Source organism: Mycobacterium sp. NGS34, from assembly GCF_059812845.1.
In genome coordinates this window covers 281,429-337,806 of the sequence record NZ_JCALDM010000006.1, presented here as the reverse complement: position 1 = coordinate 337,806, position 56,378 = coordinate 281,429, and the positions used below count along the sequence as shown (strand labels likewise).

The 56,378-nt window shown below is 64.9% G+C and carries 57 protein-coding genes (1 of these 57 cut by a window edge); 38 read left to right on the top strand and 19 right to left on the bottom strand.

The features are described from left to right. A protein-coding gene (locus AC5Y7V_RS17775) for a PaaI family thioesterase (protein ID WP_499881329.1) crosses the window boundary here: on the top strand, positions 1–47 show its final stretch. 364 nt of this gene lie to the left of the window's left edge; 47 of the gene's 411 nt are visible here — the last part of the coding sequence; its start codon lies off the left edge, out of view; it ends in the stop codon at positions 45–47. Here the strand turns inward: AC5Y7V_RS17775 and AC5Y7V_RS17770 are convergent. Further along, positions 26–1,045, bottom strand: a complete 1,020-nt coding sequence (locus AC5Y7V_RS17770; RefSeq protein WP_499881418.1) for an acyl-CoA dehydrogenase family protein — start codon at positions 1,043–1,045, stop codon at positions 26–28. The genes AC5Y7V_RS17775 and AC5Y7V_RS17770 overlap by 22 nt on opposite strands. Before the next feature lie 104 nt (positions 1,046–1,149). Between AC5Y7V_RS17770 and AC5Y7V_RS17765 the strand changes: the two genes are divergently transcribed. Beyond that, on the top strand, positions 1,150–2,310 hold the full coding sequence (locus AC5Y7V_RS17765; RefSeq protein WP_499881328.1) for an acyl-CoA dehydrogenase family protein: 1,161 nt from the start codon (positions 1,150–1,152) through the stop codon (positions 2,308–2,310). On the opposite strand, the gene AC5Y7V_RS17760 is transcribed toward AC5Y7V_RS17765, so the two are convergent. Next, a complete protein-coding gene (locus tag AC5Y7V_RS17760; protein WP_499881327.1) occupies positions 2,299–3,087 on the bottom strand; it encodes a TetR/AcrR family transcriptional regulator in 789 nt (262 codons plus the stop codon). The two genes, AC5Y7V_RS17765 and AC5Y7V_RS17760, sit on opposite strands and share 12 nt — an antisense overlap. Positions 3,088–3,342: 255 nt before the next feature. Between AC5Y7V_RS17760 and AC5Y7V_RS17755 the strand changes: the two genes are divergently transcribed. Beyond that, positions 3,343–4,530, top strand: a complete 1,188-nt coding sequence (locus AC5Y7V_RS17755) for an amidohydrolase family protein (protein WP_499881326.1) — start codon at positions 3,343–3,345, stop codon at positions 4,528–4,530. A gap of 18 nt (positions 4,531–4,548) precedes the next feature. Here the strand turns inward: AC5Y7V_RS17755 and AC5Y7V_RS17750 are convergent, their stop codons facing one another. Genes AC5Y7V_RS17750 through AC5Y7V_RS17735 form a run of 4 tightly spaced genes read right to left on the bottom strand, consistent with a single transcriptional unit; the run spans position 4,549 to position 8,449 of the window. Continuing rightward, positions 4,549–5,373 (bottom strand): enoyl-CoA hydratase/isomerase family protein, encoded by an 825-nt coding sequence (locus AC5Y7V_RS17750; RefSeq protein ID WP_499881325.1) that lies wholly within the window; start codon positions 5,371–5,373, stop codon positions 4,549–4,551. Then, a complete protein-coding gene (locus AC5Y7V_RS17745; protein WP_499881324.1) occupies positions 5,370–6,455 on the bottom strand; it encodes a hydroxyacid dehydrogenase in 1,086 nt (361 codons plus the stop codon). Before AC5Y7V_RS17745 ends, AC5Y7V_RS17750 begins: the two co-directional genes overlap by 4 nt. Beyond that, the gene (locus AC5Y7V_RS17740) at positions 6,452–7,570 is read right to left on the bottom strand and encodes a TauD/TfdA family dioxygenase (protein WP_499881323.1); all 1,119 of its coding nucleotides are present in this window, start codon (positions 7,568–7,570) and stop codon (positions 6,452–6,454) included. The genes AC5Y7V_RS17745 and AC5Y7V_RS17740 overlap by 4 nt, the downstream gene beginning before the upstream one ends. 48 nt (positions 7,571–7,618) lie before the next feature. Beyond that, on the bottom strand, positions 7,619–8,449 hold the full coding sequence (locus tag AC5Y7V_RS17735) for an HpcH/HpaI aldolase family protein (RefSeq protein ID WP_499881417.1): 831 nt from the start codon (positions 8,447–8,449) through the stop codon (positions 7,619–7,621). 52 nt (positions 8,450–8,501) lie between these two features. Here AC5Y7V_RS17735 and AC5Y7V_RS17730 point away from each other — a divergent pair, with 52 nt between their 5' ends. Together AC5Y7V_RS17730 and AC5Y7V_RS17725 are read left to right on the top strand one after the other, a co-directional pair. Next, on the top strand, positions 8,502–9,647 hold the full coding sequence (locus tag AC5Y7V_RS17730; protein WP_499881322.1) for an acetyl-CoA acetyltransferase: 1,146 nt from the start codon (positions 8,502–8,504) through the stop codon (positions 9,645–9,647). Continuing rightward, a complete protein-coding gene (locus AC5Y7V_RS17725) occupies positions 9,647–10,051 on the top strand; it encodes a Zn-ribbon domain-containing OB-fold protein (RefSeq protein WP_499881321.1) in 405 nt (134 codons plus the stop codon). Before AC5Y7V_RS17730 ends, AC5Y7V_RS17725 begins: the two co-directional genes overlap by 1 nt. Here the strand turns inward: AC5Y7V_RS17725 and AC5Y7V_RS17720 are convergent. Continuing rightward, entirely contained in the window at positions 10,041–11,561 is a 1,521-nt protein-coding gene (locus tag AC5Y7V_RS17720) for a class I adenylate-forming enzyme family protein (protein ID WP_499881416.1), read from the bottom strand. The two genes, AC5Y7V_RS17725 and AC5Y7V_RS17720, sit on opposite strands and share 11 nt — an antisense overlap. 109 nt (positions 11,562–11,670) lie before the next feature. Between AC5Y7V_RS17720 and AC5Y7V_RS17715 the strand changes: the two genes are divergently transcribed. After that, positions 11,671–12,546, top strand: a complete 876-nt coding sequence (locus tag AC5Y7V_RS17715; RefSeq protein WP_499881320.1) for an SDR family NAD(P)-dependent oxidoreductase — start codon at positions 11,671–11,673, stop codon at positions 12,544–12,546. Between the two features lie 3 nt (positions 12,547–12,549). Here the strand turns inward: AC5Y7V_RS17715 and AC5Y7V_RS17710 are convergent, their stop codons facing one another. Then, positions 12,550–13,386: an enoyl-CoA hydratase/isomerase family protein gene (locus AC5Y7V_RS17710; RefSeq protein WP_499881319.1), complete on the bottom strand. Its 837-nt coding sequence runs from the start codon at positions 13,384–13,386 to the stop codon at positions 12,550–12,552. Between the two features lie 44 nt (positions 13,387–13,430). On the opposite strand from AC5Y7V_RS17710, the gene AC5Y7V_RS17705 reads away from it, so the two are divergent. The 12 genes from AC5Y7V_RS17705 to AC5Y7V_RS17650 all read left to right on the top strand — a co-directional run bounded on the left by AC5Y7V_RS17705 (position 13,431) and on the right by AC5Y7V_RS17650 (position 25,129). Beyond that, complete coding sequence (locus tag AC5Y7V_RS17705; protein ID WP_499881318.1) at positions 13,431–14,681, top strand: hotdog family protein; 1,251 nt, start codon at positions 13,431–13,433, stop codon at positions 14,679–14,681. Between the two features lie 4 nt (positions 14,682–14,685). Then, the gene (locus AC5Y7V_RS17700; protein WP_499881317.1) at positions 14,686–15,492 is read left to right on the top strand and encodes an enoyl-CoA hydratase/isomerase family protein; all 807 of its coding nucleotides are present in this window, start codon (positions 14,686–14,688) and stop codon (positions 15,490–15,492) included. Positions 15,493–15,498: 6 nt separating this feature from the next. Then, positions 15,499–16,746, top strand: coding sequence for an acyl-CoA dehydrogenase family protein (locus tag AC5Y7V_RS17695; RefSeq protein WP_499881316.1), 1,248 nt, complete (start codon positions 15,499–15,501; stop codon positions 16,744–16,746). Further along, positions 16,743–17,558: an enoyl-CoA hydratase/isomerase family protein gene (locus AC5Y7V_RS17690; protein ID WP_499881415.1), complete on the top strand. Its 816-nt coding sequence runs from the start codon at positions 16,743–16,745 to the stop codon at positions 17,556–17,558. The genes AC5Y7V_RS17695 and AC5Y7V_RS17690 overlap by 4 nt, the downstream gene beginning before the upstream one ends. Then, a complete protein-coding gene (locus tag AC5Y7V_RS17685; RefSeq protein WP_499881315.1) occupies positions 17,555–18,355 on the top strand; it encodes an enoyl-CoA hydratase/isomerase family protein in 801 nt (266 codons plus the stop codon). The genes AC5Y7V_RS17690 and AC5Y7V_RS17685 overlap by 4 nt, the downstream gene beginning before the upstream one ends. Further along, on the top strand, positions 18,352–19,803 hold the full coding sequence (locus tag AC5Y7V_RS17680) for a class I adenylate-forming enzyme family protein (protein WP_499881314.1): 1,452 nt from the start codon (positions 18,352–18,354) through the stop codon (positions 19,801–19,803). Before AC5Y7V_RS17685 ends, AC5Y7V_RS17680 begins: the two co-directional genes overlap by 4 nt. Positions 19,804–20,272: 469 nt before the next feature. Next, the gene (locus AC5Y7V_RS17675) at positions 20,273–20,995 is read left to right on the top strand and encodes a hypothetical protein (protein WP_499881313.1); all 723 of its coding nucleotides are present in this window, start codon (positions 20,273–20,275) and stop codon (positions 20,993–20,995) included. Between the two features lie 36 nt (positions 20,996–21,031). Next, positions 21,032–21,454, top strand: coding sequence for a hypothetical protein (locus AC5Y7V_RS17670; protein WP_499881414.1), 423 nt, complete (start codon positions 21,032–21,034; stop codon positions 21,452–21,454). Between the two features lie 12 nt (positions 21,455–21,466). Further along, a complete protein-coding gene (locus tag AC5Y7V_RS17665; protein ID WP_499881312.1) occupies positions 21,467–22,069 on the top strand; it encodes an SDR family oxidoreductase in 603 nt (200 codons plus the stop codon). Continuing rightward, entirely contained in the window at positions 22,066–22,824 is a 759-nt protein-coding gene (locus AC5Y7V_RS17660; protein WP_499881311.1) for an SDR family NAD(P)-dependent oxidoreductase, read from the top strand. The genes AC5Y7V_RS17665 and AC5Y7V_RS17660 overlap by 4 nt, the downstream gene beginning before the upstream one ends. Before the next feature lie 47 nt (positions 22,825–22,871). Further along, entirely contained in the window at positions 22,872–23,723 is an 852-nt protein-coding gene (locus tag AC5Y7V_RS17655; RefSeq protein ID WP_499881310.1) for a TIGR03619 family F420-dependent LLM class oxidoreductase, read from the top strand. 227 nt (positions 23,724–23,950) lie between these two features. After that, positions 23,951–25,129, top strand: coding sequence for an amidohydrolase family protein (locus AC5Y7V_RS17650; protein ID WP_499881309.1), 1,179 nt, complete (start codon positions 23,951–23,953; stop codon positions 25,127–25,129). On the opposite strand, the gene AC5Y7V_RS17645 is transcribed toward AC5Y7V_RS17650, so the two are convergent. Genes AC5Y7V_RS17645 through AC5Y7V_RS17630 form a run of 4 tightly spaced genes read right to left on the bottom strand, consistent with a single transcriptional unit; the run spans position 25,107 to position 30,064 of the window. Continuing rightward, complete coding sequence (locus AC5Y7V_RS17645; RefSeq protein ID WP_499881413.1) at positions 25,107–26,696, bottom strand: class I adenylate-forming enzyme family protein; 1,590 nt, start codon at positions 26,694–26,696, stop codon at positions 25,107–25,109. The two genes, AC5Y7V_RS17650 and AC5Y7V_RS17645, sit on opposite strands and share 23 nt — an antisense overlap. Continuing rightward, positions 26,693–27,895 carry an acyl-CoA dehydrogenase family protein gene (locus tag AC5Y7V_RS17640; RefSeq protein ID WP_499881308.1) on the bottom strand — a complete coding sequence of 401 codons (1,203 nt, stop codon included), beginning with the start codon at positions 27,893–27,895 and terminating at the stop codon, positions 26,693–26,695. The genes AC5Y7V_RS17645 and AC5Y7V_RS17640 overlap by 4 nt, the downstream gene beginning before the upstream one ends. Next, positions 27,892–28,860: an acyl-CoA dehydrogenase family protein gene (locus AC5Y7V_RS17635; protein ID WP_499881307.1), complete on the bottom strand. Its 969-nt coding sequence runs from the start codon at positions 28,858–28,860 to the stop codon at positions 27,892–27,894. The genes AC5Y7V_RS17640 and AC5Y7V_RS17635 overlap by 4 nt, the downstream gene beginning before the upstream one ends. A 7-nt stretch (positions 28,861–28,867) precedes the next feature. Next, a complete protein-coding gene (locus AC5Y7V_RS17630) occupies positions 28,868–30,064 on the bottom strand; it encodes an amidohydrolase family protein (RefSeq protein ID WP_499881306.1) in 1,197 nt (398 codons plus the stop codon). A 190-nt stretch (positions 30,065–30,254) separates the two neighbouring features. On the opposite strand from AC5Y7V_RS17630, the gene AC5Y7V_RS17625 reads away from it, so the two are divergent. Then, positions 30,255–31,370, top strand: coding sequence for an acyl-CoA dehydrogenase family protein (locus AC5Y7V_RS17625; protein WP_499881305.1), 1,116 nt, complete (start codon positions 30,255–30,257; stop codon positions 31,368–31,370). Next, complete coding sequence (locus AC5Y7V_RS17620) at positions 31,367–32,269, top strand: TIGR03619 family F420-dependent LLM class oxidoreductase (protein WP_499881304.1); 903 nt, start codon at positions 31,367–31,369, stop codon at positions 32,267–32,269. Before AC5Y7V_RS17625 ends, AC5Y7V_RS17620 begins: the two co-directional genes overlap by 4 nt. A gap of 6 nt (positions 32,270–32,275) precedes the next feature. Here the strand turns inward: AC5Y7V_RS17620 and AC5Y7V_RS17615 are convergent, their stop codons facing one another. Continuing rightward, positions 32,276–32,713, bottom strand: coding sequence for a nuclear transport factor 2 family protein (locus tag AC5Y7V_RS17615; RefSeq protein ID WP_499881303.1), 438 nt, complete (start codon positions 32,711–32,713; stop codon positions 32,276–32,278). A gap of 50 nt (positions 32,714–32,763) precedes the next feature. On the opposite strand from AC5Y7V_RS17615, the gene AC5Y7V_RS17610 reads away from it, so the two are divergent. From AC5Y7V_RS17610 to AC5Y7V_RS17600, 3 genes are all read left to right on the top strand, one after another. Further along, positions 32,764–33,393, top strand: a complete 630-nt coding sequence (locus tag AC5Y7V_RS17610; protein WP_499881412.1) for a cysteine hydrolase family protein — start codon at positions 32,764–32,766, stop codon at positions 33,391–33,393. Between the two features lie 102 nt (positions 33,394–33,495). Continuing rightward, positions 33,496–34,689, top strand: coding sequence for an amidohydrolase family protein (locus tag AC5Y7V_RS17605; protein WP_499881302.1), 1,194 nt, complete (start codon positions 33,496–33,498; stop codon positions 34,687–34,689). Further along, the gene (locus AC5Y7V_RS17600; RefSeq protein ID WP_499881301.1) at positions 34,686–35,165 is read left to right on the top strand and encodes a MaoC family dehydratase; all 480 of its coding nucleotides are present in this window, start codon (positions 34,686–34,688) and stop codon (positions 35,163–35,165) included. The genes AC5Y7V_RS17605 and AC5Y7V_RS17600 overlap by 4 nt, the downstream gene beginning before the upstream one ends. On the opposite strand, the gene AC5Y7V_RS17595 is transcribed toward AC5Y7V_RS17600, so the two are convergent. After that, a complete protein-coding gene (locus tag AC5Y7V_RS17595; protein ID WP_499881300.1) occupies positions 35,162–37,567 on the bottom strand; it encodes a CaiB/BaiF CoA transferase family protein in 2,406 nt (801 codons plus the stop codon). The two genes, AC5Y7V_RS17600 and AC5Y7V_RS17595, sit on opposite strands and share 4 nt — an antisense overlap. After that, complete coding sequence (locus tag AC5Y7V_RS17590) at positions 37,564–39,024, bottom strand: aldehyde dehydrogenase family protein (RefSeq protein ID WP_499881299.1); 1,461 nt, start codon at positions 39,022–39,024, stop codon at positions 37,564–37,566. The genes AC5Y7V_RS17595 and AC5Y7V_RS17590 overlap by 4 nt, the downstream gene beginning before the upstream one ends. A 255-nt stretch (positions 39,025–39,279) precedes the next feature. Here AC5Y7V_RS17590 and AC5Y7V_RS17585 point away from each other — a divergent pair, with 255 nt between their 5' ends. From AC5Y7V_RS17585 to AC5Y7V_RS17550, 8 genes are read left to right on the top strand one after another with little or no spacing between them, the layout of a single operon-like run. Further along, on the top strand, positions 39,280–40,452 hold the full coding sequence (locus tag AC5Y7V_RS17585) for a cytochrome P450 (RefSeq protein ID WP_499881411.1): 1,173 nt from the start codon (positions 39,280–39,282) through the stop codon (positions 40,450–40,452). Beyond that, the gene (locus tag AC5Y7V_RS17580) at positions 40,452–41,639 is read left to right on the top strand and encodes an acyl-CoA dehydrogenase family protein (protein ID WP_499881298.1); all 1,188 of its coding nucleotides are present in this window, start codon (positions 40,452–40,454) and stop codon (positions 41,637–41,639) included. The genes AC5Y7V_RS17585 and AC5Y7V_RS17580 overlap by 1 nt, the downstream gene beginning before the upstream one ends. Positions 41,640–41,656: 17 nt before the next feature. After that, on the top strand, positions 41,657–42,205 hold the full coding sequence (locus AC5Y7V_RS17575) for an FAS1-like dehydratase domain-containing protein (protein ID WP_499881297.1): 549 nt from the start codon (positions 41,657–41,659) through the stop codon (positions 42,203–42,205). After that, positions 42,205–42,618 (top strand): Zn-ribbon domain-containing OB-fold protein, encoded by a 414-nt coding sequence (locus AC5Y7V_RS17570; protein WP_499881296.1) that lies wholly within the window; start codon positions 42,205–42,207, stop codon positions 42,616–42,618. Before AC5Y7V_RS17575 ends, AC5Y7V_RS17570 begins: the two co-directional genes overlap by 1 nt. A 23-nt stretch (positions 42,619–42,641) precedes the next feature. Beyond that, positions 42,642–43,751 carry an acyl-CoA dehydrogenase family protein gene (locus AC5Y7V_RS17565; RefSeq protein WP_499881295.1) on the top strand — a complete coding sequence of 370 codons (1,110 nt, stop codon included), beginning with the start codon at positions 42,642–42,644 and terminating at the stop codon, positions 43,749–43,751. Further along, a complete protein-coding gene (locus AC5Y7V_RS17560; protein ID WP_499881294.1) occupies positions 43,748–44,200 on the top strand; it encodes a MaoC family dehydratase in 453 nt (150 codons plus the stop codon). Before AC5Y7V_RS17565 ends, AC5Y7V_RS17560 begins: the two co-directional genes overlap by 4 nt. Further along, a complete protein-coding gene (locus AC5Y7V_RS17555; protein WP_499881293.1) occupies positions 44,197–45,366 on the top strand; it encodes a lipid-transfer protein in 1,170 nt (389 codons plus the stop codon). Before AC5Y7V_RS17560 ends, AC5Y7V_RS17555 begins: the two co-directional genes overlap by 4 nt. A gap of 22 nt (positions 45,367–45,388) precedes the next feature. After that, on the top strand, positions 45,389–45,985 hold the full coding sequence (locus AC5Y7V_RS17550; protein WP_499881292.1) for a TetR/AcrR family transcriptional regulator: 597 nt from the start codon (positions 45,389–45,391) through the stop codon (positions 45,983–45,985). A gap of 33 nt (positions 45,986–46,018) precedes the next feature. Here the strand turns inward: AC5Y7V_RS17550 and AC5Y7V_RS17545 are convergent, their stop codons facing one another. Then, on the bottom strand, positions 46,019–46,891 hold the full coding sequence (locus AC5Y7V_RS17545) for an IclR family transcriptional regulator (RefSeq protein WP_499881291.1): 873 nt from the start codon (positions 46,889–46,891) through the stop codon (positions 46,019–46,021). 104 nt (positions 46,892–46,995) lie between these two features. Here AC5Y7V_RS17545 and AC5Y7V_RS17540 point away from each other — a divergent pair, with 104 nt between their 5' ends. Genes AC5Y7V_RS17540 through AC5Y7V_RS17510 form a run of 7 tightly spaced genes read left to right on the top strand, consistent with a single transcriptional unit; the run spans position 46,996 to position 53,229 of the window. Then, on the top strand, positions 46,996–48,036 hold the full coding sequence (locus AC5Y7V_RS17540; RefSeq protein WP_499881410.1) for a zinc-binding dehydrogenase: 1,041 nt from the start codon (positions 46,996–46,998) through the stop codon (positions 48,034–48,036). Next, complete coding sequence (locus AC5Y7V_RS17535) at positions 48,036–48,443, top strand: nuclear transport factor 2 family protein (RefSeq protein ID WP_499881290.1); 408 nt, start codon at positions 48,036–48,038, stop codon at positions 48,441–48,443. The genes AC5Y7V_RS17540 and AC5Y7V_RS17535 overlap by 1 nt, the downstream gene beginning before the upstream one ends. Continuing rightward, positions 48,436–49,269: an SDR family NAD(P)-dependent oxidoreductase gene (locus tag AC5Y7V_RS17530; protein WP_499881289.1), complete on the top strand. Its 834-nt coding sequence runs from the start codon at positions 48,436–48,438 to the stop codon at positions 49,267–49,269. Before AC5Y7V_RS17535 ends, AC5Y7V_RS17530 begins: the two co-directional genes overlap by 8 nt. A 9-nt stretch (positions 49,270–49,278) precedes the next feature. Beyond that, the gene (locus AC5Y7V_RS17525; protein ID WP_499881288.1) at positions 49,279–50,232 is read left to right on the top strand and encodes an LLM class flavin-dependent oxidoreductase; all 954 of its coding nucleotides are present in this window, start codon (positions 49,279–49,281) and stop codon (positions 50,230–50,232) included. 15 nt (positions 50,233–50,247) lie between these two features. Beyond that, on the top strand, positions 50,248–50,799 hold the full coding sequence (locus AC5Y7V_RS17520; protein WP_499881287.1) for a nuclear transport factor 2-like protein: 552 nt from the start codon (positions 50,248–50,250) through the stop codon (positions 50,797–50,799). Positions 50,800–50,840: 41 nt separating this feature from the next. Beyond that, a complete protein-coding gene (locus AC5Y7V_RS17515; protein ID WP_499881286.1) occupies positions 50,841–52,073 on the top strand; it encodes a cytochrome P450 in 1,233 nt (410 codons plus the stop codon). Between the two features lie 46 nt (positions 52,074–52,119). After that, a complete protein-coding gene (locus AC5Y7V_RS17510) occupies positions 52,120–53,229 on the top strand; it encodes a dihydrodipicolinate reductase (RefSeq protein ID WP_499881285.1) in 1,110 nt (369 codons plus the stop codon). A 15-nt stretch (positions 53,230–53,244) separates the two neighbouring features. Here the strand turns inward: AC5Y7V_RS17510 and AC5Y7V_RS17505 are convergent, their stop codons facing one another. The 3 genes from AC5Y7V_RS17505 to AC5Y7V_RS17495 all read right to left on the bottom strand — a co-directional run bounded on the left by AC5Y7V_RS17505 (position 53,245) and on the right by AC5Y7V_RS17495 (position 56,360). Beyond that, the gene (locus AC5Y7V_RS17505) at positions 53,245–54,477 is read right to left on the bottom strand and encodes a cytochrome P450 (RefSeq protein WP_499881284.1); all 1,233 of its coding nucleotides are present in this window, start codon (positions 54,475–54,477) and stop codon (positions 53,245–53,247) included. Next, on the bottom strand, positions 54,474–55,706 hold the full coding sequence (locus tag AC5Y7V_RS17500; RefSeq protein WP_499881283.1) for a CaiB/BaiF CoA transferase family protein: 1,233 nt from the start codon (positions 55,704–55,706) through the stop codon (positions 54,474–54,476). The genes AC5Y7V_RS17505 and AC5Y7V_RS17500 overlap by 4 nt, the downstream gene beginning before the upstream one ends. Positions 55,707–55,829: 123 nt before the next feature. Next, positions 55,830–56,360, bottom strand: a complete 531-nt coding sequence (locus AC5Y7V_RS17495; RefSeq protein WP_499881409.1) for a nuclear transport factor 2 family protein — start codon at positions 56,358–56,360, stop codon at positions 55,830–55,832. Positions 56,361–56,378 lie beyond the last annotated feature (18 nt).

Below are 56,378 nucleotides of genomic sequence, written 5' to 3'. Positions count from 1 at the left end.
GCTTCGCGATCCTAGAGCGCCGCGATCACCCGGCGGCCGGTCCGTAGCGCGCGTCGGCGACGCGGTTTAAGGCGCCCGCGGGATCACCGAAGACCATGGCCCAGCCCCGGACCCGGCGGTAATACAACTGGATGTCGCCCTCCATACCGAATCCGTATCCGCCGTGGATGTGCAGGCTGCGCCGCGTCGCGTCCCGCGCCGTTTCGTAGGCGAACCCAAAGGCCATGGCGGCCAGTTCGCGAACGCGATCGGGCTCGTCGGCGAATGCGCACGCCGCCTTCAGTCCGAGCAGGCGGGCCCCGTCGGCGGCGGTGGCGCTGTCGGCCAGTGGGTGCGACACCGCCTGAAACGAGCCGATCGCGGTTCCGAACGCGTGCCGTTGTTTGGCATAGTCAACGCCGATCTCGACGGCTTTCTTGGCCGCACCCGCCAACGCGACAGCGGTCAGGGCGAGCCACAAATCAACCGCGCCGGAGAACATCTCGAGCGCACGCACTCCATCGGCGAGCACAACGGCGTCATTGCCGATTGTGATGTCCGCCAACGGCATTGACGCGAGGTTTGCCACCACTGTGCGGTTCTTGCCGATCGGCACCGCGAGCAGCTGCCCCTCCGCCAGGACAATGACGTCCTCTGCCACCGCCCCGGCGGGCACCAGCCCCACTCGCCGACCATGTCCCGCGCGAGGAGCGAATGCGATCAGCCGCTCTCCCGCGAGGACCGTGCTCAACAGCCCCGCTCCAGCCTCGCCTGACCCGGCCAGAAGTCGGGCGGCGACCTGCGCTTCAATGACAGGCGCGGAGGCGATCGCACGGCCGAACTGTTCTGCGATCAGCGCCAGTTCCAGTTCCGAGGCGCCCCATCCTCCGGCCGCCTCGTCGACTGCCATCTGCATCGCCCCGATATCCAGCAGCGCCTTCCAGAGCTTGGGGTCGAACCCAATCGGCTCGGCTGCCCGGACGCGCTCGGAGGTGGACTCTCGCGCAAAGAGCGCACCGAACGAGTCCACCAACTGCCGCTGCTCGCCGGTTAAGCCCAGGTCCACGATCGCCAGTCCCATCACGTGCGGATATGGTTACTCTCGAAATTGAGAGTATCATTCCCGACCGGTCCGGCCGGGCGTGTGCGACGATAGATTGGCAGGCGTAGATGCACTTTCACCTCGACGCGGATACAGCGGCCTACCGCAGCGAGGTCCGCGCCCATCTCCAAGACGTGCTGACTTCCGAATTCGAGGAACGCATCTACCGCAGCGGCGTCTCACACGACGAAGCGTTCGCCAAAGGACTAGTCGAGAAAGGCTATTTCGCGCCCGGCTGGCCCGTCGAGCTCGGCGGGCAGAACCGCAACGCATGGGATGACCAGGTCGTCAAAGAGGAGCTCATGCGCTTCGACGCGCCGGTGTACCTCTCCGAGACGACCAGAATGGTCGCGTCAATCATCCGGGAGATCGGCACCCCGGCGTTGAAGGACCGTATCCTTCCCGGTGCGATCAACGGCGACATCACCATCGCCTTCGGCTTCACCGAACCGGAATGCGGGTCCGACGTCGCGGCGGCCGCCACCAAAGCCGTTCGCGACGGCGACGACTGGGTGATCAACGGCTCCAAAATGTTCACCACCAACGGTCACATCGCCGACTTCGTGTTCTTGCTGGCGCGCACCAGCCCCGAAAAGCCGAAACACAAGGGGCTGACGATGTTCCTGGTCCCGCGTGACTCCAATGGCTTTGAGGCACAAGCCGTGTGGACCCTTTCTGGCGAGCGCACCAACATCACCTTCTACAGCGACGTCCGCGTCGGCGATGAGTGGCGGATCGGTGAAGTCGACGGCGGCTGGGCGGTGCTTGGGCTGTCCCTGCGCGATGAACACTCCTCGGGCTGGGGTCCACACTTGATCAGGCTGTTACACCATGCCGAACATTGGGCCACCACCACCGTTTCCGACGATGGCTCACCGCCCATCGCCAATGTCGACGTCCGGCGCCGGCTCGCCCGGGTCGCGATCGAGGCCGAGGTATCGATGCTGTTGCAGCGGCGGTGCGTGTGGATGCTCGAGCAGGGCGACATACCGGTGGCCGAGGGCTCCATGTCGAAGGTATTCAGCACCGAGGCGCTCGAACGCGCCAGCCAGGACGTCTTAGAGTTCGTCGGGGCGGACGGCTTGCGCAGCTATCTCGAGCCGACCGCACCCGAACGCGGGCGGTTCGAGCACTCACTGCGGTTCTCGCTGGGCACCACGATCTATGCGGGGACGAGCGAAGTCCACCGCACGATCATCGCCCAGCGTGGGCTCGGCCTACCCCGTTAGCTTCTTGGTCCTGCGCCCCGATACGCCGCGGGGCGCTGCCTTGCGCGCCGGCTTGACCTCGACGTCGACGGCCGGCGGTGTGACGGCCTGCTTGCACCACGCCCACAACTGGTCCTCCGTGAGCTTTGGGCTCTTGCCACCCAGATGGAAGACCCCGATCTGGGCAAGTGCGGTGAGCGTGGTGTTGAGCAACGTGGTCAGCTGTGCGGGGGTCAGATCCGTGCGCACCAGTCCCGCCCGGGCACATGACGTGAGGATCTTCGTCAGCAGCTTCAGGTGAGGCTCCCACACCTTGGCGAAGTCGTCCGGGCGCTCGATCTCCAGGCTGAGGTTGTAAATCGTCATGACCCGGCCGCCGACGGCCTGCGACGACTCCGCGCGGGACAATACGCCGCGACAGAAGGCCTCGAGCTGCTCCATCGGACCGTCGGCCGCGGCAACCTCTTGCCGGATGTCCTCGGTGAACTGACTCGTGACGTTCTCATAAAGCGCCAACATCAGTTCTTCTTTGCCCGCGAAATGTTGGTAAAACGCCCGCAGGCTCAGATTCGATCTGTCGATGAGCGTCTGGATCGTGAAGTCAGCCTTTCCTGACTCCTCTACCAGCTCCAGCGCGGTGGCAAGGAACCGCGAACTGCGGGCGAGAGCACGCGCTCTCGCGGTGCTCAGGCGCCGCTCGATGGTGCGCTGCTGCCACGTGCTGGGCGCCTCGAGATCGTTTTCAACAAGTTCCAAGCCGGTTTCGCTATCACGACCGGGGGTCTTCTTCGCAGCCATAGTGCCGTTCAGAATACGCCCTCGAAGCTCGAAGCGTGGGATCTACCTACACGTGTATGTCGATTGCCATCTGCGGCAAGTCCTGATTTCCGCCCGACAAGCTCGTCAACGCACCGCACGGCCAACGGCGCGTTTGGATTTCGAGCTCGAGTGCGCCTGAGCGAGCTGATGGGGTACCGTGTAAACGGTGATTCTCTTTTCCGACTCAGTGCGCCGCCAGCTGAAGCCGCAGGCGGCCGCCGAAGGGGTACAGCCTTGAGTGCAGACATTCTGATCGTCTCCCCGGATGACCACCTGGTGGAGCCCGCCGATCTGTGGACGAGCCGCCTGCCCCGGCGATATCAGGACATCGGGCCGCGAATCGTTCGCACCCGCGGACGCATGGACCCCAGTGTCACGTCCGATGTCGCGTTCGTCGAAGACGACCAGGGCCGAGAAGCCGACATCTGGCGCTACGAGGATGCCGTCATCCCAATCCCGCTCATCAGCGCGGCCGCCGGCTACGACCTCGACGAGCTCACCACCGACCCGATCACATACGACGAGATGCGCCCAGGCTGCTTTCGTCCCGCGGACCGGCTCGCCGACATGGATATCGCCGGCATCGAGGCTTCTGCATGCTTCCCCAACACCCTCGTCCGATTCTGTGGCCAACGTTTCCTGTACGGCAAGGACAAGGAGCTCGCCAAACTCTGCGTCGAGGCCTACAACGACTTCCAGATCGACGAATGGGGCGCCAGCTCGAACGGCCGGCTGATCCCGCTCGGCATCATCCCGCTGTGGGACGTCGAACTCGCCGCCAAGGAGGTCGAACGGGTCGCCGCCAAAGGGATGCGCGCCGTGTGCTTTTCGGAGCTACCCACCCGCCTCGACCTACCTTCCATCCACAGCGGCTACTGGGATCCGTTCTTCGCCGCCTGCGAGCGAAACCACGTTGGCATCATGCTGCACATCGGGTCGAGCTCCTCGCTCACCAAGTCCTCCCCCGACTCTCCGCACGTGGTCACCAGCGCGCTCATGGCCGTCAACTGCACCATCGCCTTGGTCGACTGGCTGTTCTCCGCCAAGCTCGTCCAATTTCCCGACCTCAAGCTCGCATTCGCAGAGGCGCAGGCCGGCTGGATCCCCTACTACCTGCAGCGTGTGGACGAGGTCTGGGAGGACCGTCGGGCCTGGGGTGGCATCCATCCCCTGCTGACCGAACCGCCAAGCAGCCAGGTGCCCGGGCGGGTTTACTTCTCCACCTTCGGTGACCCGGTTGCCTTCCGCATCCTCGATCTCGTCGGGCCCGACCAGCTCATGTTCGAGACCGACTACCCTCACAACGACACCAACTGGCCCAGAAGCCTCGAAGTGGCCAATAAGGCGACGGAGGGCTTGGACGAGGAGACCAAGCGTAAGGTCTTGTCCACCAACGCGAAAAGGTTCTTCGGCCTCACATAGCGCCGGCCCCAGGTAGCGCTACAGAGCCTTCCAATCCGGTTTGCGCTTTTCGAGGAAGGCACGCGGTCCCTCGACCGCGTCTTTCGTCAGGGCAACCTTCATGCGGTAGTTCTCGGCGAGCAGTTCGGCCTCGTAGATCGGCAGCGTCAGGCCCTTGCGGACAGCCATCCGTGAGCCCCGGACCGCAAGCGGCGCATTGGAGTTCACGATTTCGGCGATTTCCCAGGCTCGCGGCATCAGTGCGTCGTGCGCGACCACTTCGGTGAAGACACCGAGGTCATAGGCCCGCCGCGCGTCGAGTTGTTCGTGTTTGCCCATCAAGATCAGCCTCATCGCGACGGGCAGCGGCAGGATCCTCGCGAGCCTGACCCCTTCGCGTCCGGACGTCACGCCGATGCTGACATGCGGATCCATCAACGTCGCACGCTCCGAGGCGATGGTGATGTCCGCGGTGGTCACGAGGTCCATCCCGGCACCGCACGCGATGCCGTTGACCGCACAGATGATCGGCTTGGTCATCTGCAGCCACGGCGGCGTCGCCTCCTGCGGTGCGTCCCACTGCCGCATCGAGCTGAGGATGGGCTCGCCTTGATTGTCGATTCCCGCCGCGTTCTCCATGTCGTGGTCGGCGGCCTTGTTGACGTCCGCTCCGACGCAGAGGGCACGACCGGCACCGGTGATGATGACGGTCCAGATATCCTGCGATCGTTCGATTTCCGCGTAGGCCACCGTCAATTCGGCGATCATCTCGTCGTTGATCGCGTTGAGCACCTCGGGGCGGTTGAGGGTCACACACGCGGTGCGATCCCTGACCTCCACCGCGATCGTGTCGTATCGTGTCACCGGGTGCGCGCCCCCTTCTCCAAAGCCGTTGCGGCGCTTGGACGGAATCCGAAGATTTCCTTGAATCTGTCGGAGTAGCGAGGCCAGACGTCAGGATTCAGCAAGCGTGGCGGCAGGCCGCCGGCGAATATCGTCTGCCACTGCTTGGCGGTGGCGACGGCGAGGTCGCGTGTGGCCTCGACAGTGATTCCCGCGGTATGCGGCGTCGCGATCACGTTGTCGAGACGCAGCAGGGGGTTGTCCTGTCGGGGCGGTTCCTCGTGGAACACATCGAGGGCCGCTCCCGCGATGCCTCCGCTGATGAGCGCTTCAAGCAGCGCCGCTTCGTCGTGGACGAGTCCGCGTGCGGTGGTGATGAAAAACGCGGTCGGCTTCATCGCCGCGAACTGCGGCTTGCCGATGAGCCCCTGCGTCTCAGTGGTCAACGGGCACGTCACCTGTACGAAATCCGAGCGCCCCAGGAGTTCGGCGAGTGTGACGACTCGCACCCCGCGCGCGCGTGCGCCGACCTCGTCGAGGTAGGGGTCGAAAACCAGGACCTCCATCTGGAAAGGCGCGCACAGCTCGACGAGACGGCCCCCGATGGCCCCGAGCCCGATGACCCCGAGCGTCTTGCCCAGTAGCTGACTCCCCCGCAGGACCAACCGGTCACTCAGCGGGCCTGCCCTGAGCATCCGGTCGGCGGCCGTGATCTTCTTGGCCAGGTCGAGCATGAAACCGAGGGCGTGCTCGGCGACCGCCTCCGCGCCGGGGCCGGAGTTGTTGCACACCGCGATTCCGGCCCGCGTACACGCGTCGACGTCGATGACGTCGTACCCGGCGCCGGCCGAGCACACGGCGAGCAGCTTCTCACAACGCCTTACCAATGCCGGCCCTACCAGCCACTGTGCACCATCGGCGTATCCAGCCACATCGGTCCGGGTGGCCACCTGGTATCCGTGCGCGGATTCCAGGGCGGCCCAGCCCTTCTCGTCGGCCGCGTCCAAGTCGAGCTTGACCAGATCGATGTCACCGACTTCGAGGATGTCGCCAGCAACGGGATCGGTCCACCGTTCGTAGACCAGACGAGACCGAACGCTCACGTGTTCTTGACTTTGGGTTTCGCCTGCGCCGCCTTGAACATATCGGCCAGTTCGGCGTTGACGTTCTTGTAGTCATTCCGGGCGATGGCCCCGTCTCGGCCCTCGACGACGTCGTACCCGAGACGCAGGTCCTTGTTCTCCATGTGGAAGTACTCGCGGCCGATCGGTAGCCGGCGGTCTTCCCGCGGCACCTCCATCCATGCCCGCAGGAAGCAGCGCGCCTTCTTCGGGTCGTTGCTGCTCACAAAGTCCGAGCGCGAGTGGCACATCGCGAAGTTGTTCGCCACCGCGGCCTCACCGGATTCCAGCCGGAACTCGACCTGTTGCTCGACCAGAATGGTTCGCAGGAGTTCCACTGCCTCTGTCTCCTCCGGCGTGAACTCGCGGCCGAGCGCGTGCATGGCGGGAAGGATGCTGCTGTAGGTGAAGTTGATGCAGATGCGTCCGTCGATCTGGGAGAAGACGGGCACGTCGTAGGGCGTCACGTCGGGCTGGTCGTCGGGCTGCTCGCTGCGCCGATGGTGCGGAAAACCCCGGTAGAGCACGTCGAGCAGGTCCGGGCGTTCCGCCAGAATCCGGTTGTGGGCTGCGGGGCCGCTGGCGAACTGGCTCTCTCCGCCCTGCGCCGCCGGATATACGCACAGCAGCGACAAGATGTCTGCGGCATCGTTGTGCATCGCCAGCTCGGCGCGGGATTTGGTCCCGCGGGCGGGTTGCACGCCGCCGGGCAGGATTTCCTCCTGGACGCGCACCATCCGGTGCCCAAAGGAGTTGTTCGACACGAGATATCCGAGGTGGGTGCAGAACGCCCAGTAGATGCGTTCGAGATCCTCAATCGAGTGCTGCTCGACGGGGAAGCCGCGTACGCACGCCAGGCCCTTGCCGAACATCAGATCCCGATAAAGCCGCGCCAGATCATCGTCGAGGTCTGGGTGTCGGGCGTCCTCCGGCGTGATGTCATCCCGGTCCTTATGTGCGGTCTTGGCCAAGATCGATTCCAGCGCAGCCACATTGCGAGCCGACAGGTCGAAGGCGAAGTCTTCCTTGCTCGTGAAGTCGGCGCCTGTCCACGCCATTGGGTCGGTGACGGGTTCGGTGTAGATGGCTGTCGGCATCCGGTCCTCCTGATGTGTTGGCGTCGCTTCCGCTCTCGGTTTCGTTCGTCAAATCGGTTTCCGCGGTGACTTGTCCAGCCCACGGAGCGCTTCTGCGCGCGTTGTGGCCGCCTCGGTCATCATCCCGATGTCAGTCCCCGCCGAGATGAACCGCAATCCGAATCCCACGAACCGATTCAGCAGTTCAAGGGACTTTATTCCGGCCATCCCGAGCGCCACGCCGTGACTGCGGCAAGCCGCCGCCACCGATTCTACTGCACTTTGGAAATGTGGATTCTCGTACTGCCCGTGAATGCCCATTTCGGCGGTCAGATCGCTCGGTCCGACGAGAATCATGTCGATGCCTTCTACTGAGGCGATGGAGTCGGATGCATCGACAGCTTCGGGGGTTTCGATCATCACGGCCACGACCGTGCGTTGTTCCAACAGCTCCACAAGTTGCGGCGCGGTCAGTGGCTGGTACCCACTGACCGCGTTGAAGCCTGAGATCGACCGATGGCCGATCGGCGGAAACCGCGCGGCGCGCACGACCGCCTTCGCCTCATCGCTCGAATTGACGTGCGGGACAATGACTCCCACTGCTCCACAATCCAGTACCCGCGCGATCAGGCTGGGATCGTGCGACGGCACCCTCACCAGGCCCGAGATCCCCGCCCCCAGTGCGCTCACGCAGAGCATCTGCGCCGTGTCCAGCGAGGTCGGTGTGTGTTCGAGATCGACGTAAACGGCGTCGTACCCGCATGCCGCAGCAACCGCAGGCACGTCGGGGGTGCGGGAGTTGAGCAGCGCAAGACACAGCACAAGCGATTGCCCCCGCAACGCGTCGCGCAACGCCGCCGTCATAGGCTCACCGTAGCGGACCGAGAATATGGTTTCCATGCTTTTGCGAGCGACCATTATCAGCGGGACGGCAATGTGATAACCATGAGCTATGCCGTCGAACCGCGTCGCCATCGTGGGTGCTGCCCTGTCCGACTGCGGACGGGTCCCCGATAAGACCGCCATGGCGCTGATGGCCCAGTCCTCGCGGCGGGCGGTCGCCGATGCCGGCCTGACGAAGGAGGACATCGACGGCTTCGGGGGGCACGGGACGTTGCTGCCGCCGGTGGAGGTCAGCGAATACCTGGGCCTGCGGCCCGACTGGGTCGATGCGACCAATGTCGGCGGATCGTCGTGGGAAGTGATGGCCACCCATGCCGCCGGCGCGATCGCGGCCGGGGAAATCGAGGTCGCTCTGTTGACGTACGGGTCCACCGCGCGCTCCGACGTCAAGCGCCGGGCACGAGCGTCCGCTGCCGCCATGGGCACCGGCGGCGCACTGCAGTACGAGGCGCCCTACGGCGCGACACTGATCGCCAAATACGCCATGGCGGCCAGGCGTCACATGATCGAATTCGGCACCACCGTCGACCAACTGGCCGAGGTCGCCGTCGCCGCACATGAATGGGCGGCCATGAACGAGAACGCATTTGAGCGCGACCGCATCACCGTGGCCGATGTCGCAGCCGCACCGATGCTGGCCGACCCGTTCACCTCCAAGCATGTGTGCCTGCGCACCGATGGCGGCGGCGCCGTCGTGCTCGCCAGCGAGCGCGTGGCCAAGGATTGTGCGAAGGACCCGATTTGGATTCTCGGGGCCGCCGACGCGACGTCTCACGTCAGCATGAGCCAATGGGCCGATTTCACCACTTCGGCCGCCGCGCGCTCGGGCCCGCGAGCCTTCGCGCAGGCGGGCATCAGCCCGGCTGACATCGATGTGTGCCAGCTCTATGACTCCTTCACGTCAACGGTGCTGCTGACCCTGGAGGACCTCGGCTTCTGCGCCAAGGGCGAAGGCGGGCCGCTCATCGGGTCCGGCGCCCTGCGCCCCGGTGGAGCGCTTCCGACCAACACGGACGGAGGCGGGCTGGCAGCGTGCCACCCCGGTATGCGGGGAATGTTCCTCATGGTCGAGGCGGTGCGGCAGTTGCGGGGGGAATGCGGACCGCGCCAAGTCGGCGGCGCCCGCTTGGCGTGTGTCCACGCGATGGGTGGTTTCTTCACCCACAGCGCCACGATGATCCTCGGGAGGTTGTAGTGACGGCTCCAGATCGGCCCACGATCGACGCCGACGGCCAAGCGTGGTGGTCAGCCGCGCAGGACCGCAGGCTGATGGTCAACGCCTGCCGCTCCTGCGGCCAGACGTCCTTTTACGCGCGGCCGTTCTGTCCACTCTGTTGGAGTGCGGACGTGGAGTTGGTGCCGGCCACCGGACGCGCGCGGCTTTACACGTGGAGCGTCATTCACCAGAATGGCGCACCCTTTGACGCACGGACGCCCTATGTGCTGGCAATGGTGGATCTCGAGGAGGGACCGCGGCTGATGACCGTCGTGGAGCGTTGCCGTGTCGATGATTTGCGCGCGGACATGGAACTGGTCGTTGCCTTCCGCGACGACGGGGACGGATTCCTAGTCCCGGTTTTCCATCCGGCTACGGGGTAGTGGCAACTCGGTCGGCCAGGAGCCGCCGGCGCCCCGCCGACCGTACGTCGAGCTTGGTGCGGTCGACCTTGCCGTTCGCGTTGACGGGAAGCGGCTCGTCCCAGAACACCAGCTCCTCCGGCAGTTTGTATTTCGGCAGACCTTCAGCGACGAGAGCCCGGGCGACCTCTGCCAGCGATAACTCGATGTCGGGTTCGAGCACCACGGCCACGGCCAACCGTTCACCGGTGGTGTCGTCGGCGACGGAGTAGGCGGCACACTCGCGGACTCCGTCTATTCGCGAAACGGCCTCGTCCACTTCGGCGGCCGGAATCTTCAACCCATTGCGAATCACGATGTCCTTGATGCGACCAATGATCCGCACGCGCCCGTCGATGACCTCAGCAACGTCGCCGGTGCGAAACCACTCACCTTCGAAGCCGTGCTCGTCGTCCGCGGCGTCGGTATACCCGAGAAAGGCGTGCGGGCCCCTGACGCAGCACTCGGTGGGTTCGGCCATGGATCCAACCCGTACATCGACGTCGCCGAGCGCCACTCCGTCATCCCCGTGACGCACTTCTCGAGGTTCGGTCCGCAGGCCCGATGTGCTGACCGGGATCTCCGATGATCCGTAGGCGCGCATGACGACGATGCCGAATTCGTCTTCGACGCGTTCAACGATCCGCCGGTCCAGCATGGTGCCGCCGAGATACACCGCGCGTAGCGCGACGTCAGCACCGCGCGCCGCGGCCTCGTCGAGCATTTGGGCCAGCAGCCGGTCGGGGCCCCCGTACCACGTCGCGCCTGAGGTGGTCAGCAAGTCCGAAGTCGCCGACCGATCCCAACGATCTTCGAGAATCACCGGTATCGCGAGCATCGGAGCGATGAACAGCGCTTGCAGCACCCCGGTGACCGACGCCAGCGGGCTGATCAGAAAGATCCGGTCGTCCGAGCCGAGGCCCGCTGCGGTGATGTAGTTCGCTGACGCCTTGGCCAACGTGCTCAGCGAATGGATCACGCCCTTGGGTCGAGACGTTGTGCCTGAGGTGTAGAGCACAAAGGAGGGTTCGTCCGCCGACCGCGCGGGGTGCGGCGGGTCGGCGTCGGCGCGCTCGCGGTCAGTCAGTTCGATCCAATGACAACCCACGGATAGTTCCGGCTGGTCGATCGCCGTCCAGTTCGGCGCCGCGCCAAACCGCGCGCCGGTGCGGGTGAGGATGTCGGACAGCTGCTTGGGCCCGGCGCTGCGCGGCACGAGCACCACCACCGCATCGACTCGCAGCGCCGCGTGAACGGCCACCACCGAGTCCACGTCGTTGCCGACGACCAGGACGACCACGGTGCCCGGGCCTGCGCCGGCATCGACCATGGCCAGCGCGGCCGAATCGATGCGCCGGTCCAGCTCACCGTAGGTGAGTTCGGCGTCGCGATCCGCCACGGCCGGCCGGCCGGGATGTAGCGCGGCGGCCGATCGCACCACGTCAACCGGCTCTTCGACCCAGGATCCGGCAGCGCGGTACCGAGGCCGCAGCTCCTCGGCTCGCCGGTGCGCATGACGCAGCAACTGCGTGGCGCCAGTCAATAGCGTTTCCTCCGATGCAAATGCTTGCTCTCGATTTAGTAAATGTAACCTCTCACGCATGACGTCAATGACTTTCGATGACCAGGTAGCCATCGTCACCGGTGCCGGCGGGGGGCTCGGCCGCTGCCACGCCATCGAGCTCGCCCGCCGCGGCGCGCGTGTCGTGGTCAACGACCTGGGCAGTTCGGTGGACGGCAGCGGCGCGTCGACGTCGGCGGCCCAAGCGGTGGTCGACGAGATCACGGGCGCGGGGGGCACCGCGATCGCAAACGGTGACTCGGTTGCCAGCGAGGAGGGCGGTGCGGCGATCGCGGCGGCGGCGATCGATGCCTTCGGGCGGGTCGACATTCTGGTCAACAATGCCGGGATCCTGCGCGACGCCGCGTTCAAGAACATGACCGCCGAGCAGGTGGAGGCGGTCATCGCCGTGCACCTCTCCGGCGCCTTCAATGTGACGCGGGCGGTGTGGCCGGTCATGCGGGAACAGAATTACGGGCGAATCGTTCAGACGACCTCGGGCACCGGCCTTTTCGGCAACTTCGGTCAGGCCAACTACGGCGCGGCGAAAATGGGTCTCGTCGGCATGATGCACGTTCTTGCGATCGAGGGTGCGCGCAACGGCATCGCCATCAACGCCATTGCGCCCATCGCGCGCACGCGAATGACCGAGGACATCATGGGTGAGGCCGGTAAGAAGATGGACCCCGAACTCGTCACGCCCGTGGTCATCTACCTGGCACACCGCAGCTGCGACCGCACTGCGCACATCTACTCGGTAGGCGCGGGCAAGGTGTCGCGGGTGTTCATAGGTGTCACCAAGGGAATCGAGGACACGTCGCTGACGGCTGAGTCGGTGGCATCGTCGATCGACGAGATCGACGACAGCTCCGCGTTCACCATTCGCGGTGGCCCCCAACGGATTGAGCAGGGCTGAGCATCAGAATCCCTGGAACCGTGGGGGACGTCGCTCGGCGAACGATCGCAGGCCCTCTTGCAGGTCAGCGGTCCGCGACACCACCTCCTGCGCCCAGGCTTCTTGTTCGAAGGCGCGATCGCGCCCGGACTCCGATGAAACGGACAACAACCGCTTGGTGAGCGCCAGCATCACGGTCGGCCCCGCGGCGAGGCGTCCGGCGATCTCTTCCGCCGCGGCGTCGGTCTCGTCGGCTGCCGTCACCCGGTTGACAAGTCCGAGCCTTTCGCAGGTGACAGCGTCGACAGGCTCGCCGAGCATCAGCAGTTCGGTCGCCTTGCGCAGCCCCACAATTCTGGTCAGCAGGTGAATGGCACCCGAATCCGGCAGGATCCCGCGGTGCACGAACGCCTCGACAAGCTTTGCCTCCGTTGACATGACGACGAGGTCGCACGCCAGGACCAGGCTGGCCCCGGCACCCGCCGCGGTGCCCTTGACCGCGGCGACCACGGGCTTGTCGCAATCCAATACCGACGCCACCAACCGCTGCCAGCCCTGCTGGAGCATGCGAGCGATGTCGCCGGGTCGTTTCTCGGCGACGGGTTTCGATTGCGCAACTGCGTCCCCCGTCTGCGGCGCCAAGCCAGCGCCGGTGCAGAAGTGCCGGTCACCCGCGGCGCCCAACAGCACGGCGCGGACGGCGGGATCGTCGTTCGCCCGCGCGAACGCCTCCGTTAGCGCGTCACGCGCCAAGGGCGACAGCGAGTTTCCGACATCGGCGCGGTCGATGGTGATTCGTTGCACCCCGCCGTCGGTGACGCCTACCACGATGCCTGATCGCTCTTCACTCATCTGACTCATCCCTGCGTTAACGGCGTTTCCGCTTTTCGGGTATCTTAATTTCCATGCCGGAGACCGGTCAGATTACCGACGAGGGACTGGTCCGGTTGCGCGCCACCATCGGTATCGCCGTTCCACACACCCAGCCGCCGCACTACTACCGCCCCAACGAGGACTGCTTCCGCCACGTGGCGGAGAGCTACGGCGACGCCAACCCGCTGTGGGCCGATCCGGAGTACGCGGCCAAATCCATCTGGGGTGAATCCATTGCGCCGCCGGCGCTCGTGGGGGGCGACACGCTGATCGGTGAGGACGAGGTGACCACGCTCTCCGACGAGGACCGTGCGCTGACCAAGGGCGACCCGCTGCGCGGCGTCCACGCCTTCTACGCCTCCTCCGGGCGGGAATGGTGGGCGCCGCTGCGGGCGAATCATCGGGTTTTCCGGCGCAACGCTCTGGTTGCGGCGCTGGACAAGAGCAGCGAATTCGCCGAGCGCGCCGTGCACGAATGGTCGGCGCAGGTGTTCCGGGACGACGAGGGCGTCATTCTGGGTGGGCAGTACCGCAACATGATCCGCACCGAGCGCGGCAAGGCCCGCGGACGCAAGAAGTACGAGACCGTCGAACTGAAGTCGTGGACGCCCGACGAGATCGCCGAACTGGACGAAAGATACGCGCGCGAGTCGCCGCGGGGCGCCGAACCACGGTGGTGGGAGGACGTCGACGAGGGCGACGACCTCGGCCCCTTGACCAAAGGCCCGCTGACGGTCACCGACATGGTCTGCTGGCACGTCGGCATGGGCACCGGGATGTACGGCGTACGGCCCCTGCGGCTGGCGTGGCGCAACCGGCAACGCATTCCCCGTTTCTACACGCCCAACGAACACGGTGTCCCCGATGTGCAGCAGCGCGTGCACTGGGAACCGGACGCGGCCCGCAATGCGGGCAACCCCACCACCTTCGACTACGGCCGCATGCGCGAGACCTGGCTAATCCACCTGTGCACGGACTGGATGGGGGACGACGCCTGGCTGTGGAAGCTCGACTGCGAGTTCCGGCTCTTCAACTACGTCGGCGACCTGCACACCATCACCGGAAAAGTGGTGCGCAAGTACCTCGCCGAGGACGACCGGCCGGCCGTCGACCTCGAACTGGCGGCGACGAACCACCGGGACCAGGTCACGGCGCCCGGACACGCCACGATCCTGTTGCCCAGCCGCGAACGCGGACCCGTCCGGCTACCCGATCCGCCGGGCGGCGCGACCAACCTCACCGACCTGCTGACCGCCGTGTCGGCACGGTTCGCCGAGCACTGAGGCCATGAGTTACGACAGCGTGCCCGGCCTTGGCGCCGAACAACACGGTCAGATCCTGCACCTGACCTTCGACCGTGCCGACCGCCGTAACGCGGTCAACGACGTGATGCTCGACGCGATGATCGCGCACCTGGCCGCGGCCGGCACCGACGAATCGGTGCGTGTCATCCGGATCGACGCCCAAGGACCGGACTTCTGCGCCGGCTCCGACCTGGTCGCCAACAACAGTCGCTCGGAGCGCAAGCCGCGGGTGGGCAGCACACAGCGGAGGCTGCCAAACAAGGCCAACCGGCTCATCCCCTTGATGCTCGAGACTCAGGTGCCCATCGTATCCGTGGTGCGAGGCTGGGCCGCCGGCCTCGGGTTCCACATCGCACTGGCTTCCGACTTCTGCGTCGCCGCCGCGGACGCGCGGTTCTGGGAACCTTTCATGGCACGCGGTTTCACGCCGGACAGCGGCGCCGCCTGGCTGATGCCCCGGCTCATCGGCATGGTGCGCACCCGGCAACTCTTGATGCTCGGCAACGAGATCTCCGGAACGACCGCGGCCGAGTGGGGCATCATTCACGCCGCGGCCCCCGCGGACGAATTGGACGTGGTCGCGAGTGAACTGATCACGGGCCTCGGCGACGCACCCACCGTGGCGCTGGGTCTCACCAAGTGGCTGCTGCACAGCGGCAACGGGCTCGACCTCGACCGTCACTTGCAGAACGAGGCGATGGCGCTCGAGTTGTCGAGCCGCAGTGAGGATTTCAAAGAGGGCTTGGCGGCGTTCCGCGACAAGCGCGAGGCGAAGTTCCAAGGACGCTAGACGATCATGACACCGCTACCGATCACCGAGGCCACCAGCACCGCAGACGCCGTCGCGGCCGTCGAGCGATGGGTCGACACCGAGGTACCGGCCTCCTGGCGCGCAGCAGCCGCCGAGAGCCCCGCCGCCCTCCGAGCGGTGCGGAGCCCCGCGGAGTACCGGCAGTGGTATCCGGCCTTCGCCGCATCCGGCCTCGTCGTGCCGACCTGGGCTCGCGAATACGGCGGTCTGGGAATCGGCAACGAGGTGGCCCGGGCGATCGATCAGGTGCTGCGTCCGCTGCGGCTGTCCCGGCTGAACCCGTTGGGGCTGAACAACGCTGCCGCAGCGTTGTTCAGCCACGGCACCGAAGAGCAGCGGCTGCGCTTCCTGCCGCCGATCGTGCGCAACGAGGAAAAGTGGTGTCAGCTCTTCAGCGAGCCGGGCGCCGGGTCCGACCTCGCCTCGTTGGCGACGCGAGCCGTCCGGGACGCGGATGAGTGGGTGATCTCGGGCCAGAAGGTCTGGACCACGTGGGCCGACGAGGCCGACTTCGCGATCCTGCTCGCGAGAACCGACCCAGATGCACCGAAGCACAAAGGCATTACCTACTTCCTGCTCGATATGCATCAAGTCGGCGTCGAGGTGCGTCCTCTGCGCCAGATCACCGGTGAGGCGGAGTTCAACGAGGTCTTCATCGACAATGCGCGGGTTCCTGACGCGCATCGCGTGGGCGAGGTCAACGACGGGTGGCGTGTCAGCGCATCGACGTTGTCCAGTGAGCGGCAGATGGTTTCGGGTTCCGGCTCGGGAGGCATGGGCCGCCTCGGCGGCTCCGGCGCCGACCGCCTGATAGCGCTGGCGCGCGAAACCGGCCGATGGCATGACCCGGTCGTCCGGAACAAGGTCATGCGGTTGTGGGCCCAGGAGCAGATCCGCGGCTGGACGAACGACCGTGTCCGCGCGGCACTTTCGGCCGGTCAGTCGCCGGGGGCCGCGTCCTCGATCGGCAAAGTGCACCAGGCCACCCTGAACCAGCAAATCCAGGACCTCATGGTGGATCTGTTGGGTACGGACGCGATCGCCTGGCCGGCCACCGAGGACCCGGACGCCCTGCCGCGGGACGTCCACGGAATGATGCGCAGCCTCGCCAACGGCACCGAGGGCGGCACCACCGACATCAACAAGAACATCCTGGGCGAGCGTGTGCTCGGGTTGCCCAAGGAACCGGACCCATGGAAAGGCAAACCCTGGAAGGAAATTCCGCGCTCGTGAGCAGCTACCGGCGGTTGGTGGTGGAGAAGTCCGAGGGTATCGGCTGGCTGATCCTGAACCGGCCGGATGCCGGCAACGCCTTCGATTCGTTGATGCTCGACGAGCTCGAATCCGCCTGGGCCGACCTCGAGGCCGACCCCACCGTCCGCGTGATCGTCAACACCGCCAACGGCAAGGCTTTTTGCACCGGAATGGATGTGGTGCAGGTGGCGCGGGACAAGGAGGCGATGCGCCGGCATTCACGTCGGACGCGGGACGCCGAGCTGAAGATCTCGTCGTGGCACTGCGGGGTGTGGAAGCCGGTGATCGCGGCGGTCAACGGTGTGTGCGCGGGCGGCGGTCTGCACTTGGTTGCCGACGCCGACATCGTGATCGCGGCCGAGCAGGCCTCGTTCGTCGACCCGCACGTGTCGCTCGGTCAGGCCGTCGCCTACGAGGCGATCACGCTGCTTCGCAAGTCCCCGATGGAGGCGATCACCCGAATGGCGTTGAGCGGCAAGGGCGAACGAATCTCGGCGCAACGCGCGTATGAGTTGGGCATCTTGTCCGAGGTGGTAGCCGCCGGTCAGCTCCGCGCGGCGGCCGGACGGCTCGCCGCAGCGATCGCCACGAATTCGCCGACCGCGATGCGCGTCACCAAGAAGGCGCTGTGGCGTTCCCTGGAGGTCGGTATGACGCAAGCCCGCCGGGATGCCGCAGACGAGATTTGGCGGCTGCGCAATCACCCCGATCATGGCGAGGGAGCTCGCGCGTGGCGTGAGAAGCGCACGCCACAGTGGCAACCGCTGTCGGACGCAGTGGAGGTTTCATGACCTACCAGAGGCTGATCGTTGAGCGACACGGGCCGGTCGGCTGGATCATCAACGACCGGCCGGACCGGCTCAACGCATACGACGTGGTGATGCGAGAGGAATTTCCCGAAGCGTGGGCGCAGTTGAACGCCGACCCGGACGTTCGGGTCATTGTGCACACCGGCAACGGGCGCGCCTTCCAGGTGGGCGCCGATGTGGAGGAGCTCGACGGTGAGGCCGTGCTGCAGTTTCAGGAGACCATGCGCACGCTGGACCTCAAGCTGACGGCCTGGCACTGCAACGTCGACAAACCGGTCATCACGGCCGTCAACGGGGTGTGCGCCGGCGGCGGCCTGCACTGGGTGGCCGACGCCGACGTCGTCATCGCGTCATCGGATGCGAGCTTCGTCGATCCGCACGTCTCGATCGGGCAGGTCAGCGCTTTGGAAACCATCGCGCTGATGCGCAAGATGCCCGCCGAGGCCGTGCTGCGGATGGCTCTGGTGGGAAGCCATGAACGGCTCAGCGCCCAGCGCGCGTATCAGCTCGGCATGATCAGCCAGGTCGTCGACCCGCCCGAAAAGCTGCGCGCGGTCGCCCAGGAGCTGGGCGAGAAGATCGCCAGGAACTCGCCCGCGGCGATGCGCGCCACCAAGCGTGCGCTGTGGGGCGCGCTCGAATACGGCCTCACGGATGCCTGCCGGGAGGGCGCCAAACACCTGACGTCGATGTGGGGGCATCCGGATCAAAACGAGGGTCCGCTTGCCTTCGCGGACAAGCGAACTCCGAATTGGGCCCCGTTGGAGGCCGATTCGTGAGCCTGGTGGATCTACTGGACGGCCTGCCTGAAGTCGCAGTACATACGCTCGGCGCCGAGGTGTCGCGCGACGAGCTGGCCGCCAGCGCCGACCGGCTCGGGACGCTGCTCGCCGACCGCGGACTGACGACGGGACAAGTAGTCGCCGCGATGCTGCCCAACGACGCCACGACCATCGCCGCGCTGTTCGGCACGTGGCGCGCAGGCGGCGTGTACACGCCGCTGAATCCCAGGGCCGCCGACGCAGAGCTCGTGACCCAACTCGAAACCCTGCGACCCGTCGCGGTCATCACGACTTCCCGCCTGGCCGAACGCTTTACGCGGTTCGGGTTACCCGTCGTGCGCGGCGAGAACTTGTCATGGAACGTGACCGCCGGCACTCAGCGTCCCACCGATCCGCGCCAGTACGACGCCGACGTGGCACTGCTGCAGTTCACGTCGGGCACCACCGGTGCGCCGAAGCCCGTGCCGCTTCGTCACACCACAGTCCTCGACCTAATCGATCGGCTGCTGGCGAAACTGCGCGGCAGCAGAGCTGCCACAGGCCAGCCGAAGCGACCTCCGATGCCTAACCTGGTTCCCCTGTCGCTGTCGCTGTGGGCCGGCATCTATCAGGTCCTGTTCGCCTTCCGCGCCGGCTCGGGCGTGGTTCTGATGGACCGTTTCTCCCCCAGAGACTTCGCTGCCCTCGTCCGGCGGCACCAACTACGATCCACGGTGCTGCCGCCCGCCGCGCTGACCATGGTGCTGCACGACGATTCGGTCACCGACCTGTCGCCGCTGAAGATCGTGCGGTCGATCACCGCCCCGCTATCGCCCGTGCAGGCGGGCCGATTCCGCGACAAATTCGGTGTGATCGTGCTGAACTCCTACGGCCAGACCGAACTGGGCGGCGAGGTGGTGGGCTGGTCGGCCGCCGACGCCCGCGAGTGGGGCGAGACCAAACTCGGGTCCGTCGGCCGACCCCTGCCCGGGATCGACGTCAAAATCACCGACGACGAGGTGATGGTCCGCACGCCGACGACGGCCGCACGCAAGATCGACGCGGCCTTCCTGGACCGGCTCACCGATGACGGCTGGTTCCACACCGGCGATCTCGGATGGTTCGACGACGACGGATTCCTGTGGCTTGACGGCCGAGTGTCGGACATGATCAATCGCGGTGGACTGAAGGTGTTTCCCGGAACCGTTGAGGACGTGCTGGTTGCCGCCGACGGGGTGCACGAGGCCGCCGTGGTAGGAGTTCCGGATGAGCGCCTCGGGGAGGTCCCGTGGGCATTCGTCGTCCGCGGCAAGGAAACGGTGACCGAAGATGGGCTGGCGGCGTGGTGCCGAGAGCGCCTGACGCCGTACCGGGTTCCAGTGCGAATCGTGTTCGTCGACCGGCTACCACGCAATGATGTCGGCAAAGTCGTCAAACGCGAGCTCGCCGCGATGGCCAACGTGTGAAAGTCCGCTGCCCCGGCCACTTCCGCCGTTCGCCGCTCAGCAGCGATCGACCTTGATAATCGTGATTCTCATATTCGGATACCGATGCTACCATCAGCGTAAATGAGACTTTCCGACGCTGTACCGCCGGAGAGGGGAGTAACCGACTGTGATCGAAGAGCTGGTCCGGATGGCGATCACCTGGGGAGCCATGTGCGCCCTGGTCGCCTTCTTCTACTGGATGCTGTCCAACATCGGCACGTTCTAAGCGCCCCCGACGGACTAAGACGCGCGCCTAGCCGAGGACCGCAAGTCGCCGTGGGCCGACGTCATCGATTCGGGAAATGATCAAGAGAGGACCCCGCAGTGGACGATCAGGATCGCCGGCGTAGACGCGGGCTCATCGTTTTCCAGGTCTGGATTTACGGCCTGCTCCTGACGATGTTCTTCATCCAGCTCTCGATGTTGCTGACCAGGGATTGGTAGGCCTATGAGATTGCCCTCCGTGATAGCGCACCGCAAACCCGGTGAATCTGACTCGCCGTCAACGACTCTGGACGAGGACGAACTTCGAAGTCGCCACGCCCAGCGACAAGCCGACCGTTGGCTGATAGTGGGCACGGCCCTAATGGGCACCTTGGTGCTCGGCTTCGTCGGGCTCCCCATCTTCGTGCGCGGCTTGTACTTGTTGCGCAATGCCCAACGCGGCGGCCTGTCGGTGCGTCCGTTGATGGTCACGCTCATCGGCTACGTCATCATCTTGGACGCGGCCTTGAACAGCATCGGCTGGGCACTCGACCTGTTCGCCAACCACGCCCTGATCACCCGCACCGTTTTCACCGCATGGGGAAACCTAATGGATGCCGGATATTTCTGGCACTACAACGAGCTGTGGATCGGCGGTGCCAGTGCCCCAGGCGAGAAAGCTTGGGTCCTGGTCTGCGTGCTCATCGCCTTTCCGATGCGGATCGCCGCGGCGATCGGACTTCTCCAAATGAAGCGCTGGGGCCAACAGTGGACAATCGTCACTTGCTGGTTCGGCGTAATCGTGTGGACGGGCTACATCTTCAACATGACGTTGTACGCCGACGTTCGCTATGCGGCGGTCGGTTTTCCGGTGCTGGCCTGGTGGGCATTCAACGTCTTTTACATCACTCCCTTCCTCGCAATTCCCTACCTGCACACCGTGAATCGGGAGATCTTCTCCGACTAGTCGGTTCGAGAAAGGAAAAATGTGCCTGAAACAACGATGGACGAGAGTGCATCGGGCGAGTCACTGCCTCCCGGGACAACGCGAACGTGGGCACGGATGCACAACTGGCTCAAGCGAGCTCTGTTCGTCTGCCTGTTCGGGTTGGTGATCGAGGGATCGCTCACCGTGCCGGTGATCGCCGTCTGGTACGGGTGGCCCACGCTGTCGCTCACCGAGATCTGCAGCGAATTACTCAAAGTGCGTTACTCGAACGACGCACTCGAGTGCACACAGCCCTATCCCCTCGGCGGACCGCCGTTCGGCGGTGCACCCGAAGCCGCGGGTCAGCACACCGCGAAAGACGACTGGGGCGTGCAGCCTCGCCCGCGGTACGACCGGATCGGCTTCCGCGAGCTGGTGAGGATTCACGATGAGCGAATTGCACGACAGGCCAAGGCATCGCCGACCGCCAAACAGTAGTTCAATGCAAAAATGACAACTCCACACGTCATCGGACGCGGCGATGCCATCTCCTGGGCTATCGCCGCCAGCCTCAAATCGGTCGTTCACGATCTCGACGAATCGACCCAGCCGCAATCCGGCGAGGTCGTCATCGTGATCGGCGTTGATCCGCTGGTCGAGCCGACTCATTTCAGCGCTTTGAGCGCGACCGAGTGGCACCGGTTTGCGGAGCAACCAATGCGGCAAGCGCTCAGTGCGCTGCAGCGCTCATACGCTTCGATGCGCAACGCAGGAGGGCGAATTGTCCTGGTATTGCCGACGATCGGGATGACGGGCGGGCCATACCTCGTCGCGTGCACCACCGCACTCGAGGGCATCCGCGCTATGGCCAAATCCGCCGCTCGTCAATGGGCCTCCCAAAACATCATCGTCAACATGATTGCCGCACCGCTTCATCTTTTCGCGCCCAAACTCAGCGCATCGGCCAACCATGTAGCGGCGGCGGCGATTCACGACGATGACAAGCTTGTCGAATCGATAGTGGAGACGACACGATTCCTGCTCAAGCGTGAGGTCACTGGGCTGGTCGGCGAGACCGTCATCGTCGACGGCGGGGCGGTGATGCTGCCGTGACGCTTGACGGTTACACGGTGTTGGTTACCGGAGCCGGCGCGGGGTTGGGCCGCGGAATCGCGCGCGCCCTCGCTCTTGACGGCGCGCACGTCTTCGTCGCCACCCGATCGGAAAACGGGCGCCTCGTCGCCGCCGAACTCGTCGAGAGCGGTCATCGGGCCAGTTGGGTCCGCTGCGACGTCACCGCCCCACAGACGGTCGTCGGAGCCGTCGAGACTGCGGTGGATGCCACGGGGCGCCTGGATGCGCTGGTACACAACGCAACTAGCAAATCATCCAGCCAGCCACACCGGCTCGAGGACGTCGATGATGCACTATGGCGGGACCACATCGGCGTGTCAGTGTCCGGTGCCTATCACTGCGCGAGTGCCGCCTTCGAGCCGCTCCGCGAACGCGCAGGAACATTCTTGCTCATGACCTCGCCCGCCGGTATCGAGGGCAGCGCCACCTTACCGCTGTACGCGACGATGAAGGGAGCGCTGCGGGGCTTCGCCAAAAGCCTGGCCCGCGAATGGGGTCCGCACGGAATCACCGTCAACGTGATTTCGCCGCTGGCCTACTCACCCGCTATGACTGCGGCCATCGAAGCAGAACCCGCCATGGAGGAGCGGCTCGCGCGGCGGATTCCGCTGGGCCGCATCGGCGATCCGCAGAGCGACGTCGGTGCGGCGGTTACTTTCCTCGTGGGTCCACGCGCGCGGTACGTCACCGGCCAGACGATAGGGGTCGACGGCGGCCACTACACCAACCTGTAGGAGCCAGCGGCATGGAGTTGGGACTCGTCCTTCCACACACTGGCCCCTTGGCATCACCATCCTTCATCAGCGATTTCGCCCAGGAAGCCGAAGGACACGGGTTCTCCCGGCTCTGGGCCGTCGACCACCTGGTGTTGCCCTACCACGTCACCTCGCTGTACGTGCTCGGCCGGCAACCAACCCCGGTGGCCGATGGTTGGCTGTCGGACAACCTCGCGCCGAACTACGAGATGATGACGACCTTGGCCTGGGTGGCGGGCCAGACCACCACGATCGGCCTGGGCACCTCGGTCGCGGTACTTCCGTTGCGCAATCCGATTGCCAATGCCCGGCAGCTAGCCACCCTGGACGCGTTTTCCGGTGGTCGGTTGATCTACGGTGTCGGCGCCGGATGGTTGCGCGAGGAGGCTACGGCGATGGGTGTGCCCTGGGACCGCCGCGGTGCTCGCAGCGAGGAGCACGTCGCGCTGCTGCGCACACTCTGGTGTGCAAATGATCCCTATGTCGAATTCCACGGGCAATTCTATGATTTCGCACCGATGGATCCGCGGCCGCAGCCCGCTCAGCGCCCTGTCCCGATCCTGGTGGGCGGGCACTCCGAGACGGCACTCGACCGCGCGGCGCGGATCGGGGACGGGTGGATTTCGGCGCCGACGTCCTCGGGCCGGCTGGCCGAACTCGTCTCGAAGCTGAAACGTCTAGCGGAGGGACATGGCAGGCCGCCGGAGAGCTTGTACAAAGTCGCAGCAACCACGTATTCGGATAGCCGGTCGTTCTCCGAGTCATATGACGTCTGCCGTCGGCTGGGTATAGATCATCTGCAGGTGATCGTGTCCGATGACGAGCCCCGCGTCATCATCAGCAGCTTCCCGGATATCGCGGCCGTGTCGTACGGGTGAATCGGACCCTCCGGGCATCATCCGGATCCGTTTCAGCGGACAAAATCATGGCTGCGAAGGAATCTTGCCGTCCGCGACGGTTTCGGACAGTATTGGTTCGAGAACGTCTACTCTCGATTTATGATAGTGGCGTTGCCGGTTGCGGTTCGCGCGGTTGGCCTGCACAGGGCACAGGATCTGCGAGCAGCCTTTCGGCGAACTCGACTGCTTCGTGGAAAGGACCGACGATGACTAAGCCCAACGCGTTCGAAGTGTGGGATGCGGACAACCACATGTACGAGACGATCGATGCCTACACGCGCTATCTGCCGGAAAAATACTCCGAAGCATTGCAGTTCGTCGACGTCAACGGTCGCAAAAAGCTGCAGATCCTCGGCGTCATCACCGAGACCATTCCGAACCCGACCTACGAGGTAATCCCCACTCCCGGCGCGTGGGCCGACTACTACCGCGGGATCAACCCGGAGGGCAAGACACTGCGGGAACTTGCCGAGCCGATCCGCTGCCCCGACGAATTCCGGCGTCCCGACCTGCGCCTGGCGTTGATGGACCGCCAAGGGGTTGACGGCGCACTGATGTTCCCGACCACGGCGGGCATGCTCGAGGAACGGACCAAGGGCGACGCCGAACTCACCCACGCGGTTACCCACGCCTTCAACCGCTGGTTGCTTGAGGACTGGACGTTCAACTTCAAGGACCGCATCTTCCCGGTCCCGGCGATCTCTCTGAACGATCCCGCTAAGGGCGTCGCAGAACTCGAGTGGTGCCTGGAAAACGGGGCCAAGACGGTGCTGATCCGACCGGCGCCCGTACCGAGGGAAGACGGCACGTCCCGCTCGCCGGCGCTGCCCGAGTTCGACGACTTTTGGCGGCTGGTTGAGTCATCGGGTATTTCGGTCCAGATGCACAACTCCGACTCCGGTTACGATCGCTACCTCTCCGACTGGGAGGGCGGTAACGAGTTCCAGGGCTTCCAGCTGACGAAGTTCCGCGGCTTCATCTACGAGGAGAGCCGCCATATCTTCGACACGCTGGCGGCGTTTATCGCCCACGGCGTGTTCGAGCGGTTTCCGGGTCTGCGCATCGGCGTGGTCGAGAACGGCGGGTCGTGGGCGCAGCGCCTGATGGATGTTTTCGATCGGGTGTACCGCAAGAAGCCGCGCGATTTCAGCGAGCACCCGGGGGATGTCTTCCGCAGGCATGTGTGGGTCAACCCGTTTCACGAGGAGGACATGTCGCACCTGATCGACATTCTCGGTGCGGATCGGGTGATGTTCGGGTCGGACTACCCGCATCCCGAGGGATTGGCCGCGCCCGGGGACTTCGTCAAGGAACTCGAGAATCTCCCGGCGGCCACCACAGCACGAGTGATGGGCGGCAACCTCAAGGAGCTGATCGGCCTGTAGCGGCCGGGCGCGCCGACGTTCCGAACTTGGCGCGTAGTTCGGTCTTGAGCACCTTGCCGGTGAGGTTGCGGGGCAGCGCATCGATGATTTCGAGTCGTTCGGGCGTCTTGTGCTTGCTCAGCCCCCGGGCATGGCAATGTTCGAAAACCGAGGAGAGCGTCACCGCCGCGCCCGGACGCACGACGACGACAGCGCACACCCGTTCGCCGGTCCGCTCATCGGGCACGCCGATGACCGCGACGTCGGCGACCGCAGGGTGGCTCGCCAACACGCCCTCGATCTCGAGTGCCGAAATGTTCTCCGCGTTGCGGATGATCGCATCCTTGATGCGCCCCGTGACCACGACGTTGCCTTGGTCGTCGATGCGTCCGAGATCGCCTGTGCGAAACCACCCCTCGGCGTCGAACGCTTGGGCATCCAAGGAGGCATCGACGTAGCCGAGGAAGCATTGCGGGCCCTTGAGCCGCAGCTCCCCCTCCTCCCCGGGCATAACCTGCCGCTCGGATTCATCGACGACTCGCACCGAAACGCCCGGCACAGGTTTGCCCACGGTATGGTCCAGCAGTTCCGGGGGGCCGTTCGGCGCTTGAGAAGTAGCGACCGGAAATTCGGTCAGGCCCCAGGAATTTGCCACACCGTCGACCGAGAAAGTCTGCCGCACTTGGTGGCCCAGCTCCGCGGTGATGGGCGCACCACCGCCGACGCAGCCACGCAGATCGGGATAGAGCGGCTCGTCGCCGTGCTTGGCCTGCGCCGCCATGAAGGCGACGAAGAACGGTGTGGCGCTGCCCAATAAGGTCGGGCGGTGCGCAGCGATGGCGAAGGGGGTCTCAGCGGAATCGAAGGCGTCGAACAGCACCAATCGCATGCCGGTATGCAGGCCGGCGGCGAGCATGGCCGCTCCCCCGATGTGCGACACCGGAAAGGCGATCGGGTTGACGTCGCTGCTGGAGGCGCCGACGATGCCGACGACGCCTGCCGAGCCGGCGATGACCGAGCGGTCGCAGTGCCGCGCGCCTTTCGGAGCCGCCGTGGTGCCCGACGAATAGTAGATCCAGCACGGGTCCTCGCCGGAGCGCGGCGGTGGAGGCAGCGCTGCCGGATCACCGGCGGGCAGGCGAAGTGCATCGGTGATGGGCGCATTGTGGTCGATGACCACCACCGACATGGACTGGTCACCGTTGATCTTATGCGCGAGCGCGGTGTGGTCGAAATTTCGCCACAATCCGGGAACGATGATGACACTGGTCGCGAGTTGCGTTGTCACGAAACGCAGTTCGCTCTCCCGCCAGATCGGCAGAACTGGGTTCTGGACGGCACCAAGGCGCGCCAGCGCCACCATGACGACCATCGTCTCCAGCGTCGTCGGCAGTTGCCATGACACCACCGTCCCAGCACCAATTCCCCTCTCGGCCAGTGCCGCTGCACACGTCAGCGCGGATTGGCACAGCTGCCCGCACGACAGCGTGCGCCCGTAGTCGTCGGCGAGGATCACCCGATCGGGATGCGCCCGCGCTGCCGTTTCGACGAGGGACCAGTAGGTCTGCGCGGCTGGGTATGCAGTCATCGGCTCGGCAGGCGCAGTCGGCGCTTGGCCAGAATGTTGCGCATCATTTCCGAACTGCCACCGGATATCGTGTAGGCCCGAGACCACAGCCAGCATTCCCGCAGGCGTTGTTTGGCCTGTACCACATCAGGATTCGCGGCCCCCGCGGGAACCGCCGACGCGGCCAGCTCAGCGCCATAGGCCGCGACTCGGTGATATGTCTCGGCGAAGCTCAACTTCGCGATCGAGCCGTCGCCCGGGCGTTCCTCCCCCGACGTCAGCCGCTCCACATGGTCATCGATGAAGGCCTTGGCCACTTCGGCCTCGACGGCCAACTCGGCCACCTGCTGGCGGATATCGGCGGAGTCCAACGCGGGTGCGCCATCGATGAACGCGTGACGGGCCACGGTGAGCAGATCATCGATCAAGAGTTCAAGCAAGATGACGTTGCCGCCGATGCCGAATCGTTCAAAGTCCAGGCCGGCCATGATGATCGACCAACCCTGGCCCACCTCGCCGATCAGGCTCTCCGCACCGAGCCTGACTCCAGTCAGGAACACCTCATTGACCTCGATCGCGTCGCCGATCGTGCGGATCGGACGAACTTCGACGCCGTCCGCCGAGAGCGGCACGGTGAAGACCGACAGGCCGTGGTGGCGCGACGACGCCGGGTCGGTCCGGATCAGTGCGAGGCCCATGTCGGCCCAGTGCCCGTCCGTGATCCAGGTCTTTTGCCCGTCGATGACCCAGCCGCCGTCGGCTTGCCGCACACCGCGGCTGCGCACGGCGGCGATGTCGCTACCCGCATCGGGTTCGCTGAGCAGCTGGCACCAAACGTGCTCGCTGCGCCGGATCGGCGGCAGCAGCCTTCGCTTCTGTTCTTCGGATCCGAAGTGCAACAAGACGTGCGCGGCCAGGTTGACCTGGTCGACGGGACGTGGTGCGCGGGCGCGCAGGATTTCCTCGCTCACGATCCGATCGTGCAGCGGGTGGTGGTCATCGCGACCGCCGTATTCGACCGGCCAGTCCGCGCCCGCTAGGCCCGCCTCGAAGAGGCCGGCGAACCACGCGCGCAGCTGGGCCTCCTGCTCGGCGGTCTCGGGCGCCCGGTGGCCTTCGCGCGCTTCGATCGCCGGTGCATGTTCGGCGATGTGTGCCCTGACCCGCTCCCTGAACGCGGCCAAGTGCGCATCGGTGGGCCGGTTCGCGGCGACGCTCACCAACCCGACACCTGTGCCACCAGCGCCCGACTCGAGCGCGCCGTGCCGATCAGATGGCCGTTGGTGAAGACACGACGCAGCTCGTGGTGCAGCGGATACTCCCAGGTGAAGCCGATGCCGCCCGACAGTTGCATGCACTCGTCGACGGCTGCGGCGGCTTTCGCCGCGACGAACGCGTGCGCCGCCGCCGTCAGCACGGTCGCCCTTTCGTCGTCCGACGCGATCGCCCGCGCCGCCCTCATGACGACGGCGCGCGCTTTGACCTCGAAGACCAGTAGCTCGACCAGCCGGTGCTGAATCGCCTGAAAGCTCGCAATCGGCGCACCGAACGCGACGCGCTCCTTGAGGTATGCGGTCAACCGTTCAAGGGTCATCGACACGGCGCCCACGGAATCGGCGGCGACAAGCAGCCGGGCCACGGCGACCAGCTGGTCGGCCCGTTCGGGAGATCCGATCAAGGCGCTGGGCGCGTCCGTCACGTCGAGGCGCCATACCGTCCTGGTGACGTCCAGCAGGTCTGCATCCAGCTCGAACCGGTCGCGATCCAGGTCACGCAGCACGTGAATTCCGTTGCTTCCCAGCAGAAGAACAATGTCAACCGCATCGCCGCGGATGACCCGCGCGGGCTCGTCGAGGACGGCGAAGCCCGCCGCCACCGTGCCGTCGAGCAAGCCGGGCAGCAATTGTTCCCTGACCTCCTCGGGCGCGCACGCAAGCGCCGCGGCGCCCAGTGTGGTTCCGAACCACGCCGACCCGTCCTGCGCTCGCCCGAGTTCCTCGGCCACGACGCACGCCTCGACCGGACGCCAGCCCGCGCCACCCATGACCTCATCGACGAGCAGCCCGGTCCAGTCCATCGCCGCAAGGTCCTTGACCGTGCCCCTCTCCCCGCGCTCGGCCAGGAACTGGCGCGCCGACGCTCTCAACAGGTCGAGCTCGACGGCGGATGAGTCCTGGTCTGTCATGCCCCTGTTAACCGCGGGAGAGCAGCTGGTCGGCGTTGTCGCGCATGATCCGCCGCTTGGTGGCGTCGTCGAGCGGATCGAGTAGCTTGGCGAACTCGGCCGGCACTGCCAGGCCTTCGGCGTGCGGGTAATCCGAGCCCATCACCAGGCAGTCGTCGTAACCCAGGCCGGCGACGATCCCGGGGATGTCGTCCTCGGGATAGGGCACGACACGGACGTGACGGCGAAAGATCGTCGACGGTCGCTCCGTCAACTTGCCGCCGATCCACGGGCCGTTGCGGCCCATGCCGCGGCTCTTGTCCATGTGCCGGACGAAGAACGGCACCCACTCAGCCCCGTGCTCGGCGACCAGGACGTTCAGACCCGGGAAGCGACCGAACAGGTTGTCGAAGATGAGCGCGGACAACGTCTCCTCGATCGGGCGCTGCCCATAGACGTTCATCCACTGCCACGCCGACATGTGCCAGGAGGCCGGATCGGGGTTCTGTCCCCACGCGGGCGAGATCGCATCGAAGTACCAGAACGGCATGATGTGGAACACCAGGACGCAGCCGGCCTCCTCCAGGCGGGCGTAAACGGGGTCGAAGTACGGGTCGCCGGGCGACCGGCCATAGGCCGGCCCGGTCGGCAGTAGCACGAACTTCGCCCCCTGCGCGATGATCGCCTCGGTCTCTGCGATCGCAGAATCCAAGTCGCGCAACGACATCAGCGCCGTGGCGTAGATTTTACCTTCGTAGTTGAAACCCCACTCCTCATCGAACCATCGGTTGAACGAGCGCAGATTCGCATACAGCGCCGCGGTGTCATGGACATAGTGCTCGGCGGCCAGCGCCATGCCGCTTGGGTAGATGACCATGCGCTCGATGTTCTGTTCCGCCATGACGGCCAGGCGTGCCGCCCGCTCGATGAATTCCGGCTGCATGGGCTGCGGCTCGTATGACTCCTCAGGGTTGCCCGATCCCATCTGCTTGAGCATCTCCTTGAGCGAGCCGGGCCGATAAGCGACGTCGAGACCCAGGCCCCCTTCGCTGTTGAAGGTGGCGACGCGACGCCCCGCAAGGATCACCTCGACGCCGTCCGCCCCGCGCACGGTGGTGATCGCCCGGTCCCTGAACTTTTCGGGCAGATAACGGGTGAAGGCGTCCCGAGTCTCGTAGCAGTGGGTATCGCAGTCAAAGATGCCGTAATCGAGTTTGGTCGTCACCGCGTTGCTCCTTAACCGAGAATGCAAATTCTCTATTTCCAGAAAACATACTATCCTGATTCGGCAATGGCTATCCCGGGCCGGATGGCCGAGGCGCCCGAGTAGCACGCGGTGCCGGCTCGGCCGCGACGGCACAGAGGAGATATGGCACCTTCACAATCGCTGGCGGACAACGGGATCGGGCAGGCCCGTGCCCCCGAGTGAGCTCGACGAGCTGCGCAGCGTCGTACGCGACTACCTGACTGCCACATCACCCAGCGAAACCGTACGCAAGCTAATGGCGACGGAGACCGGCTACGACGAGGCGTCATGGCGTCAGATGGCCGGCGAGCTAGGCCTGCACGGCATCGGCGTTCCCGAGCAGTGGGGCGGCGCGGGTGCCGGCATGGCCGAACTCGCCGTGGTCTTCGAGGAAATGGGGCGCGCGCTGCTCTGCTCCCCGTTCTTCGCCACCGTGGCGCTGGCGACACAGGCCATTCTCGCCAGCGGCGACCAGGCGGCGGCCGAAGAGTTCGTCCCCGGCTTCGTTGACGGCTCTGCCACCGCGACGCTGATCCTCAACGGCCAACTCGACGCCTGGGACCCCGCCGCCGTGACGTTGCGGGCCGAGCGCCATGGCGCCGCGTACCGGATCCACGGCGAGGCCCCGCTGGTGATCGATGGTCACACCGCGGACGTCGTCCTTGTCGCGGCCAGCACCGAGGCCGGCATCTCGCTGCTGGCGATCCGCGCCGGGGCAGAGGGTGTTCGCCGCACACCGCTGTCCGGCCTCGACCGCACGCGCAAGGTGGCCCGCCTGGGCTTCGGCGGGGCACCAGCTAGGTTGATCGGAGCCGACGGCGCCGCCGCCGAGTTCCTGGCGCGCACCTCGGACCTCGCCATCGTCGCGCTGGCCGCCGAACAGGTCGGCGCAGCGCAACGCTGCCTCGACATGGCCGTCGACTACGCCAAGCATCGAATCCAGTTCGGCCGGCCCATCGGCAGTTTCCAAGCGATCAAGCATCGCTGCGCCGACATGCTGGTCCAGGTCGAGGGTGCCCGCTCGGCCGTGTCACATGCGGCCGACGCGGCCCACACCGACGGCCTGCCGACCGCCGCATCGGTCGCCAAATTGGTGTGCTCGGAAGCCTTCCTTCAGGTCGCGCTCGACAACATGCGCATCCACGGCGGCATCGGTTTCACCTGGGAACACGATGCCCACCTGTTCGTACGGCGCGCCAAAGCGAGCCAATTGATGTTCGGCGACCCCGACTACCACGCGCAACGCCTGGCCACGCTCGTCTCCGGAACGAAAGGACTCATGTGACCATATCCTTCTCCCTCGAATTACCCACCCAGCGAGTCGAGGCGGTCGACGAGTTCGTGACCGCCGACGCGATCGCCGACATCGCGCGAGCGGCCGAGGCAAGCGGGTTCGCCGCGGTCCACGTGACCGACCACCCCGCGCCGGATGCGAAGTGGCTCGACCACGGCGGGCACCACGCCCTTGATCCGTTCGTCGCCTTGGCCTTCGCCGCCGCCGCAACGACCCATGTCAAGCTGCTGACCAACGTCTACATCGCCGCGTACCGCAACCCATTTCTCGGCGCCAAATCGATTCAAAGCCTCGCAGCACTGTCCAACGGGCGGCTCATCCTCGGGACCGCCGCGGGATACCTCAAGCCCGAATTCAAAGCTCTCGGAATCGATTTCGAAAACCGTGGCGCGCTGCTCGACGAGGCACTCGACGTCCTTGACAAGGTACTCACCGGTGAGGACATCGCCTACGAAGGAACGTCGTTCGCCGCACGAGGTGTCCGGCTGCGGCCACTGCCCCCCACTGCGCCCCCGGTGTGGGTCGGCGGCAACAGCAAGCCCGCGGTACGCCGGGCGGTGTCGCGCGCGCAGGGGTGGGCGCCGTTCAATACCTTCGGCTACGCCGCGGCGTCGCGTACCGCGGAGATCTCGACGATCGACGAGTTGGAGCTCGCCATCGATTGGGCCAAGCAATACGCGGCCGAGATCGGCCGCGCCGCACCGCTGGACATCTGTTTCTCCGCCGGAAACTTGTTGGACGACAGCAGATCGAACGACGAGCGTCACGCGATCATCGCGCGGCTAAAGGCGGCGGGGGTCACCTGGCTGACCATCGCGCCCGCGGGCGCCGACCGCGCCGAGGTCATCGACCGGTCGCACGCATTCGCCAAGGAATTCATCACCGCCTGACCGGCCTCACGCCATCAGACTGCCGACCGCGAATGCGTCCACACTGATCCGGCGATGCGCGAACAGCCACCGGCCGTCAACGGGGACCAGTACGTCGCGGTAGCGTCCCCAGTGATCGACGCCGATGTCAGTGTGGACGGCGAAGTAACTGCTGACCTCGACCCTGTCGCGAGCGACCGCCCCGAAGCGAATGCTGGAAACGTGGTGCCGGACGTGACTCGGTGCCGGCCGCCCCGAGCTCGAAGGCCGGGTCACCGCGACGCCCAAGCCGGCCTCGATTTCTGCGCGTCCCGTGAGCGGTTCGGCACCTCCGGTGAACTCCAAGACGCCTTCGTCGCTAAAGCATGCCGCCAGCGCCCGGAGATCGAATCGATCTGTGGCCGCGGTGTAGTCGGCCAGGGTCTGGCGCACCGACTCCCGCACCTCGAGCTCCCACGTCTGCATCGGACCTCCTCGTGGAAATCGAATCCTCGCACACGATAACGTGTATTCTCATGCCGCAACCAACGCTGAAGGAACTGCTCGATCCGGCTACCACCGCCCTCGTGACCCAGGAGTGTCAAGGCGGCGTTATAGGGCCGCAGGCCGGCCTTCCACTGCTCGCCGAAGAGGCCCGCCGCGAAGCCATCCCCAACATCGCGAAGCTGCTCGACGCCGCCAGGGCGGCCGGTGTGACGGTCGTGCATTGCCTGATACAACGGCGCGCCGACGGTCGTGGTTCGAACACGAACGCCCGATTGTTCGCGGCGGGAAAATCCTTCACCGTCGACCTCACGCCCGGCAGCGCGGGTGCCTCCGTACTCCCGGAATTGGGCCCGCTCGACTCCGACCTCGTTCTGACTCGCACCCACGGCGTCGGCCCGATGTGCGGCACCGATCTGGACTCGGTGCTGCGCAATCTGGGGATAAAAACCATTGTCGGAGTGGGGGTGTCGGTGAATATCGCCATCACCAACTTCGTCATGGATGCGGTCAACCGTGGCTATCAGTTCGTCCTACCGCGGGATGCGGTCAGCGGGTACCCGCGGGAGTACGCCGATTCGATCATCGACAACACCCTGTCGCTGCTCGCCACCGTGACCCCGTCCAGTGCGGTTATCGACGTGTGGAACGCAGCGGTTTGACCTGCCGGTCGCGCCACCCGATGTGGATGTTGCGCACCAATAGTGATAACGTCGTTCTCGATTAGCGTAAATGATCATATTCGCTGCTCAGGAGGAAGTCCCATGTCGTCGCGATCACTGCCGTATCCGGTTTTCGACATCGACAACCACATGTACGAGACGACGGACGCGCTCACCAAATACCTGCCCAAGGAACACCGCGGGAAGGTCGGCTACGTCGAGGTCAACGGCCGGCCCAAGCTGGTTGTCAAGGACCGCATCAGCCACATGATCCCCAACCCGACGTTCGCTCGCGTCGCCAGGCCGGGCAGCGCCGAGGACTACTTCCTGGGCAACAACCCCGAGGGACTCAACTTCCGCGAGTTCATCGGCGAGGCAATGGATGTCATCCCCGCCTACCAGGCACCCGCACCGCGACTGGAGCTGATGGATGAGCTGGGTCTCGACCAGTGCGTGATGTATCCGACCCTCGCCAGCCTCATCGAGGAGCGCACCACCGACGACGTCGTCCTCACCCACGCGATCATCCACGCTCTCAACGAGTGGATGCACGAGCACTGGACGTTCAACTATCACGAGCGGATCTTCGCGACGCCCGTCATCTGCCTGCCGATGGTGGACGAGGCCATCAGGGAACTCCATTGGGGCCTCGAACGGGGTATGAAGACCTTCCTGGTCCGGCCGGCGCCGGTGCCTAGCCGCTTCGGCGGCTCGCGGTCCATGGGCCTGCCCGAGTTCGACCCGTTCTGGGAAGAGGTCGTCAACGCCGGCATCCCGGTCACCATGCATGCCTCCGACAGCGGCTACCAAAAGCACCTCATGGAGTGGGAGGGCGGCGACGAGTACCTGTCCTTCGCGCCGAGTGCCTTGCGCGAGGTCGTGATGGGACACCGGGCCATCGAGGACACTCTGGCCGCGCTGATCTGCCACGGCGCCTTGTCAAGATTCCCCGATTTGAAGATTTTGTGCGTCGAGAACGGCAGCGGCTGGGTCCGCAACCTGCTCGAGCAACTCAACACCGCATACAAGATCATGCCCAAGGAATTCGACGAGCATCCTGTCGAGGTGTTCAAGCGCAACATCTACATCCACCCGTTCCTCGAAGACGACCTCAAGGGAATCATCGACATCATGGGCGAGGACCACGTGATGTTCGGCTCCGACTTCCCTCACCCGGAAGGCATCGGCGACCCGCTGAGCTTCGTCGACCGGCTTGACGGCGTGCCGGAGTCGACCAAGGCGAAGATCATGGGCGGCAACGCCATCGAGCAATTGGGGCTCAAGGTCGCGGCATGACCCAGGCGTCCACGTCTCCGAAGGAGTACGACGGGATCGCCGATTTCGAGGCGCATGTCGGCGAGCACCTGGGGTACAGCGACTGGCTTCGGGTCACTCAAAAGGAGATCGATCTGTTCGCCGAGGCGACCGGTGACCATCAGTGGATTCACGTCGACCCCGAGAAAGCGGCGGCCGGTCCCTACGGCAAGACCATTGCACACGGCTATCTGACCTTGTCGCTGGTGCCCGTTCTCGTCAAACAGATCTACCGGGTGACCGGGCTGTCGATGCAGGTGAACTACGGCTCCGACAAGCTGCGGTTCCCCGCGCCGGTACCGGTCGACTCCCGCATCCGGGCCGGAGCCGAGCTACTCAAGGTTGAGCGCAGCGACCGCGGGGGGCGGGCCACGGTTCGTGTCACCGTCGAGGTCGAGGGAAACGACCGACCGGCTTGCGTGGTCGACACGATCGCAGCGATGGTTGACGACAGCTAGGCGTTGAGCAGGCGTTGCCCGATCACTCGTTGTTCGCGCAGCGTGGCGATCTCCGCCTCGGAAAGTCCGAGTGATCCGAGCACCTCGGCGTTGTGCTCCCCCAGCGTCGGGGCCGGGGTCCTGTGCTGATGTGCCGGACCCGGCGAGATCTGAAACGGCCAGCCCGGAAACCTCTGTCGCCCAGTAATCGGGTGGACCAGATCCTGATAGTAACCACGCGCATCGAGCTGTTCGACGTCATACATCTCGTCGGCTGCAAGTAGTCGGGCCGCTGGGACGCCATGGCGGACAAGTGTTGTCACCAGCTCCTCGGCGGGTTGCGTACAGGTCCAACTCGCGACGATCTCGTCGAATTGGTCATGATTTTGCCGGCGGGCTTCTGCGCTCACGAACTTCGGGTCGCCTCCCAGATCAGCGCGGCCAAGGGCGCCCAGCAGTGCAACCCAGTCGGCGTCATTGCGCACCGACAGCGCGATCCACTCGCCGGCGACGCTGGTCGGATAGACGCCCTGGGCGTAGTCGCGGTGGCGGTTTCCCTCTCGTGTTCGCACCGCGCCAGTCAGCGAGTACTCGATCACGGGCTCGGCGGTCACCGCCGCGCCAACCTCGATCTGCGCGACCTCGACGAGCTGGCCCTCTCCGGTGGAGTTCCTGTGCGCGAGCGCGGCCAGCAGCGCCACACCTGCGTGTACTCCGGCGATCGGATCGGCGGGCCCCTGCAGATTGCACGGCGGGCCGTCTGGATAACCGGTCATGGCAGACATACCGGACACCTGTTCGATGTTCAGCGCCCAGCCCACATAGTCGCGCCAGGGCCCCTCCAGCCCGAATCCGGGCATCCGCACCATAATCAGTGCGGGATTGAGCTTCGCGAGCGAGTCGTAATCGAGTCCGAACTGCTCAACCACGCGCGGTGAAAAGTTCTCCACCACAACGTCGGCTTCCGCGGCCAGCCGCAGGGCCAACTCGCGGCCGGCCCTCGAAGTGAGGTCAAGGGTGATGTCGCGTTTGTTGAGATTCGTTCCCTGCCAAAGCGGCCCACGTTCATACCAGTCGTCCCCCTCGCGCAGCAGCGAGCCGGAGTAGCGGTGGCCGTCGGGGCGCTGAATGGATTCGACCTTGATCACATCAGCCCCGAACGCGCCGAGGTAGCACGTCAGATACGCCCCCGCCCAGAAGGTGCTCAAGTCGAACACCTTCAATCCGGCGAAGGGCAGGGCGACGTCCGGCGTCCGCGCGACGCCGGCGTCCCGGCGGTGCGCGCCACGCTCGCTCCAGGCAGCCCGCGAGTGTTTTCCGAGGGCCGGGGCAGGAAGTGGCGAAGGAACCGGTGTCTTCGAAAACCGAAAGGGCGCTCCGGGTCTGGTGAATCGCCGTGCCTCAGCCGCCGCCTCGATGAAAAATCCTCGCTCGGCGTACTGCGGGCAGTCCAGTATGGTATCGCCTTCGGCGACCGGCGCCGCGGGTATCCGCATCGCCTGACTCAGGTCGACCAGATCGGCGACCGTCATCGCATCGAAAAACGGCTGTGCCTTCGCAAAAAACTCGTCGCGCTCGGGGCCGCCCAGCATGATCGCAAGCTGATGCTCGCCGAACTCGGGTAACCCGACCATGGCGCACACGTCCAGCCAGTGCTGGCCGGTCAGGCAGTTGATTCCGATCCAGCCATCGGCGGCACGCACGATACCCAACATCGGTGCGGCCTTCGAATTGGTCGGCAGACCAAGGCTTTTGAGGCGCGCTGCCATCAGCATGGGATAGGGCAGCGTCGACAGCAGCGACTCGAACATCGAGACGTCCACCTCGACCGGCCGGTTCGTTCCGGCCGCGGCGATCCGCAGCGCCGTCAGCGCTCCCAGGGCCGCATACGCGCCGGCTATGTACTCCGGAATCCGCGCGCCGGCCTGCACCGGCGCCCTCCCGGGGTCGCGCGCATTGACCCAGCCCCCGGCCGCCTGCAGGGTCAGTGGAGTCGTCACGCGGTCACGCAGCGGCCCGTCTTGGCCGAAGCTCGATATCCGGACCACGACGAGGTTCGGGTTGATCCGGCCAAGAGCGTCCGCGTCCAGACCCCAGTCCCGCCGCTGGGGCGCGCCGCCGTGCAGGTCTTCGATGAACACGTCCGCCTGCGCGATTAACTCGCGAAGGTCCGCGAGGTTGCTATCACGTGCCAAGTCGACTGTGACGCCGGACTTTCCGGCGTTCAGATACGCGAAAAGCCCGCTTTGTTCCGGATCTGGATCGGCCGACGGAAACGGACCCCATAAGCGCAACGGGTCACCCATTGGGGGCTCGACCTTGCAGACGTCGGCGCCAAGGTCGACGAGCAACTTGCCGCAGTACGGACCCGCAATGTCGGAGGCGAACTCAACAACACGCAAACCCGCGAGGGGCCCGTTCACGCGGGCACTCCGATGGCCTTGGGCTCCATATAGGCCCGCAGTCCCATCACACCACCCTCCCGGCCGATTCCACTCTGGTTGAAGCCGCCGAACGGTGCATCTCCGGGAATCGTCCCGTTGATCGAGACCTGCCCGGTCCTGATCCGGCGGGCGATCGCCACCGCGCGGTCGACGTCGCTTCCCCACACCGCGCCCCCAAGCCCGTACGCCGAATTGTTGGCGATGGCCACCGCGTCATCGTCGTCGCGATACCGCAACACAGTCAGCACGGGACCGAACACTTCTTCTTGCGCGATATACGAATCAGGCGAAGCGTCTGTCAGTATCGTCGGCTCGAAATAGAATCCGTGGCTCAGATCCTTCGGGCGGCCTCCCCCGGCGACCACGGTTGCGCCGTCGGCTTCGGCACGTTCGACGAATCCCTCGACCCGGTCCCGATGCTCACGGCTGATTAGCGGGCCCATCGTGACCGCCGGGTCGGTGGGATCGCCGATCACGATCCCGCGAGCCAGCCGCGCGAGTCGATCCACCACTTCGTCGTGGATGGCATCGGGCAACAACAGCCTGCTGTTGAGGATGCAGGCCTGACCGGCATGCATCGTGCATCCTTCGAACAGCAGCCGCTCCAACAATTCGTCGGTGATCTCGGCGTCAGGCAACAGGACCGTCGCGGACTTGCCACCGCATTCCAGCAGAACACGTTTCATCGTGGTCGCCGCAGCGGCCATCACGTCGCGGCCGACGGCCGAGCTGCCGGTGAAGCTGACCATATTGACCCTGGGATCCAGGGTCAGGCTCCTGCTCGCCTCGACGCTGGTCGGTGTAACCACGTTGACGACACCGGCGGGGATATCCGTTTCCTCCTCGACGATACGAGCCAGCGCGAGCCCGGCCAGGGGCGTCAACGGAGATGGCTTGAGCACGAGCGTGTTTCCCGCCGCCAGCGCCGCACCCAGCTTCATCACGTTGATGGTGTGTGGGAAATTCCACGGGGTCATGGCGGCCACCACACCCAGCGGTTCGTAGCGCAACAGCGTCGTTCCGGCCGCGCCCCACGCGTCCATCGGTTGCTCGGCGGGCTCCATCGCGAGCTCGGCAGCGTGACCGACCATGAACGCCGGGCCTTCGACGTGGATCAAGCGCTCGTTTGCCGAACAACCCCATTCGGCCTGCGCGAGGGCGTAGAACTCCTCGCTGTTGGCCAGTAGCGCATCGCTGAGCTGTTGTAGGCATCTGGCGCGCTCCGCCGGCTCCGCCGCCGGCCAGGGCCCCGAATCGAATGCGGCCCTGGCAGCTGCGACCGCCTGTTGGACCTGCGCGATGCTCGCGTCCGGCGCGGTACCGATCACCGTCTCGGTGGCGGGGTTGATGACGTCGTAGCGCCCGCTGTCCGGATCGACCCATCGGCCGTCGATGTAATGCCCGTAGGCGTCGCGGAGAGACCGTGAGCCAGCCATCATCTGCCTGCCTTCCTGACTGCTTGATCGCGGCGCGGCCCGGTGACGTGGCCACAACATACACTCTCTGACTGTGTGTACACGGCGCCGCAGAAGCCGTCAACGGCAATCAACCTTTATTTAAGCCAAATAGCCGGTGTTTGACAGACAAGTCGGCTCTACTGTAGACACCTTGGAAACGGACATTCTTTGTATATCTGTCCGAACAGCTCTCAGCGTCGAGGAAGGCCTGCGGTGCCCACTACTACGGTTCCCTTGCACTCACCGGACTTCTACGCCGGCGATCCCTACCCGGCCTACCGGGAACTTCGCAACACAACGCCCGTCGTCTGGAACGACGTCACGAACTTCTGGGCACTGTTGAAGTACGAGGACATCCGCTACGTCTCCGGTCACCCATTGACTTTCTCCTCCACGAAGGGCATCTCGATCCCGGATCCCGCCCAGCCCGAACCCGTTCAGGAGGGAAACCTGATCTTCACCGATCCGCCGCGGCACCGGCAGCTTCGCAAGCTGATCAACTCCGGCTTCACTCGCCGCCAGGTGCAGTTGCTGGAACCCAAGGTGCGCGAGATCGTGCGCGGCATCGTGGACAACGTCGACCCGACGAAGACCCAGCAGTTCGCCGAGGACATCGCGTCGCCCCTCCCGACCCGCATGATCGCGGAGATGTTGGGCGCCCCGACCGAGGATTGGGAAAAGTTTCGGACGTGGTCCGACGCGGCCGTGGGAACCGCCGATCCGGATATCGAGATGGATCACCTCGTCGCGCTCGGTGAGCTGTACGAGTACTTCACCGAGCTGATCGCGGCTCGCCGTTCCGGAGAGGTCAGTGGGCAGGACGACCTGCTGAGCATTTTGGCCGCGGCCGAGGTCGACGGTGAACAACTCAGCGATGCGGACCTGCTGAACTTCTCTTTCCTGCTCCTCGTGGCCGGCAACGAGACGACTCGCAACCTGATTGCACTGGGCACGTTGGCGTTGATCGACCATCCCGATCAGTTCGCCCTACTGCGATCGACTCCGGCGCTGCTGCCCAGCGCCATCGAGGAGATGCTGCGATTCACCAGCCCGGTCACCCACATGGCCCGCTGCGCCACCCAGGACGTGGAGATCCGCGGCCAACAGATCAAGGCCGGCGACACCGTCGTCATGCTCTACGGTGCCGCCAACCGCGACGAAGAGATCTTCGGACCCACCTCCGAGGATTTCGACATCACGCGTAACCCCAACCCGCACATCGCGTTCGGCGCCGGTGAGCACGCTTGTCTTGGTGCGCAGCTGGCCCGGCTGGAGGCCCGGGTGTTCTTCGAGGTGCTCTTGGGGACATATCCGACGATCGAACTCACCGGGGACGTGACGAGACTCCGCGCGACCATGACGCCTGGCGTCAAGAGCATGCCGGTACGACTGGGAACGAGCAGCTGATGGACTTCGACTACACACCCGAACAGGAACAGCTCCGCAAGGACTACCGGACCCGGCTCGAGGCGGTGATGACCCCGGAGCGCCGCTCCGCCGTTGCCAACCTCCTCGAGGGAGGCGCCGCGATCGCCGAATGCCGACGGGCGCTGGGCGAAGCCGGCCTGCTCGGCGTCGCCTGGCCAGTCGAATACGGCGGCGGCGGGCTGACAGCCCTGGAGCAGTACATCTTCTCGGAAGAGGCGCGCCGGGTCAACGCGCCGTTGCCGATGATCACCCTGAACACGGTCGGCCCCACGCTCATTCAGTACGGAACCGAGGAGCAGAAGTCCAAGTTCCTCCCCGCAATTCTCAAGGGCACTGTTGAATTCGCGATCGGCTACTCGGAGCCTGGCGCCGGCAGCGACCTTGCGTCGCTGCGCACCACCGCAGTTCGCGACGGCGACGAATTCGTGATCAACGGATCGAAGATGTTCACCAGCGGTGCCGAGTTTGCCGACTACATCTGGTTGGCGGCACGAACCGATCCGAATGCCAAGAAACACAAGGGAATAACCCTGTTCATCGTGCCGACCTCCGCACCGGGGTTCTCCTGGAAGCCGCTGCACACCATGCCCGGTGTGTCGACGTACTACACGTTCTACGACGACGTCCGGGTACCCGAGAGCGCGATCGTGCTCGGCGAGAACCAAGGCTGGACCTTGGTCACCAACCAGCTGAACCTGGAACGCGCCGCCCTGGGCAACCTCGGCGCGCTGGAGCCGTTGTTCACGAAGACCCTCAAATGGGCGTCGACGACGCCGCTCGACGACGGGTTTGTCATCGACAAGCCGTGGGTGCAGCAGGCGCTGGCGCGGGTGGAAGCCCAGGTCGCCGCCTACCGGTTGCTTAACCTGCGGGTGAACGCGACCATGAGCTCCGGTGCGCTCGGCATGGGTGAGGCCTCCGCGGCAAAGGTTTTCGGCACCGAACTCACCCAGCAGGTCGCACGCGAACTCCTCGAAGTCGTCGGGCAAGCCGGTGTGCGTAAGGACAAGACGGCTCCCCTCAAGGGCGAGCTGGAGAGCGCTTATCGGATGGCGGTCATCAACACATTCGGCGGCGGAGCCAACGAGCTTCAACGCGACATCATCGCTATGGCCGGTCTCGGGATGCCCCGCGCACCCCGCGACATGCGGGCCAGCGCATCTTAAGAGGAAGGTTCTTAGCCGTGCCCGAGACAACGAAGGACCCGCTGCGCGACCGCCTGGATGCGCTCATTGGCCAACCGATCAGTTCCGGACAGCCGGTCAAAGCGCCAGATCCCGTGAATGCAGCGATGATTCGGCACTGGGCGCACGCGTTGGACGATCTGAACCCCGCATACCTGGATCCGAAGTTCGCCGCATCCTCCCGCTATGGCGGCCTCGTCTCGCCTCCGGTGATGCTGCAGTCGTGGACCATGGCACCACCCAAGCTTGTCGGCATCCACGAACGCGGCGGAGTCCCGGTCGAGCTCAAGGAAAATCCGCTGCAGTTCCTCGCCGATGCCGGCTACACCGGCACGGTCGCCACCAATTCCGAGTTCGAGATCGAGCGATACCCACGCGTCGCTGACGACATCACGGCCGAGACTGTTTTCGAGACCATCTCCGACGAGAAAAAGACTGCGATGGGCAACGGCTACTTCGTCACCTGGATCACGACCTACCGCGATCAGAACGGTGAAGTGATCGGCCGCCAGCGGTTCCGCACCCTGCGATTCAAGACAGGAAACTGATGGCCAACAGACTTGCTCCATCGATCAGCCCCGACACCGAGTTCTTCTGGTCGGGCCTGAAGGGCCACAAGCTGTTGATCCAGCAATGCACGGATTGCAAGACGCTGCGGGTGCCGCCTCGGCCGATGTGCGGGAACTGCCAGTCGCTCAACTGGGATTCCGTCGAATCGACCGGGCGCGGCGTCGTTTACAGCTTCATCATGCCGCAGTATCCGCCGCTGCCCTTCCTTCAGTACCCATACGTGGTGGCCCTGATTGAACTCGACGAAGGCGTGCGCATCGTCTCGAACCTGTGCGACATCGAGCCCTCGGCGATCGGGGTGGGGCTGCCGGTCGAGGTCTTCTACGAAAAGTTCGAAGCAATCCCGAGCGGCGAGGAGCTGGTTCTGCACCAGTTCCGGCCGGTGCGCTGACCAACGAGAAAATAAGGGCGAGCATGGACTTTTCCTTCACCGAAGAACAGGAGACCGTCGGCAAGGTGGCGCGTCAGCTCTTCGAGCACCGGGCCACCCCCGAACGTCTCACGGAACTGGAATCAGGCGAGGTTCGCTTCGACGAGGCGCTGTGGCGCGAGTTGGCATCCTCGGACTTGCTGGGCATCGCGCTGCCCGAGTCCGTTGGGGGCAGTGGCGGCGGCTTCCTCGAGCTCGGCGTGCTGCTCGCCGAGGTCGGCCGGAGCGTTGCGCCGGTCCCCCTCTATACGACCCTCCTGCTCGGCGCGGATACTATTGCACGGCACGGTGATTCGACAATTCAGCAGCGGTACCTGCCAAAAGTCGTGGACGGCAGTGCGATTCTGACCGCCGGACTCGCCGAAGAGGGCAACTCCGATCCGACCGCGCCACGCACCACCGCACGCGCCGATGGGGACATCTGGATCCTGGACGGCAGCAAGGAGTTGGTGCCCGCAGCGCAGGTTGCCGACGCCATCGTGATTTCGGCGCTGGCCGATGATGGACCTGGGCTATTCATCGTCGAGGCGGCGACCGCCGGGTTGACCGTCTCGCCGGTGACCACCACCAACGGAGAGCCCCACGCGGACGTCGAACTCACCGGCGCCGTCGGACACCGGCTCAACAACACCCGCGGTGCGGACGCGGTCGGTTCGCTGTACACCAGGGCGCTCGTCGGGCTCTGCGCGATGCAGGTCGGCGTGGCCGAACGAGCGCTGAAGATCGCCGCTTCCTACACCAGCGAACGCGAGCAATTCGGCAGGCCGATCGGCTCATTCCAGGCGGTGCAGCAGCGGCTGGCCGACGCCTTCATCGACGTCGAGGCGATCCGCTGGACCACCTGGCACGCGGCCTGGCTGATCGCCGAAGGCCGGCCCGCGAGCCGCGAAGCCGCGATCGCGAAGTTCTGGGCCGCCGAGGCCGGCGCTCGGGTCGTCGCATCGGCCCAGCAAGTACACGGCGGGATGGGCATCGACATCACCTACCCGCTCCACCGCTATTTCCTATGGGCCAAGCAAATCGAGCTTTCGCTCGGCTCTGCCTCCCAACAACTCGCCCGCCTCGGCGCCGCATACCCGGAAGGAAGCAAATGACCTCCACCGTCGACCGCACCACCACACGGGCGTGGAACTCCATCAACGTTGGCGACGAAGTCACCCCGATGGACGTGCCGGTGACCACCACGCTGATCGTCGCGGGCGCCATCGCATCCCGTGACTACATGCCGGTACACCACGACCGCGACTTCGCCAACTCCCAAGGCTCCAAAGACATCTTCTTGAATATCCTGACGACCAACGGCCTGTGCGTGAAGTTCTTGCACGACTGGGCCGGCCCCGAGGCGATGATCAAAAAGCTGTCCATTCGACTCGGCGTACCGGCGTACCCGAATGACCCGCTGCGGTTTACGGGATCGGTGACCGGTAAGTCGTCGGCCGACGGTGAAGGGCTGATCGAGGTTACCTTCAAGGGCACCAACAGCCTGGGCGACCACGTCTCCGGCACCGCGGTGCTCAGCCTGCTCCAGGGTGTGGATGTATGAGCGACGGTATCGGTGGCAAGGCAGCCCTCGTCGGTATCGGCCAAACCGAGTTTTCCAAGAAATCGGGCCGCACCGAGATGCAGCTCGCCTGCGAGGCGGTACTCGCCGCGATCCGCGACGCCGGGCTAACGCCCGCCGACATCGACGGCATGGTCACTTTCAGCGTCGACGAGAACGAGGAAATCGAGGTCGCCCGCAACGTCGGAATCCGAAACCTGACTTTTTTCACCAGGGTTCCACACGGTGGCGGGGCCGCCGCGGGCACCGTAATGCAGGCGGCGATGGCGGTAGCGACGGGTGCGGCGGAAGCGGTGGTGTGCTACCGCGCGTTCAACGAGCGCTCCGGCTTCCGTTTCGGGGGGGCCGGCCGCCAGCCCGGCGTGACGCCGTTGTGGATGGCCCCCTATGCCCCGTTCGGCTTCATGACACCCGCCGCCTGGGTGGCCTTGCACGCTCAGCGGTATATGACGACGTATGGCGTCACGAATGCCGATTTCGGCAAGATTTCCGTGATCGACCGAAAGCACGCCGCGAACAATCCCGATGCATGGTTCTACGGCAAGCCGATAACCCTTGAGCAACACCAACAATCGCGCTGGATCATCGACCCGGTGCTCCGGCTGCTCGACTGCTGTCAGGAAAGCGACGGCGGCGTTGCGATGGTGGTGACCAGCGTCGAGCGAGCGCGAGACCTGGCCAAGCCGCCCGCGGTCATCACCGCGGCCGCCCAGGGCGCCGCCCACGACGGCGAGGTGATGACGAGCTACTACCGCGAAGACATCACTGGCCTACCCGAGATGGGCGTGGTCGGTGACAAGCTGTGGCGGGACTCCGGCCTAAAACCGCAGGATATTTCGACCGCGTTCCTTTATGACCACTTCACCCCCTTCGTCTTTACCCAGCTCGAGGAATTGGGATTCTGCGGCCGGGGGGAGGCCAAGGACTACGTCTCGGTCGACGAGTTGTCCCTCGGGGGCCGGATGCCGATCAACACCAACGGTGGCCTGCTCGGCGAGGCATACATCCACGGCATGAACGGCATCACCGAGGGTGTCCGTCAGGTGCGCGGCACCTCTTACAACCAGGTCGACAATGTCGAACACGTGCTTGTCACATCGGGTACAGGGGTACCGACGAGCGGTCTGATCCTCGCGCCCGATCGCTGAGTATGGAAAACAAGGCACCCCGGTGACGCACGCGACCGCAGTCGATACACGTGTGGTGCTGATCTCGGCTGCCTTTGCCTGCTTCCGCACGCAAGGATTGCGAAAGACGACGATCGTCGACATCGCTCGAGCCGCGGAGGTGTCCCGGAGCACGTTCTACGAGTACTTCCGGGACAAGGAAACGATCGTCGAGGCCTGTGCGGAGGCGGCGTCGCAGGGCTTCTACCGCAAGCTGGCCCGGGCGATCGAGCGCGACGGCGGCAGCACCCTCGAGGACAAGCTGGTCCGGGCAGGCGTTTTCGTCACCCAGGCCCGCCGAATGGTGGAATCCGAGTTGTATTTCGACCAAGAACACGTCGACCTGATGTTGACGAAGAATGCGTCGACCCTGCTGCGCGAATGTGGCGAATTTGTCGCGCCGTACATCTCGGCGGCGAGGCTGACCGGTGAGGTGCGCAGCGACCTCGACATTCGGTCGGCATCGGAGTGGTTTGCGCGAATCTTGTTCTCGTTGTTCACAACCCCGTCGCCCTACCATGACGCTGACGACGTCGCGGTGGCCGACTTCGTCCGCTCGTATGTCGTGCGGGGATTCGTCCATGACCGACGCAAAAGGTAGCAGCGGATAGCTCCGGACCCCGCCTGCCCCATGTCATGGCGCTCTGTGGCCTCCCAGTCGCTCGATCTCGCGCAGCAGCGGTTTCGCCGCAGCACGGATTTCGCCCATCGTCATAACGCGTAGCGGGTGGCACCCGAGAATGAGTCGCACATGGCCTCTCTCGTCCAACACGGGCGCAGAGATTGTGGCAACCGGGAGCGCATCGCGTGCGCTGTCGCCGGATAGCAAGTTCGCAGAAATGAATTCGACGCGCAGTTGGTCGACGACTGAGCGCAGATTCTGCGGCACTGTCTCGTTAGACAATGTTTCGATCGCATGAGCCGCCTGCGCCAGCGCCGGCGTCATCCAATCGATGTCATAACCGCGGTCTCGCGTCTGGGCCAACACCGTGCGAAGGCGCCCTGCCAGCGACGAGTCTGCTGCCGCGCCGCGCTGAATCCACGATTCTTGCTCGCTTGGGATATCCCAAGCGGCGCAGGCGATCCCGAACGGCGGGGCATACGGGATACGCTCGTAGGAAGCGACCGGCTTAGTGGACCCGTCAGGAGTTTCGAACGCGGTAATCACCAGTTCATCTCCATTGCGCTCGACTACCGAGGCCGGCGTACCGGTCGTCTCTGCGAGACGGCGAATGGCCTCGCGGGCGATCGCCAGAAGTGGGCGCGTGGCTTCGAACCTCTCCGCGATGAGGGCCACGGTCAGGCCAAGGACAAACTTTTTGGAATTGGGATCCCTGGTCGCCCAACCGCGGTCGCAGAGAGTCTTGAGTATGGAGTGCGCCGTCGCCTGCGAAAGGCCGAGCTCGCGAGCGACATCGGAAAAGCGGTGCCCGCCACTTTCCGGCCGGCTGAGCAACTCGACGACATCGAGGACACGCTCGGCGGGCGCTGAAGTGACTCCGCGCATCTTGACTCCCTTCGCGCCGCATCCTACGGTCGACTCAGTAATCAGATAAAAATTTCTCTAATAGTAGAGAATATCCCGTGAGGATGTGAGAGCCAGTGCGGGCCGTGGTGCTGCGAGGCGGCGAGCTTGCGGTTCGCGAGACTGCCGATCCCATCCCCGGGCAGGGTGACCTGCTGCTCAAGACGCTCAGCACCGCGATCTGCGCGTCCGATGTGCATTACATGGACCATCCCGAGTTGGCGATCGACGATCCGACGGGCCGGTCGCTGTACGACCCCGACCGCGACATCGTCATGGGACACGAGTTCGTGGGCGAGGTGATCGGCCATGGCCCTGGATGCAGCGATGCCTTCCCGATCGGGGCCAGGGTGACGTCGATGCCGATCCGGTTGGTTGACGGCGGCGCCGGCGGTTTACGCATCATCGGACAGCACCCCGAGGCCCAGGGCAGTTTCGGTGAGTTGCTCGTGGTACCAGAGGCAACGGCGAGGGTGATAGAGGGTGCGGTGTCCAGCGATGCGGTCGCTGTGGTCGACGCCTTCGCCGTCGGCGAGTTCTACGTCCGCGCCTCGAACTTGCAGCCCGGCGAGATCCCGATCGTCCTAGGCGCGGGTGCCATCGGGCTGTCCGCGGTCGCTGCGCTGAGCGCGCGCGGGATTGATCCGATCATCGTGTCCGACTTCAGCGCCGACCGCCGCGAACTCGCCCACACGGGGTTCGGCGCGCATGTTCTGGTCGACCCGGCACAGGACTCGGTGTTCGAGGTCTTCCGCAAGGTTCGTGCCGAACGACACCTGGCCGGCTCCGCCGTGGTGTTCGAATGCGTTGGTGCTGCGGGTCTCATCGACAAGATTGTCGCTGACGCGGAGTTCTCGTCGCGCATCTACTGCGCGGGTGGCTGGTACACCGGCGACACCCTCGACATCACCGCGGCCACACGAAACGGCCTCACTCTGCAGTTCGGTGGAGGGCCACTGCCGCAGGACTGGTACGGCGTTCTGGATGCGGTCGTCGAGGGGAAGCTGGACCCGCTGCCCAGCGTCGGCAAGATCATCGGTCTGGACGAGGTGCCCGCGGCGCTGGAGGCGGCGCGGCGGTCCGAAGGGCCACCCCGCGTCGTGATCCACCCGAACGGTGACCGCTGATGTCGGACCGCGACGACCTTGTCGACCTGACGGTCCGGTACGCAACCGCAATCGACAGTCAGCAATACCGGTTTCTCACGACAGTCTTCACCCAGGACGCGCGCGTCGACTACGGCGTGGTCGGCCAGTGGACCGGTGGCGCAGAGGTCGCAGCGTTTATGGAGGCAGCCCACGTCAGCGCGGCGCACACGATGCATCGAATGACCAACCAAGCCATAGCAATAGACGGGGATACCGCGAGGATCCGCACCTACGTCGACGCACTGATCCTGATGGAGGACGGCTCGGGCGCGAACCCCGTCGGTTACTACGACGACCACGCCGTACGGACGCCGGACGGTTGGCGGATCGACCGTCGTACCTACACCTCGGTTCGGCTCGCTGCACTGACGGCCGCCCATGGGTGACATTGCACAAAGGTACGGACCGTGGGCGCTGATCGTCGGCGCGTCCGACGGATGCGGCGCGCTGTTCGCCGAGCGGTTGGGGCAGGAAGGAGTGAACGTCGCGCTCGTCGCTCGGCGCCAGCACCTTCTCGACACGGTGGCCGAGGCAATCCACGAGCGCACGGGTGTCGAAACTCGGACGCTCGCCATCGATCTCACCGATGCCGACGCTTCGCAGTCCATTATCGACGCCACCGTAGACCTCGAGGTCGGCATGCTGGTGTACTGCGCCGGCGGGGACCCGAATTACCAACCTTTTCTTGCCAATCCGGTATCGGCAGCCGAAGCCCTCCTGCAACGCAATTGCCTGGTGCTGATGCGGTTGTGTCACCACTTCGCGGGCCTCATGGTTGAGCGAGGACGAGGCGGCATCGTGAACTTTACTTCGGGTGCTGCGCTGGCCGGTGGCCGAAACATGGTGGCATACGGAGGAACCAAGGCCTTCGACATGGTTTTCACCGAGGGCCTGTGGGCGGAGTTGCACGACAAGGGCGTCGACGTACTGGGCCTGGTCCTCGGCATGACCGACACACCGGCTCTGCGGCAACTGGAGTTCGAGCGCGGCCGACTCAAATCTGTCGACGAGATTCCCCAGGGGGCGGTGACCGCGGCGAGCGTGGTGGATGAGGCGTTCGCCAACCTTGGCAACGGACCGACAATCGCCACGGGCGATGACGTCCGGATGGCGGCTGAACTCTTCAAATCCATGACACGCAACGAAGTAGTTCGCTTGATCATGCAGGCAAGTGCCGAAGTCATGGGTTCCGACGCACGGCAAAGCGGTTAGACCACCACGATGTTCACCCTTCGCTTCGACATGCGAGCGCCCTCCATCGGAGCGCCAGCCACCGAGTTGTACGCCGCGGCCAGTGAGATGTCGGCGTGGGCCGAGCAGCATGGCTGTATCGCAGTCGTACTGTGCGAACACCACTGCGCGGACGACGGTTATCTGCCGTCGCCGTTGCTGCTCGGCGCGGCCATTGCCGCTCGCACCAAGCAACTGATGCTGAACCTGACGATTTTGCTGCCCTTCTACGATCCGGCACGGCTGGCCGAGGACATCGCCGTGCTGGATCACATCAGCGCGGGCAGAGCCACCTACGTATTCGGAATCGGATATCGCGCTGAGGAATACGCTCACTTCGGACTCTCCATGTCCGACCGCGGCAGGCTGGCGGACGAGAAGCTCGGCGTGCTACGCCGCCTCCTTGCCGGCGAAGAGATCGAACACGGCGGCAGGCGAATGCGGGTCACCCCAAGACCACGCACGCCGGAAGGTCCCATGCTGAGCTGGGGCGGCGCCAGCCTGGCGGCCGCCCGGCGTGCTGGACGCAACGGTCTCGGCCTGCTCGCCAACGGCGGGGTGCCCGGAATGCGGGAAGCCTACGAAAAAGCATGCCGCGACAACGGGTTCGAGCCCGGGTTCGTCCTCATCCCCGAGCGTGACGCGGCGACCAACTGCTTCGTCGCCGACGACGTCGACGCGGCGTGGGACGAGATCGGCAAGTACCTCCTGCACGATGCGATGGCCTACTCGGAGTGGAACCCCGACAACGCCGTGTCCGCCAACATCACCACCGCCACGACCATCGAGGAGCTCCGCAATACGTCGACACATGTGATCCTCTCGGTCGACGAAGCGCGGAAGCGCATCGCAGCAGGTGAGACGTTCAACATCTCGCCGCTATGCGGCGGGATACCGCCTGCGATCGCATGGCCCTACTTAAAGAGATTCGCCGAGCTGCACTAGCCGAAAGGACATGAGATGACCCGGGACCGCGTGGCGTTACACGAAAGGATTGCCTTCACGAAGTGGGAGGGCTATGCGAAACCGATCGAACGCGGCCGTCACGTCTCATTCGGCGACGAGTTCATCTGGGCACCCGGTTATGTGATGATGAGTCCTCTGTTTAACGACGGTGTCCCGCAGTCGGCCGCCGATATGCTCTCCGACGAGGTCGCGGCGGCCATCGCCACGTATGCGCCGGACGGCGATATTCTCACCCCGGAGTGGCGCATGTGGTGGAAGCACATGCCGGACTACCGGCTAATCAGCCCATTCGAATGTGTGGCCGGCGACTGGGGCTTCTCCTCCTGCGACACCTATGCGGGGACACTTCCCGACGGTACACGGTTGGAACTGCGGGAATGGGACTACATCTGGACCGACGAGAACGGGCGAATCGCACGCTGGGACTGGTTTGTCGACTCGGCCGAGTGGAAATCGTTGCTGGCACTGATCGGGCTCGAGCCCGACGGGCTGACGAGCCAGGAGTACACCATCAACTTCCTGAAGGAGGGCGGCGCGGGGGCCTAGCGCTCCAGCGCAGGGGCGTCCGCGATTCTCCAAAAACCATGATGTCAATGAACGATCAATCCGGCACGTCTCTGGGATCCGTTCACTTCGATCCCTTCTCGGATGAGTTCTTCAACGATCCGTTCGAGACCTATCGCCAGCTGCGCGATCGGGCGCCGGTCTATTACAGCACTCAGTACGACTTCTGGGCCCTTTCCCGCTATGAGGATGTCGCGAGCGCAATGCGTGATCACGAAAAGTATTCCTCCGCAAAGGGTGTGACCCTCGATCATTTCATCGATCCTGACGCGATGATCCCGCAAGGCGTGATCATCATGATGGACCCTCCGCAGCACACCAGAATGCGGTCGCTGGTGAACAAGGTGTTCACCCCACGTGCGATCGCGAAGCTCGAACCGATGATCCGGAAGGTGATCGACGCAATCGCGCAAAGCATCGATGTGACGTCGTTCGACATGGTCGAGGACTTCTCGGCGCTGTTCCCGGTCGAGATCATCACCACGATGTTGGGGGTGCCGCCGGACGGTCGCCAGCAGATCCGGCATTGGCTCGACGCTCTGCTGGAACGCGCGCCGGGAAACATCAGCACGACGCCGCACGGGCGCGAGGCGGCGGTGACCATGTGGAGGTATTACTACGACCTTGTCGTCGAGAAGCGGGCCAACCCGCAAGATGACATGATTTCGCGGCTCACCGAGGTCGAGGTCGAACGCGATGACGGCACCATGACCCGCCTCGACGACATGGAGATTTCGGCCTTTGCGTCGTTGCTCGGCGGTGCGGGCGCCGAGACGGTGACCAAGCTGGTCGCCAGCGCCGCAGTGGTGTTCGCGCGACACCAAGACCAATGGCAGGCGCTACGGCGAGACCGAAGCCTCATCCCCGCCGCCTTCGAAGAGCTGCTGCGTTACGAGGGCCCGTCGCAATACGACATCCGTTGGAGCAAGGTCGATGTCGAGCTTCATGGCACGGTGATACCCAGGCACAAGCCGGTGATGCTTATCAATGGTTCGGCCACCAGGGATGAGCGTGCGTTCGTCGACGCGGATCGCTTCGACATCAATCGCCGGCACTCCGGCCACAACCTCGGATTCGGCTACGGAATTCACAGCTGCCTCGGCGCGGCACTGGCGCGCATGGAGGGACGCATTGCCATCGATGCGCTGTTGGACCTGATCCCCGAGTACGAGGTAGACGTCGCGGGCCTGCAACGAGTCAAGATGCCGAATGTCTTCGGCTGGGGACGCGTACCCGTGCGTGCGGTTGCGCAATGATCTGTGCCGACGACGAATTCACTGCTGTCACATAGGAGATTGAGCGATGGCGACTGAGAAATCCAGAAAGTATCGGGTTGTCCACGTAGGTACGGGACTGACCGGGAAGGAGGCACTGCGGGCAGTCATCGATGATCCGGCACTGGAACTCGTCGGAGTGAAAGTGTCCACGCCCGAGAAGGCCGGAGTCGACGCGGGTCGCCTGTGTGGCGTCGCGGATGTGGGTGTATCGGCAACCGACAGTCTCGACGCGGTGCTGGCTCTCGCGCCGGACTGTGTCACCTACTGTGCCACCGCCGTCCGGCGCGAGAACGACGCAATCGCCGACATCGTCACCTACCTCGAGGCGGGGATCAACGTGGTGACGATCTCGACGATCCCGATGGTCTACCCGCCAGCGGCGCCGCCGCAGTGGCGCGCGGCCGTCGAAGCCGCAGCGGCGAAGGGGAATTCGACTTTCTATGCCACTGGCGCCGAGCCGGGGTTCATCAGTCTTAACATTCCTACCGCCCTGCTTGCCGGCGCCGGCACCGTCGAGTCCTATCGGATGGACGAATACGCGATCGACCTGGACAAGTCCTATCCCATCTGGGATGTCCTGCACGAATCCATGGGGTTTGGAAAGCCGGACGGGCACATACCCGCTCGGATCGCGTCGGGCAAGGTCAACCACGATTGGGAGACCGTGGTGCGTTACATCGCCGACATCCTCGGACTAGAACTCGACGGCGTTGAATTGGATTGGGAAACGTTGCTTGCACCAACGGATCTGGAAACGGCGATCGGCGTGATTCCGAAAGGTACGATTTGCGCGCACCGTTGGCAGCTCGCCGGCGTCATCGATGGTCGACCGGTGGTCGCGGTGCAGTATTTCGCAACGGTAAGTTCCACACCCTGGCCGCAGCGATGGCCGAGGCCGTCGAGGGAAGACCAAGGTGGCATGGTCATCCGAGTCGAGGGACAGCCCAGTATGTGTTTGGAGCTGTACTTCGGACAGTCGCCGTCAGGCCGGGCCAATCCGGGTGTGTCCGCGACAGCGCTGGCAGCAGTCAACTCAGTACCCGAAGTCGTCGATGCCCCACCTGGTGTGCTCGCAAATCCCTTGGCGGGTCCAGCGATCGTGACCAGGCAATCGCGAACGAGCCCTGTTCAGTGACCCGCTTGCGCGAAATCAGCCTTTCTTGCGCACGGGAACGTTGGCCCAGCCGAAAACATTCGACATGGCCACCCGGCGCAACCCGGCGCGGTTAACTTCGTACTCAGGGATGAGGTCGAGCAGCGCGTCGAGAGCGATGCGGCTTTCCATCCTCGCCAGCGCCGCTCCCAGACAGCTGTGGATGCCGTAGCCGAGCGCGAGATTGAAGCCCATCTTGCGCTCACGGTCGATGTCCAGCCGATCGGGATCCGGGAACATCCGTTCGTCGCGCGTCGCTGAGCCGGTGACGAGCAGCACGGCGCTGCCCTCGGGAATCGTCCTGCCGTGCAACTCAACATCACGGGTAGCCGTGCGGATCTGGTATTGCGAGGGCGCCTCGTAGCGCAACAGCTCTTCGATCGCCGCGGGAATCTTGCTGCGGTCGTGTCGCAGCTTCTGCCACTGGTCGGGAAAGTCGGCAAATGCGACCATGGCGTTGCCGATCAGCTTGGTCACCGTCTCTGCGCCAGCGCCGCCAAGCATGGTCGCGAACCCGGTGATGTCTACGTCGCTGAGTTTCTCGACTTTCCCGTCGCGCTCGATTTCCGTCTCGATGAGCCGGCTGATCATGTCGTCGCGTGGTTCGGCACGCCGCTGCTGTACAAGGTTGTAGTAGTAGATCCCGGTCTTCGTCGATGCCTCGAAACCCTCAGGGGGGACCGCGATCTGACCCGGGCGCCGTTCGAGCAGCAGGTCGAGCCAGTGCCGGATCTGATCACGATCTTGCTTCGGGACCCCGAGCATGGTGGTGATGATCTCGTTCGGAAACAGCGCCGAGAAGTCGGCCACCACGTCGAAGGAGGACGGGTCAATAGCGTGGATACGTTCGTAAACCTTCTCGCGCACCATGCCTTCCAGCGCGGCAATGGCGCGCGGGGTGAACACGCTACTGACCAGCCCGCGCATCTTGTTGTGCTCCGGCGGGTCCATCGAAATGATCACCTTCGGCACCGGGAGCGCATCGTCATGTGCGTGCACCATGTCCAGCGTCGCGCCCTTGGCCGACGAATAGGTTTCGTGGTCCTTGGTGGCGGGCGCCACGTCGTCGTATCGGGTCAGGGCCCAGAAATCCCACTTGGCGTTGTAATAAACGGGAGCTTCGTCGCGTAGCCGGCGATAGGTATCAAACGCGCCGTCGAAGAAGTCCTGAGAAAACGGATCGAATTCAACCGGATCACCGACAACAGCTTCGGGTGCCGCCGCGCTCATAGAATCGCCCCGTTCTCTTTGTAGCTCGCGATGGTGTCCCAGTCCAAGCCCGCTTCCATCAACACTTCTTCGGTGTGTTGGCCGTGTTCGGGGGCCCCCGGCGGCACGACAACCTCTTCGTCGAACTGAACGGGGTTGGTAGGCAGTGCGTACGGCGAACCGCTCATCGTCGTCGTGTGCGCGATATAGCCATTCGCGGTCACCGCTGGGTCGTGGCATACCTCGCCCGGCGTCTGCACCACGCCCCAGGCGCCGGACAAGTCTGCAAGTGCTTCGCGCCATTCGGCGAGTGTGCGTTGCGCAAACGCATCGTCCATCAGCGAAATGAGTTCCGCCCGATTGGCGAAACGCGTCGCCGGCTCGGCGAATCGCGGATCGTCGATTAGCTCGGGTAGGCCGATGACGCGCATTGCTTCCGCATAAAACCTGTCCAGCTGCAACATCATCAGCTGGACGTAGCGGTCGTCTTTGGTGCGGTAGGTCCCGACCAATGGATTGGGTGCATCGGCGTGGCGCCACTGCGGGACCGCGCCGCCGCCGTGGATCTGGCTCACCGCGATGTCCGGGCTGAGGTTCCAGGCCGCCAGCCCCAGCAGCGAGACATCCACGACCGACCCCTGGCCGGTGGTCGCCTTCTTGTACAACGCGGCCGCGATCCCGCCGGCGATCGTCATCCCTCCCAGCAGATCTCCGAAGGCGGGTCGCGAGCGCACCAGCTCCTCAGCGTCCTCGGTGAGCATGGTGGCGATGCCGCCGCGTGCCCAGTAAGAGACGCCGTCGTAGCCGGGTTTGTCGGCGTCGGGCCCCTTCGGGCCGTGGCCCGACCCCCGCACGTAGACGATGCTGGGGTTGGCGGCCCTGATGTCGTCGACGTCGATGCCCATTTTCTTGCGCCGGCCGGGCAGGTAGCTGGTGAGGAACACATCGCAGGTCGCGGCGAGCTTGCGGATAACGTCTTGGCCGCCGGGAGTACTGAGATCGACGCCTATCGACTTCTTCCCCCGATTGGGTATCTCGATCATGTAGTTGACCGCGCCGCCGCCCTCGTCGACGATGCCCATCGTGACCAGTCCACGCTGTGGGTCACCGCCCTCACGCGGCTCGACCTTGATGACCTCGGCCCCCCACTCCGCCAGGACGGCGCCGGCTGACGGCACAAAGGTCCACGCGGCAACCTCCAGCACGCGGACACCGCGGAGTACTTTGTCGGCGGAAATGACGGCCTCCATTGGTCGCGGTGGGACAGGTGCGAGCGCACCAATAGCTTAGCAACGGCGGAAACGCCTGCTTACATAAGGCGAGAATGTCAGTTTCCGCCCAGTTTGTAAACCACGGGGCTGACCATTCGGAACTTACGGGCACGCCGACAGCCGCTGCGGCAGTCCCGGATCCCCGGCGGCCCAGAAGGCCCGCCATGTCGGCATTCGCTGGGGCATGGCCGCGCGCAATCGCACGTCGGTCGGCCAGCGCATGAACTCCGGGCCCGGGCGCTCCGTCACATCGACCGAATACCAAGGATGCTCTCGTCGCTTAACAAAGCACCACTGGCCGTCGCGGCGCTCGTAGACGTCGTCGTAACGCATCGTGATCACGTACCACCCGTCGCCGTCTTCGTGTTCGGCGCGGCAATAGATCGATCCGATCGCGTGGTCGGCGTTGACGAAGTCGAACTGGTGGCCGCAGATCAGGTGGATGCTGCGGTAGAACCGCCGAAGCACCTGGTCGTACCAACGCTTCAGCGCGTCCCTGCCGCGACCCTCCGCGCCTGCGTCAACATCGTCGACGAACAGCGCCACCAGAGCGTCGAGGTCCCGGGCGTCGAGGGCCATCGCATACCTGCTGGGCAGCTGACTGATTGCCAGACTCGATTCCACCCGGTCCAACCTGTCGCCGGCTGCCGA

Excerpts from the sequence above, each read along its gene's own strand:
- AC5Y7V_RS17765 (WP_499881328.1), top strand. The coding sequence starts at position 1,150 with ATGCACTTTCACCTCGACGCGGATACAGCGGCCTACCGCAGCGAGGTC.
- AC5Y7V_RS17760 (WP_499881327.1), bottom strand. The coding sequence starts at position 3,087 with ATGGCTGCGAAGAAGACCCCCGGTCGTGATAGCGAAACCGGCTTGGAA.
- AC5Y7V_RS17740 (WP_499881323.1), bottom strand. The coding sequence starts at position 7,570 with ATGCCGACAGCCATCTACACCGAACCCGTCACCGACCCAATGGCGTGG.
- AC5Y7V_RS17735 (WP_499881417.1), bottom strand. The coding sequence starts at position 8,449 with ATGGAAACCATATTCTCGGTCCGCTACGGTGAGCCTATGACGGCGGCG.
- AC5Y7V_RS17730 (WP_499881322.1), top strand. The coding sequence starts at position 8,502 with ATGCCGTCGAACCGCGTCGCCATCGTGGGTGCTGCCCTGTCCGACTGC.
- AC5Y7V_RS17715 (WP_499881320.1), top strand. The coding sequence starts at position 11,671 with ATGACGTCAATGACTTTCGATGACCAGGTAGCCATCGTCACCGGTGCC.
- AC5Y7V_RS17710 (WP_499881319.1), bottom strand. The coding sequence starts at position 13,386 with ATGAGTCAGATGAGTGAAGAGCGATCAGGCATCGTGGTAGGCGTCACC.
- AC5Y7V_RS17705 (WP_499881318.1), top strand. The coding sequence starts at position 13,431 with ATGCCGGAGACCGGTCAGATTACCGACGAGGGACTGGTCCGGTTGCGC.
- AC5Y7V_RS17700 (WP_499881317.1), top strand. The coding sequence starts at position 14,686 with ATGAGTTACGACAGCGTGCCCGGCCTTGGCGCCGAACAACACGGTCAG.
- AC5Y7V_RS17695 (WP_499881316.1), top strand. The coding sequence starts at position 15,499 with ATGACACCGCTACCGATCACCGAGGCCACCAGCACCGCAGACGCCGTC.
- AC5Y7V_RS17685 (WP_499881315.1), top strand. The coding sequence starts at position 17,555 with ATGACCTACCAGAGGCTGATCGTTGAGCGACACGGGCCGGTCGGCTGG.
- AC5Y7V_RS17675 (WP_499881313.1), top strand. The coding sequence starts at position 20,273 with ATGAGATTGCCCTCCGTGATAGCGCACCGCAAACCCGGTGAATCTGAC.
- AC5Y7V_RS17670 (WP_499881414.1), top strand. The coding sequence starts at position 21,032 with ATGGACGAGAGTGCATCGGGCGAGTCACTGCCTCCCGGGACAACGCGA.
- AC5Y7V_RS17665 (WP_499881312.1), top strand. The coding sequence starts at position 21,467 with ATGACAACTCCACACGTCATCGGACGCGGCGATGCCATCTCCTGGGCT.
- AC5Y7V_RS17650 (WP_499881309.1), top strand. The coding sequence starts at position 23,951 with ATGACTAAGCCCAACGCGTTCGAAGTGTGGGATGCGGACAACCACATG.
- AC5Y7V_RS17645 (WP_499881413.1), bottom strand. The coding sequence starts at position 26,696 with ATGACTGCATACCCAGCCGCGCAGACCTACTGGTCCCTCGTCGAAACG.
- AC5Y7V_RS17635 (WP_499881307.1), bottom strand. The coding sequence starts at position 28,860 with ATGACAGACCAGGACTCATCCGCCGTCGAGCTCGACCTGTTGAGAGCG.
- AC5Y7V_RS17615 (WP_499881303.1), bottom strand. The coding sequence starts at position 32,713 with ATGCAGACGTGGGAGCTCGAGGTGCGGGAGTCGGTGCGCCAGACCCTG.
- AC5Y7V_RS17610 (WP_499881412.1), top strand. The coding sequence starts at position 32,764 with ATGCCGCAACCAACGCTGAAGGAACTGCTCGATCCGGCTACCACCGCC.
- AC5Y7V_RS17605 (WP_499881302.1), top strand. The coding sequence starts at position 33,496 with ATGTCGTCGCGATCACTGCCGTATCCGGTTTTCGACATCGACAACCAC.
- AC5Y7V_RS17600 (WP_499881301.1), top strand. The coding sequence starts at position 34,686 with ATGACCCAGGCGTCCACGTCTCCGAAGGAGTACGACGGGATCGCCGAT.
- AC5Y7V_RS17590 (WP_499881299.1), bottom strand. The coding sequence starts at position 39,024 with ATGGCTGGCTCACGGTCTCTCCGCGACGCCTACGGGCATTACATCGAC.
- AC5Y7V_RS17580 (WP_499881298.1), top strand. The coding sequence starts at position 40,452 with ATGGACTTCGACTACACACCCGAACAGGAACAGCTCCGCAAGGACTAC.
- AC5Y7V_RS17570 (WP_499881296.1), top strand. The coding sequence starts at position 42,205 with ATGGCCAACAGACTTGCTCCATCGATCAGCCCCGACACCGAGTTCTTC.
- AC5Y7V_RS17565 (WP_499881295.1), top strand. The coding sequence starts at position 42,642 with ATGGACTTTTCCTTCACCGAAGAACAGGAGACCGTCGGCAAGGTGGCG.
- AC5Y7V_RS17560 (WP_499881294.1), top strand. The coding sequence starts at position 43,748 with ATGACCTCCACCGTCGACCGCACCACCACACGGGCGTGGAACTCCATC.
- AC5Y7V_RS17555 (WP_499881293.1), top strand. The coding sequence starts at position 44,197 with ATGAGCGACGGTATCGGTGGCAAGGCAGCCCTCGTCGGTATCGGCCAA.
- AC5Y7V_RS17545 (WP_499881291.1), bottom strand. The coding sequence starts at position 46,891 with ATGCGCGGAGTCACTTCAGCGCCCGCCGAGCGTGTCCTCGATGTCGTC.
- AC5Y7V_RS17535 (WP_499881290.1), top strand. The coding sequence starts at position 48,036 with ATGTCGGACCGCGACGACCTTGTCGACCTGACGGTCCGGTACGCAACC.
- AC5Y7V_RS17530 (WP_499881289.1), top strand. The coding sequence starts at position 48,436 with ATGGGTGACATTGCACAAAGGTACGGACCGTGGGCGCTGATCGTCGGC.
- AC5Y7V_RS17525 (WP_499881288.1), top strand. The coding sequence starts at position 49,279 with ATGTTCACCCTTCGCTTCGACATGCGAGCGCCCTCCATCGGAGCGCCA.
- AC5Y7V_RS17520 (WP_499881287.1), top strand. The coding sequence starts at position 50,248 with ATGACCCGGGACCGCGTGGCGTTACACGAAAGGATTGCCTTCACGAAG.
- AC5Y7V_RS17515 (WP_499881286.1), top strand. The coding sequence starts at position 50,841 with ATGTCAATGAACGATCAATCCGGCACGTCTCTGGGATCCGTTCACTTC.
- AC5Y7V_RS17510 (WP_499881285.1), top strand. The coding sequence starts at position 52,120 with ATGGCGACTGAGAAATCCAGAAAGTATCGGGTTGTCCACGTAGGTACG.
- AC5Y7V_RS17505 (WP_499881284.1), bottom strand. The coding sequence starts at position 54,477 with ATGAGCGCGGCGGCACCCGAAGCTGTTGTCGGTGATCCGGTTGAATTC.
- AC5Y7V_RS17500 (WP_499881283.1), bottom strand. The coding sequence starts at position 55,706 with ATGGAGGCCGTCATTTCCGCCGACAAAGTACTCCGCGGTGTCCGCGTG.